Genomic DNA, 56496 nt, shown 5'->3' on the forward strand with positions numbered 1-56496 from the left:
GTTGCTTAGTAAGGCTTGGACCTGTGCTTACGATGATAGCAGTTTTGCAATTTTTCACATAGCTTTTTTGAAGCATTTTAAGACTAGGGTGATTAAGCATTTTAGGAAGGTTGCAAACGAAATTTTCAAGACCCATTAAAGCATCGTCGATGTCATTACCATAACACAAAGTGCTTTTTTCAAAAAATTGTCTCATCGCCAAATTTTTCATAAAAACCACACATTATTTCTAAACGATAAATTCTTGCAAAAAGATTCAAGCTCTCACAAAGGGCGTTAAAATCCGCTTCGCTAAATTTCGCAGTGTCAAAAAAACGCAATTTAGTCCCTAATAATTCTTTAGAAAAATCAAAAATATGTAAGATGTGCCATAAAATTTCAAGCTCCTTTTCAAAGACAATAATAAGTTTATGCGTAGGATTTTGAAAAAGAATTTTGAGTAAAACTCCATTACCTACGCCGTAAAAAAATAACACAGGATAAAGGGCGAAATTTTGCCGATAAAAAGCAGCCTTACTTTGAACTTCGCTTAAGGGGTTTAAATAGAGCTTATTACCCCCCCCCCCCCCAACATTTTCTAAATTGATATCTAAAACATCATTTCCTTGCATAAATGTATAAGATGTGCTTTTGATTTGACTTAATTTTGTTTTTAAAAATTCATCTTCGATAGCTTGTAAATTTGTCCCAAAAATCATTTCTTGCGTGGGGGTAAAGTGCATTTTATTTCCTTAAAAGTTATGCTGTGATTTTACTTTAAATAATAAAACAAAAAGTTTTTTCTCGTTATAATTACACTAAAAATAAGGCAAATCAATGAAACAAACTAAATATATTTTCGTAACGGGTGGGGTTTTAAGCTCTCTTGGCAAAGGCATAGCAGCAGCCTCTATTGCTACGCTTTTGAAAAATTCCAAGCTTAAGGTAAGCATTTTAAAAGCCGACCCTTATATCAATGTGGACCCTGGCACAATGAGTCCTTTTGAACACGGAGAAGTTTTTGTAACAGAAGATGGAGCGGAGACGGATTTGGACTTGGGGCATTATGAAAGATTTTTGGACGAAAATTTAAATCAAAATAATAATTTCACCACAGGCAAGGTTTATCAAAGCGTCATTGAAAAAGAAAGGCGCGGCGAGTATCTTGGTAAAACCATACAAGTCATTCCTCACATCGTAGGCGAGATAAAAGAGAGGATTATTAAAGCTGGAGAGGGCAAAGATGTTTTAATTGTAGAAATCGGCGGCACTGTCGGCGACATCGAGGGTTTGCCCTTTTTAGAAGCTATACGCGCCCTAAAGCTTGAAGTAGGTAAAAATAACGCGATGAATATCCACCTCACCCTCGTGCCTTTCATCAAAGCCGCAGGGGAGCTTAAAACTAAGCCCACTCAACACAGCGTTGGAGAGCTTAGACGCATAGGTATAAGCCCTGATATGATAATTTGCAGAAGTGAAAAGTCGCTAGGTAAGGATTTAAAGGATAAAATCGCCATTTCTTGCGGCGTGGATAAAAACTGCGTGATAGAAAGCGTGGATGCGGCTAGCATTTATCAAATTCCGCTTAATTTCTTAAAGCAAGACATCTTAACACCCATTTGTCAAATTTTAAACCTCAAAGCCCTAAAGCCTGATATGCAAAACTGGGATAGCTTAGTCAAAAGAGTCATCGCACCTAGCAATGAAGTGAAAATCGCCTTCGTAGGCAAATATGTCGATTTAAAAGAAAGCTATAAAAGTCTCACGGAAGCTCTTATCCACGCAGGAGCTGCTCTAGATACTAGGGTAGAAATTCGTTGGATAGATAGCGAAAAGCTTGAAAATTTAAATTTAGAAGAAAGCTTTAAGGAAGTGAGTGGAATTTTAGTCGCTGGGGGGTTTGGATTTAGAGGCGTGGAGGGGAAAATTAAAGCCATCACCTACGCAAGAGAACACAAAATCCCATTTTTAGGCATTTGCCTTGGTATGCAACTTGTTTTAGTGGAATTTGCTAGAAATGTTTTAAAACTTGAAGATGTCAATTCGAGCGAATTTGAGCCAAATTGTAAAAATCCTGTCGTTTATCTCATTGACGAATTTATAGATAATAATGGCAAAAAGCAAATTCGCACCGCTAAAACTCCACTTGGTGGCACAATGAGGCTAGGTGCTTATGAGTGCAAAATAAAAGAAAATACCCTGCTAAGTAAAATTTATAATCAAAAAAGCGTCAAAGAACGCCATCGCCATCGTTATGAGGCTAATCCTAAATTCCGTAAAGATTATGAAAGCAAGGGGCTGATAGTGAGCGGGGAAAGCGATGGCTTGATTGAAGCTGTGGAACTTAAAACTCACGATTTTTTCCTAGCCGTGCAGTTTCACCCTGAATTTACTTCAAGGCTTGAAAGGGTTAATCCTGTCATTTTAGGTTTCATCAAGGCAGCAAATGAATATCATAACTAAAAGGAACATTAAGCAAATTTTAGCTGCGCGTTTTGAAAAAGATTTGCATACTAAGCTTTGTGATTTACCCCTGCCTTGTTGCCTAAAGGACGCCTATAAGGCAGCGCATCGCATTAAAGAAGCGATTGAGAAAAATGAAAAAGTTGCTATTGTTGGAGATTATGATGTTGATGGGATTATTTCCTGTGTGATTTTGAGCGAATTTTTTGACGATATAGGTTTTGATTATGTCGTAAAAATTCCCAACCGCTTTAAAGATGGATATGGCTTAAATGAAGAAATTATCAATGAACTTAATGTTGATGTTATCATCACGGTTGATAATGGCATAGCCGCCCTAGAGGCAGCAAAACTTTGCAAAGAAAAAAAGATAGACCTAATCATCACAGACCATCACACACCTTTACAAACTCTCCCGGATGCTTATGCCATTATCAATCCCAAGCAAAAAGATTGCGAATTTCCAGACATTGAAATTTGTGGAGCGCAGGTAGCTTGGTATTTAATCGCCGCTTTGAAAGAAGTGTGTAAATTAAAATATGATATGTGTAAATTTTTAGAGCTTCTAGCTATAGCCATCATTGCTGATATGATGGAGCTTAGGGACTTAAATAGAGCCTTAGTAAGAAGAGGGATAGAGTGCATTAATAAATCTAAAAGAGCAGCTTTTAAGGCGATAAAGCACTATTATCAAAAAGATAAATTTGCCATCGATAACATTAGCTTTTTAATTGCTCCACTTATTAATAGTGCTGGCAGAATGGACGATGCGAGTGTTTCTTATAAATTTTTACATACTAAAGATTTTAATGAAGCTCTAAATTATTTAGAACAAATCATAAGCTTTAACGAAAGTCGAAAAGATGAAGAAAAACAGCTTTTCGAAGAGAGTTTAAGGCAGGTTGATGAAGATGATGCTTGTGTGATTGTCGGTGGAGAAAAATGGCACGAAGGGGTGCTTGGTATCGTAGCAAGTCGCTTGGCAAAACATTTTAAAAAACCTTCTTTTGTTTTTTCTATTAATGAAAATAACTTAAAAGGTAGTGCCAGAAGCGTAGGTAAAATAGACATTTTAAATTTAATATCCAAAGCAAATATCTACCTAAAAAACTATGGCGGACATAAAGGTGCTGCTGGACTAAGTTTAGAGCTTAAGGATTATGAAAATTTTAAGAGTTTGATACAAAAAGAAAGTGCTTTAATTAACAAAGAAGAATTTTTAGAAACAGAAGAAATTCTAGGGGTGCTAGAACCGAGTGAGATTGATTTTGAAATGCTTGAAATTTTAGAAAGCTTTGAGCCTTTTGGGCATAAAAATCCTCGCCCCTGTTTCGTTCTACAAAATTTAAAGGTCAAAAACAAAAAACTTTTAGGCAATGAGAAAAAACATCTAAAACTCATCTTGGTTAAAGAAAATAGAACCATAGAGGCTTTATTTTTTAATTTTGACAAAGAGCCAAATTTAGAAGATAGTATCTCTCTTATAGGAAATATTTCCAAAAATGAATTTAGAGGACTCATCACACCTCAATTTATTATCCAAGAAATTCTTCCGCTATCTTCTTAAATCAAAAGTAAAAAATTTACTCTTAAAATCATTTGGCAAGGCTTTATACTGCAAAAGTGCTGGTTCGTAATTTTGCACCTCGTGGTATAAAAATCCAAGTGCAGCCTTGCTTTCTTTATTAGTATTATCATTTAATTTAGCAAGTTGCAAAAGTGCTATGGCTGAGTTTGGATTATTTGCTCCTGTGGCAGCGACAGCAGCTAAAAAAAGCGTGTGAGAATCTTTAACTTGATACTCGTCAATCAAGATATTATAAAGTGCATAAGCCTCCTCAAACTGCCCAGCAAAAATATCCAAATAAGCTAAAGTTTGAATCGCTCCCTCATTTTGCCCAGCATTTGTATTGAGATATTCTTTAAATTTTTGCCTTTCCAAATTTAAAATCCCCGCAATGTGCATTAATGCGACATAATACTCTCTAGCAATGTCCGCTCCACCAAACACAGCCCTATAATCAAAACCCAAATTTTTAAAATGAATTTGTGCGTTTTGGGCGTATTCTTTTATATTTACATTTTCATTAAGCGAATTAAAATACAAAATCTGACTTACTATATCGTTTGGCAAACTCGCCTTTAGTTGGGCGATTTTAACACCCACTTGCTGATTTAAACCATTATTTTTAGCAATAATCGCTTCAAAAATAAGGCTAAGGGGCGTGTCTTGTTTTACCTCATCTAAAAAAGGTAGCATAGCGACAAAATCGGCATTTGCCAAAAAAAGCATACTTTTTGCCATATTTGCCTTAAATTCCACATCTACACCCATATTTTCTATGATTTCATTGTAAAATTTATGCGTATCCGCCCCACTAAGCTTTGCGCTTAACATAGCAAAAGCTCCCGCTTGATAATTTTTAGGATTAAGATGATAAGAACTTGCAAAATGCTTGTAGGCTAGGTCGTAATTTTGTAACTGAGCGTAAGTTAATGCGAGATTATAATGCAAAATACTATGCTCTGGGTAAGTTTCTAGCAGAGCTTTAAATTCGGCATTTGCCTGTCTTAAACGCTGATTTAAAGCGTGATTGATGATATTAGCAATTTTAACATTTGTCGAAGAAAGCGCCCGACTGGCAGCCAAATAATTATCCGTATTAAAATTATCATCTACAAAACCTGTAATATTTGCCTTTTTAATATAAAGGGCTGCTTGTTTGCTGTCAAAGACCTGATATGGCGCAAAATAAAAAAGTAAATCAAACTGGTCTTTAGGATTTTTAAGTAAATCTTTTGAAAAATTTTTTTGCGCTAAATTAATGTCAAAAAGCTCTTTTGAAAGTATGGTTTTGATTTTATAATGTTCCAAAATTTTATACTTCATCGCCTCATCTTTATAAACGCTATTAAGACGCATTAGCATATCTTGAAATTTACCCGTTTTCAAATCCACAAGCGTGATAGTCGAAAGACTAGCATTAAAGTCTCTTTCTATTTTCATCGCAGTTTCCAAAGCTCTTCTAGCCTTATCATACTCACCTATCCTTGCATATAACAACCCTAAAGAAAGGCTTGATTCAAAACTTCCCTGCGTTGTAAGCTCATTAATCGCCTTTTTATCAAAATCCATCTTGGCATAAATTTTTGCGGAAAGATACTTTGCTGTATCTGTGTAAGGCTCTATTTTGGTTTTTTGAAGCATTTGTAAGGCTTCTGGATAATAACCTTTGTAATAATTTATAAGACTAAGATAATACTCATAAAGCTTAGATTTGCCCTCCTTTGGCAAATAAACCTCAGCCAAGCCTATATAATAACGAAATTTCTCCTCATCATTAAGCTTTAATGCACAAACAGCAGCATTGATGGCAGAAACACTTTGATTTTCTCCGTTAGAAATAGCCTTTTTAAAGCTCTCAAATGCAGTAGAAAAATCGCCCTCGTTCATCTGCGAGACACCTAAATTATAATTAGAAAGTGCTTCGTTATAAACGGCAACTTGCGCATAAACCTCTAAGGCTTGCTCAACTTCACCCCTAAGATAGAGTGCATTTGCCTTTTGTATCATTCCATCAATCTTAGCCATATCACTATAATCATAAGACTCATCAAGTGGCGTTATAGGCTGAATTTCATCTTTATCGGCAAAAAAATCTGCCTTAATATTACCCTCATTAAAAGTAAGATAAAAAAGTGTAAAAATAAGAATAGAAATAATTGTCAAAGAAAGTCCCACAAGAGACATAAATCTTTTATCTTTATACCATTCTTGTGGTTTTTCTTTATCTTCTTCAAAAAAGGTGCTTTCCTCTTCCTTTGCCACCTCCCTTGTAAAGCTAAAGCCTGTGCTACTTTCACTAGGAAGCTCATCGGGTAAAGTGGCTAACTCCTCTCCCTCAGGTGCTGCACCCTCCTCACCCCTAAAGCCATCTAAACTTTCATCTAGCCTTTTTTCTTCGGGTTTTTCAAGGATTACTTCTTCAGCCATTTAACTTCTCAAAAATACTTTCGCAAGACATCAGGGATAATCACTTTACCATCTTTATCTTGGTAATTTTCCATAATCGCTACTAAAGTTCTACCTACTGCCAAAGAAGAGCCATTGAGCGTATGCACGAGCTCATTTTTACCCTGCTCGTTTTTATAGCGAATTTTCGCCCTTCTTGCTTGAAAATCGCGACAATTTGACACAGAAGAAATTTCTCTATATTTATTTTGTCCGGGCAACCAAACTTCTAAATCAATCGTCTTAGCCGCACTAAAGCCTAAATCTCCCGTGCAAAGCATCATCAAGCGGTGTGCTAAACCAAGCGAACTAAGCAAATCACTCGCACACTCACACATTTCATTAAACACGCTTTCGCTTTGCTCTGGGCTTGTAATGCTTACAAGTTCAACTTTTTCAAACTGATGCTGTCTTATAATGCCTCTTGTATCGCGTCCTGCACTACCAGCTTCTTTTCTAAAACACGCACTATAAGCCGTCATTTTGATGGGTAAATTTTCCGCATTTAAAATTTCATCGCTAAAAAGATTTGTTAGGGCGATTTCGGAAGTGGAAATAAGATATAAATCCTCATCATCTATCTTATACATATCTTCTCTAAATTTCGGCAGTTGTCCCGTGCCAAACATCGCAGCTTGATTAACCAAAAAAGGCACATTGACTAATTCAAATCCTCTTGTTCGGTTAAAATCTATCATATAATTTATCAAAGCACGGTTAAGTAAAGCCGCCTCACTTTTAAGCACACAAAAACGACTCTGCGCTATCTTAACCCCTCGCACAAAATCAAGCCAACCAAGTTTCTCACCAAGCTCAAAATGCTCCTTAGGCTCAAAATCAAATTGCGGTGGGGTTAGCACCTTTTTAAGCTCTAAATTCTCATCTTCATCAGCCCCCACAATAACATCATCATCGGGGATATTTGGAATTTTAAAAGCCAAATCCTCAAGTTTCTCTTCTAGCTCTTTTACCTTTTGATTTTGCGTAGAAATTTTTGTCTTATTTTCACTTAATTTTTGTTTTAATTCTTCTTTATTTTCGGCATTTGCTAACTCTTTGCTAAATTTATTTTGAAAGGCTTGAAATTCCTCTAAAAGCCCTCTTTCTTTTTTTAAAAGTGTAAAAATTTCACTTAAATTTTTTAATAAAGCCTCATCAACTTTTTTATTTTTAAGCTTAAGCACCACACTCTCAAAGTCATTTTGCAATCTTTTTAAATCTAGCATTTACCCTCTTTTATAAAAATTTCTTAATCATAACCTAGATAGGTTAATTATTATTAAAGCCCTATTTTTTCATAAATTTTTTGCATTTTTGCTCTAGCTATCTTTCTTGCTTTACTCGCCCCAAATTCTAAAATTTCTTCAAGTTTTTTAGGCTCTTTTAAATAATTCTCATAGCTTTCTGTCGCTTCTTTAAAATAAGCATTTACAAGCTCATTTAAATACATCTTAAAATGCCCATAGCCCTCGCCACCTCTTTCATAACGCTTCTTTAATTCTTCTTGCCCCTCTTCATCTAAAAAAAGCTTAGAAATTTGAAAGATATTACACTCTTGCCATTTTTTTGGCTCTTCTAAAGGGGTGCTATCTGTTACGATAGAAGAAATTTGTTTTTTTCTTAATTTTTCATTTGCAAAAATATCTATGGTATTTTGGTAAGATTTACTCATCTTAGCCCCATTTGTGCCAGGCACCACAGCGACATTTTCATTTACTCTAGCTTCTGGCAGAGTGAAAATTTCTCCCCATTCATTATTGACCTTTATGGCAATATCTCTTGCGATTTCAACATGCTGAATTTGGTCTTTTCCCACAGGCACAATTTGCGTATCAAAAAGCAAAATATCCGCCGCCATTAAAACAGGATAAGAAAAAAGTCCGTGTGAAGAAGGTAAGCCCTTAGCCACCTTGTCTTTATAACTATGCGCTCTTTCTAGCAAACCCATAGGACTAAACTGCGATAAAATCCAGTAAAGCTCAAGCACTTCTTTAACATCACTTTGAAGCCAAAAAATGCTTTTTTCAGGCTTTATGCCAAGACTTAAAAAAGCGGCAGCGGCTTTAAGGGCATTTTGCTTTAAAATTTCTCCCTTTTGGCTCGAAGTCATTGCGTGATAATTTGCAATAAACATAAACATTTCACTATCATCTTGTGCTTCAATCATCGGCTTAATCGCACCAAAAAAATTCCCTATATGTAAATCTCCACTCGGTTGTAATCCCGTCAAAACTCTCATTTTATCCTCTTTTTTAATTCATCTATCAAGCTTTCTACGCTTTGATTTTCTATATCTAAAATTAAATTTGCCTTTTTTTCGTATAAATTAATTCTTGAATTATACAAATTCCTTGCTTTTTCTTCCTCATAAAAAAGCGGTCTTTTTGCTATTTCTTCTTTGTTTAAACGATTTTTTAAATACTCAAAACTTGCCCTTAAATACACACAAAAGCCTATTTTATCTAAATCTTTTACATTGATAAATCCGCCTCCTGTGGCTATACAAATACCCTTTAGCTGTGCTAAAAAATATGCCATTTTTTGCTCTTCTTGACGAAAAGTTTTCTCGCCAAAATTTGCAAAAATTTCACTCACACTTAAATTAAACTGCATTTCAATTAAAGTATCACTATCGATAAATACACGCCCACTTTCCCTCGCAAAATCCCTGGCTAAAGTGCTTTTACCACAGCCCATAAAACCGATAAAAAGGATATTTTTCATTTTTATGCCAAATCCATTAATGTTGATATTTCTATTTTGTATTTTAGCAAATTTATCTATAATGCTTCCATAAATTTAGTATATTGACACCGATAAAGTGGATATTTAAAATAGCAAAGATATAAAAAGCTAACAATTAGATGAACAAAAAAACATAAAGTAAAATTATACTTAAGCTAAAATGGAAAATCCACTTTGCGAGTCAATGGCGTATTCCTCTTGCTTTTCATTAGAGCTTTTTAACTGGGTTTTTTCTTCTTGCTTTTCTCTCTCATCTTGTTTTTCCATAAGTTTTAAAGTGTCATACATCTCGTGGCACTCCTTTGGCATACACTTATGGAAACGATGGTTTGTATTAAAAATATTCATCATTTAAAAACAATACCCATATTTACAAATTAAATTGCGTCCAGCTTCTTTTAAAATTTCTCTTCTTTTATCAAAGCACTCACTAGAATCAGAACCATAAGCATATACTTTAGTGCAACCATCGGTATCATAATGCCAAGTCGCAGCAAAAACACTGGATAAACAACCAAGCAAAATTATAGAACTAACTATTTTTTTCATTGATAACCCTTTTAATCTAACCAAACCATTTAAGCCAAAACGGAAAATCCACTTTGCGAGTCAATGGCGTATTCCTCTTGCTTTTCATTAGAGCTTTTTAACTGGGTTTTTTCTTCTTTGCCGTCTTCTTCTTGACCTTTTAAAGAAAAATTTAGCATCTGTTTGCTGATTTCATTTTTACCAAAATTTACAGTATCTACCACTCCCATACAAGGCGTAATAAGTAACATTAGCAAGTCCCCCGAAAATGACAAAGAGCTCCTTGGAAAGCATTTTGATAAATTCCTTGATTATTGCACTTACTATAATCAGCACCATATTGATAAACCAAAACACACCCTTCATAATGGGGCTGGACTATGGGCTGTTGAGAGACTGTAATTTTTGCTAGAGCGATATTAAACAAACAAGAAAGTAAAATTATAGAACCGACTAATTTTTTCATTGATAATCCTTTCATTAAATATTTAATATTATTAATGCTATAAAATCAAAATTTAATATAAACTTAAAATTTAATTTGAAGATAAATTTAAAAATGCTATTGTGTAAAATATTCACATTTTGTTTTAACATTGAAAATTCCAAAGATGTAAAGCGACAAATGCAAAATGCTTTTCAAAAGATTTTCATTTTTTCCACACAATATGCCCATTGATATTATGCTTTTCATAAATACTTAATACTTCTTCAAAGAATGCTACAAGCTCTGTTTCCCCTGAAGTCTTTGCAGTTTCTAGCATTTGGAGAAACATCTTTTTACCTGTCTCAGTTTGCTTTAGATTTTTCTTTAAAAAATTATGCCTACTGCAAAGCGATACACGCCCTTTGCAATCTTTTGCAAATAGCCCCTTTGATGCAAACTTCTAATGCCTCTATCTGGGTCACGAAAAACCTTGCCTGTGCGTTTTTGCTATTCATTCACTACCCAATCCACCACCTCAGGATGCTTAATATCTCGTTTTGGATTTGCTTTGAAAAATTCCATTATTAAATCAAGCTGAGAAAGCTTATTTTTCATCAAAAATACCTCTTTCTTTTTCTATCGTTTCTAAAAATCGTTTTTTGCTTAGTTCGCAATATTCCTTATCAAGCTCAATGCCTATAAATTGCCGGTTGTTAAGATAGGATTCTATCATTGTTGTCCCACTACCACTAAAAGGGTCGCACACCACATCACCCACATAAGAAAAAAGCTTAATGCACCGCTTAGGAAGCTCTCTAGGAAAAGGGGCTGGGTGTCCTATGCGCTTTTTAGATTCTCCGTTAAAACTCCATAGCCCATTTGTCCAAGCCATAAATTCCTCTTTACTTATATCGCTTATGCCCTTATGCTTTTTCTTCCAACTCCCCTTATAAAGCACAAGGATAAGCTCCACAGGTGCAATCACATAAGGTGCAGAAGCACTAAGCCAACTCCCCCACGCTGTGCGGCGTGAGATATTACCCTCATTCCAAACAATCGTGCTGTGGTAATTCCAACCAATTTGCTTTGCTAAAGTCGTTAAATCCGCGCCCACACTTTGCTGTCCGCCTTTATTTTTATCTAATGGGATATTCAGGCAGAATCTTGCGCCATCTTTTGCCCACAAAAAGCAATTTTGTATCCATTGTTTAGAAAATTCTAAATAGCTTTTGTAATCGTTAGAATCCTCATTTGAATTGTATTCTATGCCAACATTATAAGGGGGTGAAGTAATGATTAAGTCAAGGGAATTTTCATTTAGAATGTCTTTATAAAGAGCTGAATTTTGATATAAATTGATATTTTTATAATTAAAAATATTGTTTTCTAAATTTTTTCCCATCAATCCTTCTCTCCCTTTTTACGCGAGGCGAGGATTAAAGGCACACCCTCAAAATCAAATTCTTTCCTAATTTGATTTTGCAAATAGCGTTTATAGCTAAAATGCAAAGCCTTAGGGCGGTTCATAATCAAAGCGATTTTAGGAGGAGCTAAGTCATACTGCACGGCATAATAAATTTTCACAAGCTTCCCATAATCGTGTGGCAGGGGATGGGCTTTTGTCGCTTTACTTATAAGCTCATTAAGCTTTGCGGTGGGGATTTTTTGCGTGAAATTGCTAAAAACTTCTAAAATTTTATCCATCAAAATATGCACCCTCTTCCCACTCAAAGCCGACACGCTAATAATAGGTGCGTGAGCAAGAAATTTAAATCTATCAAGCCTTAGCTCTTTGACAACCTTGTCAAATTCAAAACTTGTTTTATCCCATTTATTTAGCACGATAATCACACCCAAATAATGCTTACTAATAAGCCCCGCGATACGCTCATCAAGCTCGTTAAAGCCCTCATTTGCATCCAAAACCAAAAGAGCGATTTGAGAGCTTTGAAGCATTTTTTCCGTGCGGTTTAGCGCAAAGCGTTCAAGCCCTTGAATTTTGCCCCTTTTTCTAATGCCAGCTGTGTCGATAAATTCCAAAACCTTATCCTTATATACCACGCTTTCATTGACGGGGTCTATAGTCGTGCCAGCTATGCTACTTACCACGCTTCTTTGCTCTTTCACAAGGGCGTTTAAAAGGCTTGACTTACCGACATTTACGCGTCCTACTATGCCGATTTTGATATGATTTTCATCGATGTCTTTAAATTTAATCTCTCTCTCTTCATTAAAATCCTCTAAAAATTCCTCCAAACTTTGCTCTTCTTCATCGTTTTTTAAAACACTAGTATGCAAAAAATTCTCAAGCCAAGTATAAAGCTCATCAAGCCCTACATTATGCGTTACCGAAAGATTAAAAATTTCTTTTACTCCAAAACTAGCAAATTCCCAAGCTCTTTCCTCATCTTTTTTATTATCGACCTTGTTAATGATAAGTGCCATAGGTTTTTTAAGTTTCTTTAAAGCGTAAAAAAATTGCCTATCCTCATCATCGGGCATTTTTTTACCATCGACAAGATAAAGGATAATATCCACATTTTTAGCCGTCTTTAGGGAATTTTGCTTCACATTTTTAAAAAGCTCATCACTTTCATCAAGCCCGCCACTATCGATAAGTAAAGCTTCTTTACCATTAACCTCCACTTTGATTTTATTTGTATCTCTTGTCGTGCCTGAAATTTCACTTGTAATGGCGATTCTTTGTTTAGCGATGCGGTTAAAAAGACTTGATTTGCCGACATTTGGCTTACCTATAAGTATGATACTTTGCATTTTTCCAACTTTTTTAAAAGGGATTATATAAAATTTGCCTTAAAATTAAGCAAAAAAAGACTAAAATAGCGAGATTTCACTAAAGGAAAACCTATGCTAAGGGTGATTAAGCATAATTTGGGCGTTTATTTTATGATTCTAGCTTGTTTAGACTTTGCGCTAATGAGTGCTTGTGCGAAAATTTTAAGCGAAGAGTTAAGCTCCATAGAAATTATGTTTTTTCGCAATATCATTGGTGTGATTTTTATGCTTTATATGCTAAGGAAATTAAGAACCCATAAAGAGGGTGGGCGACTTTGGCTTTTGATTTTTAGGGGCGTTGTCGGCACACTTTCTTTATATCTTTTTTTCTATAATATCTCAAACATCACGCTTGGAGGGGCTTTTGCCTTTCAAAAAACCTCCCCCATTTTCATCACTTTAATCGCCTTTGTAATTTTTAAAGAAAATATAGGGCTTAAAGGCTGGTTTGGAATTCTCATCGCCTTTTTAGGTGTGCTTTTAATCGCACAGCCTTGGGCAAATGGTAATGGCTTTGACTTAAAAAATTCCGCTCTAGGTGTTTTAAGTGGCTTTTTAGCAGCCCTAGCACTTACAAGCGTGAGGGAATTAAGGGGCTATTATGCAACAGAGCAAATCGCCTTTTCTTTTGTCTTCATAGGTGCATTAATGCCTTTGATTTCTATGCTTGTGGGCGAATTTTACACAAGCGAAAAGCTTGATTTTCTCATCGCTCCTTTTGTTATGCCCTCTTTTACAGCTTGGATTTTTATTTTAGCGATGGGAATTTTAGGCGCGATTTATCAAATTCACATCACTAAAAGTTATGGTATCGCCAAACAAGCTGGGGTTGTGGCTGGGGTGAGTTATTTAGATGTTGTTTTTTCCATTATCATCGGTATGCTTTTGGGCGATTCTTTTCCTAGCGCTATGGTATTTTTAGGAATCATTGGTATAGTCGGCGGAGGGCTTATTTTAATGAAAAACAAATAATTTATCACTTCATTATCAAATTTTCTTAAATTTATAAACTTAACGATTTGCTTTTTATTTTTTTTTTTTTTGTTATTTTTCTTTTTTATCAATATCTCACAAAGGAAAAAAATGGCAAAAATCAAAATATTAGCTGGTGCTTACGCAGGAAATGAATACCGCTATATTAAAAATAAAGATAGAATGATGAATGTTACAAAAGTTATAGATAAAGAAAATTTTTATCTCTCAAATATCTCATCAATAGAAATTGCAAATCAAGACAATTGTAAAAAAGCCGGTGGAACAATTGCTGCAGCTGCTATTGGCGGACTTTTATTAGGTGGAGTAGGAGCTATAGTAGGTGGTATGGCTGGAGGAAATCAGCAAATTTCAACAATTATTATAACTTATGAAAATGGCTCACAATCCTTAGCACAAATTGATGGAGCGATGCATACAATCTTACAAACCATGATTTTTGATAAAAAAGCATTTATGGCAACACATAAAAAAACAAAAGGCAAATTTTTAAAATATTTCTTAATTTTTCTTATTGTTGCAATTCTACTTGCATTAATCACCAATTAACCCCCACAAAAGAGCGTGGGGGCAAGAGTAAAGAAAGAAGCTTAAAACTTCTTCTTCTTCACATCTTCAAGGATATTATTTGCTATATCACTAACATTATTAGAGATGATAGCACTTTCATTAGCTATTTCTACATTATCTTTAGTGGTTTGGTCGATTTGAGCTACACTTTCATTGATTTGAGTGATACCAGCAGTTTGCTCTTTAATACTTTCTGCCATATCATTGATAGATTGAACGAGAAGGTTAGTATTTGCTTCTATCTCACTTAAAGACTTTTGGGTTCTTTCAGCTAGTTTTCTAACTTCATCAGCCACGACGGCAAAGCCTCTTCCGTGTTCTCCTGCTCTTGCAGCTTCTATGGCAGCATTAAGGGCTAGAAGATTGATTTGGTCAGCTATATCACCTATAATGCTTGTTACATTTTTAATCTCTTCACTTTGAGTGATAACATCACTTGTCTTTTGAGAGACATTTTGCATAGAGGAAGTAATCTCTTCTAAAGCAGCAGCTGTTTCTTCTAAAGAAGCTGCTTGAGAATTTGAACTTGTTGTTAAGTTTTGCACAGCGTTTTGTAATTTGGAGCTTTCATTGGCTAAAGAATTTGCAAAGTCTGAGCTTTGTTTTAGCATTTTGATGATTTCTTCGCCTAAGGCATTAGTTGTTACTTCTACACTACCTGTTGCATCTTCAATTCTATTTCTAAAGTCTAGGCTTTTAAATTCTTCAAAGATAGAACGGATTTTATTCATATCTTTACCCACTCTAGCTTGTAAAACATCAAGAAGATCATTTAAAACATTTTTGAGTTCTATAAGTTGTGGGTTTCTAGGATTAGCTGTGATTCTTGCAGTGAGGTTACCATTTTCTACTATGCCTACTGTTTCTACGCTTTCTTTGACGGCTTGTTTATCTTGGTCAAGTCCTTGTTTAGTTGCTAGGATATTTTCATTAATGGCTTTTGCCATTTGACCAAACTCATCACTTGTATTTACATTGATAGTAGAGATGTCTTGTGTTTTATGGTTGATGAAATCGAAGAAGGAGTTAAGACCGGATTGGATGGAGTGAATTGGAGCGACAAGCTTTTTCACAAACACCACTAAAAACATCGCACCAACAACAAGCAAAACTAAAGCTATTGCCGTGCTGATGAAAAATTGCTTATTAATTGCGTTTGTATAATCACTTTGAGTTGTAACAGAAACTATGGTCCAGCCAAAAGGAAACTGCTTGTAAAAGCCCACTCTATCTTCATTATTATGATTATAATTAAACTCACCTTCAGGAGCTTTTTTCAAAGCTTCTTTTAAAGCTTTTTCAGCTTCTGTTTCCGTAGTGCTTTCAACAATTGCAGGATCTTTATGAGAGAAAATTTTTCCACTAGTGTCCGTGATATAAACATCTAAATTTGGCAACTCTTCTCTTTCAAAATTTTCAAATCTTTTTTGAAAATCACCGACAAATAAATCCATACCAATAACACCGATAAATTCGCCATTTTTAATTAAAGGATAAGTTGCCGTTACAAGTCTTTGACCCTTATAATTACCCGCACTTGAAATGTAAGTGGAACTAACTATACCCTGCTTCTTTTCTTTGGTCTCTTTGTACCAAAATCTATCTCTTAAGTCTAAACCGACATTATCAAAATTTGAAGATAAATTCTCAATACCCACTTCAGGATGGTAATCCTGCAAAATAACTTTACCATCATTTTCATAAACAATATACATAGAAGGATATTTAATAAGCTCCTCCGCCGTCATCAAAACGCGTCTTTGAGCGATAACATCATTTTTATCCAGTGCGACAATTTGCTCCGCTACAGCATTTAAATGCTGCTTTGCCTCAACATTCATCGTAATATCTATCGTAGTATAAGAAGCGTCTAAAATACCTCTTTGAATACTTCTAAAAAGTGTGGAAATTTGACTTGAACTAGAAATATAGTTGTAAGTTACAATCACACCAATCACTACAACAAAAATCGCCACAACACAGGCTAAAATCTTGCCTCCAAGTGTTTTTGTCATAACTTTCTCCTTTAGGAATTCTTGCAAAGTGGCAATTTTAATACAAGAATTCTTAAAAATTAATTTGTTTTTTTTTTTTTTGTAAATTAGTGCATTTTTAAGATTATTTTCGTATAATTTTGCATTTAAAATTTAGGTAGGAAATGATGCAAAAAATTCTATTCTTTTTACTTTTTACTCTTAGTTTTTTAGTCGCAAAACCCATAGTCAGCGTTAGCATTGCTCCGCAGGAATTTTTTGTCAAAAAAATCGCAGGAGATAGCGTAGAAATTAACACGCTCTTACCGCAAAATAGTGATGAGCATACCTTTGAATTTAAAGCATCTCATCTTAGCAAACTTGAAAAAAGCGATATTTATTTTACGATGGGTTTGGAATTTGAAAAAGTTTTTTTAGATAAATTTAAGCGTAATTTTCCAAACTTAAGCATTGTAAATACTCAAAAAAATATTCACTTTTTAGAATTTGAAGAAGAACACGAGCATCACGACCACGACCACGCTAAGGATATACACACTTGGCTTGATCCCATTTTAGTCAAAATCCTAGCGACAAACATAGCCACAGCCCTCAAAGAAAAATACCCACAAAATGCTAAAGTATATGAAAACAATTTGCAAAATTTTCATAAAGAACTAGAAAGTCTAAATTCACAAATCGATGAGGAATTAAAAGGAGTGAAAAATCGCAAATTTATCGTTTATCACCCTTCTTGGGCATATTTTGCAAAACGCTATCATTTGGAGCAAATTCCGGTAGAAATAGCAGGAAAAGAGCCTAAAATCAGTGATTTAAAACGCATTATAAAAAAAGCAAGAGAAGAAAATATCAAAGTCATTTTCGTGCAGCCGGGCTTTCCTGAAAATGCTGCAAGGGTTTTAGCAAAAGAGTGCAATGCAAGAATTGCAATGATTAATCATCTCTCAAAGGAGTGGGACAAAGAGCTTTTAGAAACGACTAAGGCGTTAAAAAAGGCTTTTTAGTGCTTTATTTTAAAATTAACAATTTAAATTATAGCTACGACAAAGAAGAAATTTTAAAAAATATCAATCTTAGCTATGATAGCCGCGAATTTCTCTCCATCATCGGTGCAAATGGAGCTGGGAAATCAACACTCTTAAAGCTCATTTTGGGACTTTTAAACTCTAAAAAACAAGTTGAATTTTTTAATATCCAAAAAAATGAAATTGCCTATGTCCCACAACATAGCCTAGCAAATCCAAATTTCAACGCACGCGCTCTTGAAATCGTCTTAATGGGGCTTGTGAGTCAAAAAATCTTTGGCTTTTATACAAAAAAAGACAAAGAAAAAGCGATGAAAGCCCTTAAAAGCGTAGGTATGGAGGAGTTTTGGGATAAAAGTTTAAATGAATTAAGTGGAGGACAAAGGCAAAAAGTGCTGATTGCTAGGGCTTTGGTGTATCAATGCAAATTGTTAATTTTAGATGAGCCAACAGCAAGTGTTGATAGCAAGAGTGCGGTGCAAATTTTTGAAATGCTAAGCGCCTTGCATAGTGAGGGAATGGGCGTTATAACCGTGTGCCACGATATTAACCTAGTCCTTGCTTATAGTGATAAAATCGCACATTTAAATAAAGAGCTTTTTTTACACAACAACGACAAAAAAGAAAAGCAAAAAAGCACCTTTTTAAAGCATTTGTATGAAAATCACACGCATTTTTGTGATGTGGAGATGAGTTTGGAGCATTGCTTAGACTGCGAGGAAAAAAACTTTTGCGAAAGTAAAATTATAAATTGTCCCAAAAATCCCACTTTAAGCACAATTAAAAATTTTAGGCAAAATAATGCTTGAGCTTTTAAACTATACCTTTTTTCAAAATGCTCTTTTAGCCGCTCTTTTGGTTAGCGTAGCGTGTGGAGCTATGGGAGTTTTAGTGATGATAAACCGCCTTTTTTCTATGGCTGGAGGCATTACGCACGGAGCTTTTGGAGGGATAGGCTTGGCATTTTATTTTTCCTTGCCTATTTTACTTAGCGCAAGCATTTTTACACTTTTTTTAGCTTTTTTAGTTGCCTTTTTAAGCAAACGCTATCATTATAGAAGCGATAGTTTCATCGCTGTGATTTGGGCGTTTGGAATGGCGTTTGGGATTATTTTGATTGATTTAAGTCCGGGTCAAAATAGCGATTTGATGGCTTATTTATTTGGCTCAATTTTAGCAGTTTCTGCGAATGATTTATGGCTAATGGCTTTTGTTGATGGTGCTTTTATTTTGCTTTTATTTTTATTTTATAGACAATTTGAGCTTGTAAGCTTTGATAGCGAATTCGCAAAAGTGAGAGGGGTAAATACAAGCTTTTTTCACTATCTTTTAATCGCAATGCTTGCCTTTTGTATTGTCATTTCCATACGCCTTGTAGGGCTTATTTTAGTGATGGCACTTCTTAGTATCCCAAGTTTTATCGCAGAATCTTTTGCCAAAAGACTTGAGGCTATGATGATAATTTCTTCTTGTTTGAGTGCTATTTTTTGTGTGCTTGGTTTATTTTTAAGTGCGTATTTTAATCTTTCAAGTGGGGCTTGCATTATTGGAATTTCTTGTCTCTTTTTTATGCTTCATCTTGCTTTTAAGCTTATCAAACTCCCAAAATAAAGCCTTTTTAAAAAGTGGAACAGATTTTGCTAAGATAGCTGTGAAATCTTAAATATAGGTGAAAATATGCAAAATGGATATTATCAAGCAACTGGTGGTATGGTAACGCAGTTTAACAAGCTCGAAGTTATCACAAACAACCTAGCAAACATTAACACAAGTGGTTATAAAAGAGATGATGTTGTTATTGCGGATTTTAAAAGGATTTTTAAAGAAACTCAGGATGAGTTGCCTATAGAAAATCACACAAGAGAAGCCTCTCGCTTTGTCAATACGACAATAGATAGAGTGCCTCAAATTTCGCAAGATTACACAGACTTTAGCACAGGTTCTTTAAAGGCGACAAACAACCCTTTAGACTTTGCAATGACAAGAGAGGATACCTTTTATCTCGTGCAAACAAAAAATGGAGAAATTAGACTCACAAAAGACGGAAATTTCCAGCTTGATGATGAGGGTTATTTGGTCAATAAACAAGGCTATAAAGTCTTAAGTAGTAATTATTTTAATAACCCTGAAGGTGCTGGCATTATCATCGGTAATGGTGCTGTGCATATTAATGCAGATAAAAATGGCAACATCACGGTCGATGGAGAGGATAATGCAAGACTTTTCATCGCCCAAGTTGATGATATAAGGGCTTTGCAAAAAGACGGAGATAATGTTTATAAAATAGACGATTTAACGCGCATTAGAGATTTGGAAATTTCAAATTCTGTTAAACAAGGTTTTTCTCAAGGCTCAAATGTCAATCCCGTCAGTGAAATGGTAGGGCTTATCGAAGCAAATAGAATGGTTGAGATGTATCAAAAAGTGATGACAGCTCATATGGATGACTTAAATCAAGATGCGATTAACAAACTCGCAAGTGTCAAGTGATAAAATAAAACAAAAAGGATAAACAATGATGCGTTCATTACACACTGCGGCAACTGGTATGGTAGCCCAGCAAACACAAATCGATGTAACTTCAAATAATATTTCTAATGTAAATACCGTAGGCTTTAAGAAATCAAGAGCGGAATTTTCTGATTTAATGTATCAAACAATGAAATACGCAGGCACTTCCACCTCCGCTACAACGCTTTCTCCATCGGGTATTGAAGTGGGTTTAGGTGTGCGTCCTACGGCGGTAACTAAAGTTTTTACCCCGGGAAGTTATAAATCTACCAGCACAGATAGTTTTGATATGGCGATTGAGGGTAATGGTTTTTTTCAAATTCAACTTCCTGACGGCACAACAGCTTATACAAGAAATGGACAATTTACTAGGGATAATGAGGGTAATGTTGTCAATTCGGACGGATATAGGCTAATCCCTGAAATGACCGTGCCAGAGGGTGCGACAAACATTAGTATCGCAAAAGACGGCACGGTATCTGTAATGTTAGCAGGGGAGCAAGAAGAAACGCAAATTGGACAAATTGAACTTGTGCAATTTATCAATCCAGCGGGACTTCACTCTATGGGGGATAATCTTTATTTAGAAACGGGAGCAAGTGGTGCGCCTGTCGCTGGTATAGCGGGAGAAGATGGACTTGGTAATATTAGACACGGCTTTGTTGAACTTAGCAATGTCCAGCTTGTAGAAGAAATGACCGATTTAATTACCGGACAAAGAGCCTACGAAGCAGGCTCAAAAGCCATCACAACCAGTGATGAAATGCTAGGCATAGTCAATCAGCTCAAGAGGTAAGGTAAAATAAAATAGCTTAGGCTTTATCTTAAAGCCAAGCTCTCCCTTGTGGGCATTGATAATTTCCTTAGACAAAGAAAGTCCAAGCCCATTTCCTTTCAGCTTCGTTGTTTTAAAAGCTTCAAAAACAAGCTTTTCGTCCTTAATCTCACAACCATTATCCAAAATTTCTACACGCAAATTCGCTTCCTTAATGTAAGCCTTAATGCTAATCTTAGGCTCTTCCACCTCATCTTCTTCAATCGCATCAATAGCATTATAGATAAGATTTTGCAAAACAAGACTTAGTAAAGCTTTATCGGCATTGATTTCCAAGTCAAAAAACTCGATATCAAATTCAATCTCACTAGAAAAATTATAAGAATTTATCGCTTGCTCGCACTCTTCTTTTAGCTCCAAAAGATTAAAAAAACTTTTATTAATATGCACTCCCTTAGTAAAAAGTAGCGTAGAATTTACAATTCTTTCAACCCTAGCTATAGCTTTTTGAATTTCAAGCACGATGTTTTTATTTTTAAGCTCAACCCTAGAAAAAAGCGTAGAAGCTAGCAAAGAGATAGAACCTATAGGATTTCTTATCTCGTGTGCTAAATGTGCCGCCACACTTCCCATACTAGCAAGGCGTTCATTACGCTTTTCATCGCTAATATCTGTGGCTGAAATGATGATTTTTTCATTTTGCGGTATGATTTTTATGGTATAAAATTTATTTTCAAATTCAAGCTCATAATGGGCGTTTTTTAAATCAATTTGCTCCAACAAATTTGCATTTTGTGCGGCGGCGCGGTTTTGCAAGATGATATTTTTATCCTTATCCATAATCCACAACGCAGTCGGCAAAACCTCAATCACCTCGCTCATCATAGCCCTTAGAGCGTTATAATTTTCATTGAGAATTTTATACTCATTTTCTATCACATAAGTTTGCTCAATTAAGCTTTGAAGCCCTTTTTGTAGGGTTTCCTTTTCATTAGAATCTAAACTTTGCAAAATATTTTTATCCATTTTACCCTCACATTAAAATTTTAAAATGATTTAAATCAAATAAAAGCAAATTTTCATTTTGTAAGCTTTCAAGTTCCTTAGAAAAGCCATTTTTGGAAAAAATGATATAATAATCAGGCTTTAAATTTAGCTCCTGTGCCTTTTTATAAAGGGCATTGAGGATATTTTTACAAACCTTTTTATTTTTAAATTTAACCTCGCCGATGAGACAAATTTTTTCATCTTTATAATACAAATCAAGCTCCAAATTCCTATCCCAATAACTTTGCACACAACAAAGATTAAAGTGTTTTTCCACAAATTCCCTTGCTAATTGCTCAAAACAAAAACTTTGATAAAACTCAAATTTTTCTTTTATAAGCTCTAGCAACTCTTCAAATTTATTTTTTAAAATCAAGGCTTCATTTGGCTTCAAAAAATAAAAATGAAAACGCGTATAGTGGTTTTTGAAAAGAATCTTATCTTGAATGACATAGTCTCTTAACTCTTTTTTTAGCTTTTGATGCTTGGATTTTTCTATCTTATCTTCTTTGCTTTTTTCTATGCGTAAAATTTCTAATTTTAAAAGTTTGTTAAAACTACTAAGCGCTTTAAAATGCTGAATTTCCCGGTTAATAGAATATCTTTTGCGATTATTTTTAGCAAACAAGGTCAAAGCTTTTGCTTCTGTTTTATTAATCAAAAATTTTTTATCTAAAAGCTCATAATTTGGCAGTATCAATGTTCTAATATCTTCAAAAATATCACCAGAAAAATACGCCACATCAAGCCCATCAAACACACTATAAAAATCGACCATTTGATTTAAATTTAACTCAGGATGCAGACACGAAAAACTATGAAATTTAATGCTTTTCCTTTATTAGAATAATTTTTGTATAATTTTAACAAAATTTCATTAAGGATAATATTTGCAAATAAAGGATTTAAAAAAAGATTTAATTTTGCATAAAGACACGCTTTATTTGGATTTTGCCGCAAGTGCTTTAGCTCTTAAAAGTGTGGAAAAACGCATAAGAAAAATCCTTCCTTTTTATGCGAATACCCATTCAGAAAGCTCACTTAACGCCTTTAAAATGCAAAAACTTTACGAAGAAGCAAGAAGTAGCATTAAAAAAAGCTTAAATTTAAGCAATGATTTTGCTCTAATTTCTTGTGGCACAGGTAGCAGTGGGGCGATTAAGAAATTTCAAGAGCTTTTAGGGCTTTACGCCTCTCCCGTTTTAAAACAAAAATATTTAAGCAAAATTAATCCAAATTCCCTCCCGCTCGTGCTTGTAGGACCTTATGAGCATCATTCTAATGAGCTTTCTTTTAGAGAGGCTCTTTGTGAGTGCGTGAGAGTGCCTTTAGACAAACAAGGGGGTATTGATTTTACCTTTTTGGAGCAAATTTTAAAGCAAAATCAAAAAAGAGAAATTATCGCAAGTTTTTCCCTCGCTTCAAATGTTACAGGAATTTTAAGTGATTATAAAAAAATTTCCACTCTTGTAAGAAAGTATGGAGGCTTAGTCGCCTTTGATGGCTCAAGTTTCATTCCTTATAAAAATATCCCTTGTGAATTTTACGATGCACTTTTCATCAGTGCGCATAAGCTCGTAGGTGGAGTAGGCTCGTGTGGAATTTTAGTGATTAAAAAAAACCTATGCGGAACGACACCAAGCTTCGCTGCAGGAGGCACTGTGGGCTATGTCTCACGCACTTCGCAAAATTATCTTTGTAATGAAGAAAATTTAGAAGAAGCAGGAACACCAGGAATTTTGCAACTCATTCGCGCTTCTTTAGCCTTTGAGATTAGAGATAACATAGGGCTTAAAAATATAGAAAAAAAAGAAAAAATCTTGAAAGATTATTTCTTTGAGAAATGTCAAGAAGTGCCAAATTTAGAACTTTATGCTAAAAATTTAACGCACAGATTAGCCATTTTTTCCTTTAATATTAAAAAGCTTTCGCCTTTTGATTTAGCTTATGATTTAAGTAAGCGTTTTCATATAGAAACAAGAGCTGGTTGTGCTTGTGCTGGTCCTTATGGACACGATTTGCTTGGTTTAAAAGATAATGAAACATTAAAATTTAGACCGGGCTGGGTTAGAGTGAGTTTTCACTACACACACGAAAAAGAAGATATTGATAGATTTTTTAAAGCCCTGCAAGAAAGTATCGCAAGGCTAAGTTTTTAATTATTTAAGTTCGTATTTAGCTAAAATTTTATCATAAGTGCCGTCCTCTTTTAATTCTTTTAATCCTTTATTAAATTTCTCAATCGCCACTTTTTGCTTATCTTTATCAAAAGCGAAACTAAAGCCCTCACTTCCGTCTTCTTCTTCAAAAAACTCTACCAAATCTTCATTTTCTTTCAAAAAGCCCTTTGAAACATCTTTATCCGCGACCACAGCGTCAATCTTACCTTCCTTAAGTGCCATAATAACAACGCTCAAGCTTTCATTCGCCTGCACTTTAGAATCTTTAATCGCTTTAGCCGCTGGCTCTTGTAAAGTGCCAACTTGCACACCTATACTTCTACCCTCCAAATCCTCTTTAGAATTTAAGTCCACATTATCTTTTTTCTTGATATAAAGATTTTTAGTCGTATAATAAACATCGCTAAAATCTACGCTTTTTCTTCTTTCTTCTGTCGCACTCATCGCAGAAGCTATCATATCAATCTTGCCTGTTTTTAAAGCTGGGATAAGCCCATCAAAACTCATCTCCACCCAAGTAAGCTCAATGCCTTCTCTTTTAGCGATTTCATTAACTAAATCAATATCCAAACCTGTCAATTTCGCATCTTCTTTATAATCAAAAGGCTTATAATTAGGTGCAGTGCCTACCTTTAAACTTAAACTTGCATTTGCATCAGCACTAGGCGTTGCAGAATCATTACAAGCCACCACAAAAAAACTTGTCAAAGCTACTAAAAAAGCAGAAAATAACTTTTTCATTTTCAATCCTTATAAAAATTTAAAATGTCATTATAAAATTTTTAAGTGTATGATAAGAAATTTAAACTCTTTTTCGCTAAAATTGACATAAATTTGAAAGGAAAAAAGTGGGTTTAAAAGCAGATAAATGGATAAGAGAAATGGCACAAAAACACCAAATGATCGAGCCATTTTGTGAAGCAAATATAGGCAAGGGTGTCGTAAGCTACGGGCTTTCAAGCTATGGCTATGACATAAGAGTGGGGAGAGAATTTAAGATTTTTACCAATATTAATTCGACCGTCATTGACCCAAAAAACTTCCTTGAGGCTAATGTAGTCGATTTTGTGGGCGATGTGTGTATAGTGCCTGCAAATTCCTTTGCTCTGGCTAGGACGGTAGAATATTTTAAAATGCCCGATGATGTTTTAGCCATTTGTCTAGGTAAAAGTACTTATGCAAGATGTGGGATTATAGTCAATGTAACGCCATTTGAACCGGGATTTGAAGGACATATCACCATAGAAATTTCTAACACCACCCCCCTACCTGCCAAAATCTATGCTAATGAGGGCATAGCTCAGGTGCTATTTTTGGAGGGGGATAGCCCTTGTGATACGACCTATAAGGATAAAAAAGGCAAGTATCAAAAACAAACAGGCATTACTCTACCTAGGATTTTGAAATAATTAAACACGCAAAAACTCTAGATACACTTTTAACCCTTAGGTTTCAAGAGCATTTTTAACCTTTGAGCCATTCCTGCAAACTTTTTACTTCTAAATAACTCTTATCCTGCATTGCTTTAATGCTTTTTGCACCCGCAAAAGCGGAGCGTAAATTTGTAAAATAAGGGATTTTAAAACGCAAAATATTTTCTCTAATCTTCTTCGTATCGCCCACAAAACTATGCGTATCGCTTGTATTTATCACAAGGTGAATTTCGCCATTTTTGAGTTTATCCTCGACATTTGGGCGTCCTTCTGAAATTTTATAAACCAACTCACACGCATATCCAGCTTCTTTAAGAATTGTGCAAGTGCCACTCGTAGCAAGCAGAGAAAAGCCTAATTTTAAATATTTTTCAGCGATTTTGGTGGCAAATTTTTTATCTTTCTCTTTTAAAGAGATAAATACCACTCCGCTTTTAGGAAGAGGATTAAACGCACAAATTTGACTTTTCGCATACGCTTTAGTAAAATCTTTACTAATCCCCATAACTTCACCGGTTGAACGCATTTCAGGTCCAAGTTCTAAATCACTTCCACTTAATTTTGCGAAAGGAAAAACAGCCTCTTTCACGCTAAGATAATTTAACTTTTTAGGACACAGAATTTTTTCCTTAAAATCCACCACGCCAAATTTATCATAAAAGCTTAAAGCTTCTTTTAAATTCCCCTGCCACATCACACGCGTAGCAACCTTAGCCAAAGGCAAACCAGTCGCCTTGCTCACAAAAGGCACGGTGCGACTTGCGCGAGGATTAACCTCTATCATAAAAAGCTTATTTTCGTGCAAAGCAAACTGGATGTTTAAAAGCCCTTTAACACCTAAATTTAAGGCGATATCGGCTGTTTTTTGGCGGATAAGCTCTTGCATTTTTTCGTCTATATTACAAGGGGGTAATGAACAAGCACTATCACCTGAGTGAATTCCAGCCTCCTCGATATGCTCCATAATGCCTGCCACATAGACATCTTTACCATCACTTATCGCATCGACATCAATTTCTGTGGCATTATCTAAAAATTCATCTATTAAAACGGGGCTTCGCTCACTCACAGCCACAGCCTCTTGCATATAAAGACGAAGTTCTGCCTCATCATACACCACACGCATCGCACGCCCACCTAAAACATAACTTGGACGCACAAGCACAGGATAACCTATTTCACTCGCTTTTAAAACAGCTTCTTCCACCTTTGTAGCCGTAGCATTTCTAGGCTGATTAATCCCCAAATTCTCGCAAAAAAGCGCAAATTTCTTTCTATCTTCTGCTAAATCAATCACCCTAGCACTTGTTCCTATGATTTTCGCTCCAAAAGCACTGAGCCTTTTAGCAAATTTAAGCGGAGTTTGCCCCCCAAAATGCACTATCACGCCGTCAGGTTTTTCTCTCTCAATCACAGCTCTTAAATGCTCGAAATCAATCGGCTCAAAATATAAAACATCACTCGTGTCATAATCGGTTGAAACGGTTTCTGGATTACAATTATACATTAGGGTTTTAATACCCAAATCCTTAAGCGCAAAAGACGCATGCACACAAGCATAGTCAAATTCAATGCCTTGCCCTATGCGGTTAGGTCCTCCGCCTATAATCAGCACCTTTTTTTCCTTTTTGTTTTCAAATTTACTTTGAGTTAGCTCACTAGCATTAATGCTTGAGTAAAGATAAGGCGTTAAAGCTTTAAATTCCCCAGCACAAGTATCCACCTCGCTAAATTCCGCTATGATTTTATGTTTCATTCTAGAATAGTAAATATCATTTTGCGAGAGTTCTAAATTATCCTTTTCATTGACTAAGGCGGCGATTTTTTTATCCGAAAAGCCCATAGTTTTTGCTTTTCTTAAAAGCACTTTGTCGCTTAAAATGTCCATATCAATGCGTTTTTCAAACTCTACAATTTCTCTAATTTGCTCCAAAAACCACCTATCAACTTTACAAAGCTCATAAAGCTCTTCCGTGCTGAAGCCCTGCCTAAAAGCTTCTCCTATGTATAAAAGTCTTTTTTCATTTGCATTTCTTATCTTAAAAACTAGCTCATTTTTATCTTCAAATAAAACCCTATCAAAACCGCTATAATTTCTCTCCAGTGAGCAAAGTGCCTTTTGCAAACTCTCTTTAAAAGTTCTCCCTATCGCCATAACTTCACCCACGCTCTTCATCGCCGTGCCTAAAATTTCATTAGCTCCGGGAAATTTCTCAAAGGTAAAACGCGGAATTTTAGTTACGATATAATCAATCGCTGGCTCAAAAGAAGCGGGAGTTCCTGTGATGTCATTTTTAATCTCATCCAAACTAAAGCCAACCGCTAAAAGCGTAGCAACCTTAGCAATAGGATAACCTGTCGCTTTAGAAGCAAGGGCTGAAGAGCGTGAGACGCGAGGATTCATTTCTATCACTATCATTCTGCCATTTTGTGGATGGATGGCAAATTGCACATTAGAACCACCAGTATCTACACCTATCTCGCGCAAGATGGCAAAAGAAGCATTACGCATCGCTTGATATTCTTTATCCGTGAGGGTCAGGGCGGGAGCTATGGTAATGCTATCACCCGTATGCACACCCATAGGGTCTAAATTTTCTATGCTACAAACGATGATACAATTGTCAAATTTATCGCGTATAACCTCCATCTCATACTCTTTCCAACCAAGCAAACTTTCCTCAATCAAAATTTCGTGGATGGGAGAAAGGCTAAGTGCAGCAGTGGCAAGGTCCTTAAATTCGTCTAAATTATACACCACGCCACTACCAGCACCCCCAAGCGTATAAGAAGCGCGTATCATCAAAGGAAAGCCTATCTCATCGACCGCCTTTAAAGCCTCGTCATAATCATAAGCATACATAGATTTGGGCAAATCCATACCTATCTTTTTCATACACTCTTTAAAGACTTGTCTATCTTCGCCCTTTTTTATCGCCTCAGGCTTTGCGCCTAAGAATTTCACGAAAGAAAAATCTTTTTTAAATTCTTCACTCTCAAAAACTTGCATAGCGACATTTAAAGCTACTTGTCCGCCCATAGTCGGCAAAATAGCATCAATCTTTTCCTTTTTAATAATGCTTAAAATACTTTCTTTTGTAATCGGCTCTATATAAGTTGCATCAGCAAATTCAGGGTCTGTCATAATGGTCGCAGGATTTGAATTAATCAAAACAACGCGGTATCCAAGCTCTTTTAAAGTTTTAGCCGCCTGAGTGCCAGAATAATCAAACTCGCAAGCCTGTCCTATCACGATAGGTCCGCTTCCTATAAGTAAAATATTGTTAATATCATTTCGCTTCGGCATAAGTCTTTCCTAAAGTAAAAATGCAAAATTATAACTAAATTTCACTAATCAAAGTTTTTAAGTGGATTTCAATAAGTTTTTTCAATGATGTATAAATAAGAAGGGATATTAAGATTGACATAAGGTTTTACAAGGGCATTTTGATACATATCATCTTCACTAATGCTTTCAATCACACCTACACCAACTCCAGCAAAAAAGACATTATCAAACCCACTTGTATAAATCACATCACCCTCTTTTATCTTAGAAGATTTAGGGATAAATTTTACCACAACCTTGCCATTTTCGCCGTGTATAATGCCGGGGTATTTTTCCTTTCCTATATAAACGGAAAAGATGCACTTTTCATCACCTTGCAAAAGCGCCATAGTCCTGCCGTCTTTATTAACTGCTATACCAGCACTAAAACCAGAATAAATTAAACCGCGGTTTTTCGTGCTTGTTTTGAAATCATCAAGCCATACTTTTTGATAATTATTCACACCAACATAAGAAATCGCTCTTGTGAGTGTTAAACTTGGAAAATATTGAGTAGAATTTTTATCCTCCAAAAAGCGATTAATGCGGTCTGCGAAAGTGTTAAGAAGTATAGAATTTTCTTCTAATTCTTTATTTCTTTTTTTTAGAATTTCAATTTGCTCGGCTTGGTCAAAATGCTTGGAAATGGAAGCACTCAAGTAATCCTTAAAATCATAAAGATTACTTAAGACAAAATCATTAACATAAAGAGTATTTTTTTTTATCACGCCCCCATAATAAAAAGAAACAAAAACCAAAAAAGCTAAGATTAAGACATAAAAAATCTTATTCTTCATTCGTTAGTTGATGTAAAAGTGAAATTTCTTCTAAAGCCTTACCTGTGCCTCTAGCTACTGCTAAAAGCGGCTCATCAGCCACATATACAGGCAACCTCACTAATTCGCTTAAATACTTATCAAGCCCACGAATCAAAGCTCCGCCTCCTGTTAAAACCACACCATTTTCGACTATATCACTCGCCAAATCAGGCGGCATCATCTCAAGCACCATTTTAAGTGCATCGGCTATCTCTTTTAAATATTCCTTCATCGCCTCCCTTACATCTTCGCTCGTAAGCTCAATGCGAGAGAGTAAGCCACTTATTTGGTCGCGTCCTTTTACAACCATAGAAAGTTCTTTTGGGAGTTGTACGGCTGAACCTATGGTTATTTTAACCTCTTCACCCGTTCTTTCGCCTATGACAAGATTATATTTATCTTTGACATAATTAACTATACTCATATCAAGCTTATCGCCTGCGGTGCGTATGGACTTTGAAATCACAAGCCCCCCGAGAGAAATCACCCCTATCTCCGTCGTCCCACCACCAATATCCACGACCAAATTCCCCTTAGGCTCTTGAATCGGCAAATTTGCTCCAATAGCCGCCGCCATAGGCTCTTCTATCAAAAAGACCTCTCTAGCCCCAGCACTTAAGGCACTCTCACGCACAGCCTTTCTTTCAACCTGTGTCAAGCCATAAGGCACAGAAATAATAATCCTAGGACGCAAAAAACTCTTCCTACGATGTGTCTTTTCTATAAAATAACGAATCATTTTTTCAGTCATATCAAAATCCGCTATCACGCCGTCTTTCATAGGGCGAATCGCCTCAATATTGCCAGGGGTTTTACCCACCATTTCTTTCGCCTCTTTACCCACGGCTAGAATTTTAGCCTTAGAGCCGTATCTTTCACGCTCAACCGCCACAACCGAAGGCTCATTAATCACTATACCCTTATCCTTAACCAATACCAAAGTATTAGCCGTGCCTAAATCGATGCCCATATCACTGGAGAAAAATCCTATCAACTGGTCTAAAATCATTCTTATATCCCTTTAACTTATTTTTTTCTTAATCAACAAAGCCTTCGCACCCTCGCAAACGACCTCTTTTGTGATAACAATATCATAGTCTTTATATTCAGGTAATTCAAACATTAAATCAACCATCATTTCCTCGATAATGCTCCTAAGTCCTCTCGCACCCGTCTTTCTCTCAAGCGCTAGTTTTGCAATAGCCCTTAAAGCGTCTTTCTCAAATTTCAAATTCACCCCATCAATGGCAAAAAGTTTTTGATATTGTTTAATAATTGCATTTTTAGGTTCGGTTAAAATTCTTACCATATCATCTTCATCAAGCTCATTTAAAGAAGCAATGATATGCAAACGCCCAATAAGCTCAGGTATAAGTCCAAAATGCACCAAGTCATCAGGCTCGATTTTCTCTAGCAAATTCTTATCTTTTTCTCCACTATCATCAAAAAAGCCCACAACTTTATCGCCAAGTTTGCGTTTTAAAATTTGCTCCAAACCATCAAAAGCACCACCACATACAAATAAAATATTACTCGTATCAATTTGTATAAAATCTTGATTAGGATGCTTTCTACCCCCTTTTGGAGGGATATTAACCAAACTTCCTTCTATAATCTTAAGTAAGGCTTGCTGCACTCCCTCACCGCTCACATCACGCGTAATAGAGCGATTTTCACTCATTCTAGCAATTTTATCAATCTCATCGATAAAAACGATACCTTTTTGCGCTCTTTCTACATCATTATTAGCCGCTTGTAAAAGGCGTGTAAGTATGTTTTCTACATCTTCTCCCACATAGCCAGCCTCCGTTAAAGAAGTTGCATCGCAAATAGCAATAGGCACATCTAAAAAGCGTGCTAAAGTCTGTGCCAAAAGCGTTTTACCGCTACCTGTGGGACCAACAAGCAAAATATTAGATTTAAAAAGCTCAGTATCATCATCTTCTAAATCTGCCCTAAAAAGCCTTTTGTAGTGATTATATACGCCTACGCTGAAAATCTTTTTTGCCCTGTCTTGTCCTATTACATAACGATCTAAATAAGCCTTTAAGCTTTTAGGGGTAATATTTTGAAAATTCAAATCACTTTTTTCTGTATTTTGAGCCTTTTTTAAAGAATTTTCCTCTCCATAAATAATACTATAAGCCCCCTCGACACAATACTCACAAATACAAGCATCGCCATTTTCATTTGCTAAAATTCTTATATTATCATTATCGACTTTATTGCAAAAGCTACATTTTTTAGCCATTATTTTTGCCTTTATACACAGGAATCCCTCGTTTCGTTTCTAAAATAAAACGACACATTTTTTTGACATTTTCACTACTTTCCTCTTCAAGTAAAAGCCTCGCATTCTCTTTTAAATCTCCACCCTTAAATAAAAATTTATAAGCTTTATTTAAACACTCCACTTCATCTTTTTCAAAACGGCGTCGAATGCCTACTAAATTTAAACTTCTAATACTTGCCCTATTGCCCTCTGCTAAACAAAAAGGCACAATATCTTGTGAAAGTGCTGAAGCACCCGCTATCATAGCACCCTCCCCCACTTTAACAAATTGATGGATAGGCGTTAATCCCCCAACAACAACAAAATCATCAAGCTCAACATGCCCAGCTAAAGTGGCGTTATTTGCCAAAATGATATTATCGCCCAAGATACAATCGTGAGCTATATGACAATATGCCATTATAAAAGCATTGTCCCCTATCTTAGTGAAACCATCGCCTTTTGCCGTGCCAGAATTTATCGTGGCAAATTCTCTAATCGTTGCTTTTTTGCCTATAATCACACCTGTCTTTTGCTCATCTTTATAAGAAATATCTTGAGGGATGTCGCCCACACAAGCATAAGAAAATACACGGCTTTCATCGCCTATTGTCGTATCGGCTAAAATTCTTGCACCTTGCTTAATCACAACCCCATTGCCGATTTTAGCATTTTTGCTGACAAAGGCATAGGCTTCAATTTGCACATCATCGCCTAAAATCGCCCCATCTTCAATCACTGCACTAGAATGAATTTGTCTCAAAACTCTCTCACTTATCCACTATCATCGCTTTAAGCTCGGCTTCTGCGACCAAATTTCCCTCAACAAAAGCTTTACCCTCAAAAATCCACAATGCACCGCGATTTTTCACAACACGCATTTCATAATCAAGTCTATCGCCCGGACGCACAGGATTTCTAAATTTCGCCCCATCAATCCCTGTAAAATAAACCACTTTTTCCTTAGGATTAACCTTATCATCCATACTTTCAAAAGCCAAAACACCCCCAGTTTGCGCCATACCCTCTAAAATAAGCACTCCTGGGTAAATAGGATGTCCGGGAAAATGCCCCATAAATACATAATCACTAATGCTAATATTTTTATAGCCTTTCACCACTTCGCCGATTTTTAATTCCGTGATTTTATCAACGAGTAAAAAAGGATAACGGTGTGGTAAAATTTCTTGAATCTGCATTACATCTATCATTAACAAGCCCTCAAAATTTTAAATCGCATTTTACATAAAAAAATATAACGAAAAATAAAAAGCTCGTTTATTTCTCCAAAATTTGCTTTAAATCTCCCTTAGCAAAAGTTTTTAACTCTTCATATGGCACTTCGAAGAAATCTAAATTTCTACCCGCTTCGCTGAGCAAATAGCGTAAATTAATATAAAGCCCATTTTCCATAAAAACAACCTCTTGCTTTAAAAGATTAAAGCCAAATTTATCTTCGCTAAAATAATTCCTCTTATCCCAATCCGCCCAATATTCTTTATTTTTACTCAAATACTCTCTTAGAATTTCAGTAATAAATTTTCTAAATTCCTCGCTATCTTCTATCACATCACTTAAAATATAAGTTTTAAGTTCCATTGTCTTTGTATCAAGAGAAAAGCCACTGGTGTAAAAGCTAGGATGAGCCGCACCACTATAAGAATAATCTACAAATTTACGAAAGAAAATTCTATCCTTAGTAAGCTTTGTGATGTTTAGCTCTTGACTCACTTCATTACCATAATAATTTAATTCTTCATTTTCTAAAAAAACCTTTTTATCCTGCAAAAGTTTATCAAAAGCCTCTTTTGTAGTGCTTGAATTTAAATCCTCATTTAAATTTTTTCTTTCTAAACTTCCCAAAATAAGCTTAACATCAGGCAAAAAGAAAAGATTATTTTCATAAACATTAGTCGCCTCATTATTCTCGCCATTATGAAAGCCGGTAAAAGTTCGATTCCCTTCAGCATAAAGCAAGTTAAGTTCACAAATTTTTCCTAAACACACCGCACCCTTTTGCCCATCTTTAAGTTCTGCTAAATGATAAGCATTATCCCCAAATTCAAAGCCATATTTTTTAATATAATCCCCAGCCATAAGTTCCAAAGCCATAAACAAAAATAGCACAATTTTTTTCATCAAAATCCCTTTGTCATAATTTTTTCTCTTGTGTCATAATAAATTTCACTTCTTGCCACTAGCTCGTAAGTCCCAGCGGATAATTTTTCTACGATGATAATGGGTGAGAGATTATACTCTCCAAAAGCCTTTTGTCTCAAAGCAATTTCCTTTTTCACACTCAAAGGACGCGTTAAAAAATCCTCGAAATTTTTGAATTTATTTTGACATTTGTGATTAAAATACGCAAAATCCCAAAAACAAATTTCATCTTTAACGCTTTTAAATTCGCCCCGCAACTCTTCATCAAGGCGGAATTTACTAAGGGCGTTTTTAAAATGAGAATAAAACAAAATATAGCTTTTCACCACTTTTTTATCTCTTTTTAACAGTCCGCTTAAAAGGCGGTAATTTAAAAATTTCTCCCTTTCAAGTTTGAATTTCACGCCTTTTTTTTCCAAATTTTTGACCCTTTTATAAAGTGCGATTCTTGCCTCAATACTAGCAGGTAAAACTTGATGATTTACGGGACTCATCAGCTCGTCAATGAAAGGCTTATTTTGCTTTTGCTTAGAAAGCCCATAGATGCAACCACAATAATTTTGATGATAAAGCATCGCCTCTTTAGCCAAAGCGAACTGCCTTTGTGTGCCACCATTTTTACGAAAATCAGGAGCTAAAAATTCTATCCCCCACGGCTCACATTCTTTTTGCAAAGCATTTTTAAGCTGCTCTAAATCTTTTTTTGGACTGGTTAAAAGAGTGGTAGTGAGCCTTTTTTCACCTAGTTTTTTAGCAAATTCTACGCTTCCTCCCATTCTAAAATTAAAGCAAATTTCACACCTTGCTCCCTTTTCAGGCTCATTTTCATAGCCCTTTACAGCATTAAGCCATTTTTCATACTCATACGCACCCTTGTAAAGCTTGATGCCTAAATTCTCACAGCTTCGCTTCACATCTAAAAAACGCAATTCATACTCGCTATAAGGGTGGATATTTGGGTCGTAAAAAAAGCCCACTAACTTTTCCTTAGGATAGGCTTTTTGCAATTCCTGCAAGAAATAATGACTATCCACGCTGCAACAAATATGAACAAGCATTAAAGGCTCTCAAGCACTTTTAAAGCGTGTTCTTTCACACTCACAGGGCTATAAATTTGAGCGATCTTCCCCTCTTCGTCAATGACAAAAGTAGAGCGGATTAGCCCCTCGTATTCCTTGCCGTAGTTTTTCTTAAGCCCCCACGCCCCGTAAAATTTGCAGACCTCTTTTTGACTATCACTTAGTAAAATATGCTTTAGATTAAATTTAGCGATGAAATTTTGATGGCTTTTCACGCTATCGGGACTCACGCCGATAATCACAGCGTTTTTATTTTCAAAAGCTTCATAATTTTGCGTAAAATCGCAAGCCTGGGTAGTGCAGCCCGGAGTATTATCCTTAGGATAAAAATACAAAATCACTTTTTTACCCAAAAAATCCCTTAAAGCCACGCTAATGCCATCTTGATTTAAAAGCTCGAATTCTGGGGCTTTTTCTCCTATTTTTAACATTTTGTTTCCTTGTGAAATTGATTTAAAATTAAAGTGGATTTGATAACGCTACCGCGATTTAGCCCCTAGTCTTAATTTGCTCCACACTTTTACCACCAAAACCTATATCATAAGGCTCAATGTCCTCTATCATCACCACAACTCTTTCTTTAGTTTTATTATATTTCGTGCTTAAAAGCTCGGTTATATCGGTGATGAGCTGGGCTTTTTCCTCTTTACTTAAAGTAGGTTTAGCAAGTTTAATATTAACTATAGGCATTCTCAACTCCTTGAAATTTGTCAAATTTTAACATTAAATTTACAATGCTTTTTAAATTTACCTTAAAAAATTTTCTACTTTAAATAATGATAATAACTATTAAAAAATTTATTAATTTATAAGCTTTTTAAAAATAAAATGCGTTTTTATTTTTAAAATGAAATCTTTTATCATTTTTATAAAGGAGAAAAAATGCGAAAAATTTTCAAAGTTGCATTATTTTTAATGCTTGTATCCTCTTTGAGTTTTTCTAAAGAAATTGTGCTTAAAGATGTTTTAGATAGAGAAGTTAAGGTCAATTTACCCGCTAAACGCATCGCTTTAGGCTTTTACTACACGGACTTTTTAGCCGTTGGAGGAGTAGAATCTTTAGATAAAGTGGTAGGCTTTTCTAAAGCAGTTTGGACGGACTGGACACCTGCTAGTTGGGAAGTTTATAGCAAAGCCTTGCCTAGGTTAAATTCTTTGGAGGATTTTGGTGAAGTTGAAGTGGGGACTTTTTCTGTGGAGAAAGTGCTTTCTTTAAAGCCTGATTTACTTATCTTAGCAGCTTGGCAGTATCAAGTCTTAGAATTTGACTTAGAGCCTATTATCGAGGCAAATATCCCCATTATCGTGCTAGATTATAATAAAGAAAAGGTTGAACTTCACGCAAAAAGCACGGAGCTTTTAGGGCTAATCACAGGAAAAGAAGAAAAAGCTAAAGAGCTTATAAGCTTTTATAAAAACACTGCCAAAGAAGTCGCGAGTAGGATAGAAAAAGCCAAACTCCCTAAACCAAAAATTTATATAGAATTTGGCAACAAAGGTCCAAATGAAGCTGGTTTTACTTATGGAAAAGATATGTGGGGGAGTCTTATTGATTTAGCTGGAGGCGAAAACATCGCAGCCCCTTTTGTGAAGCAATGGGCACCCATTAATCCTGAGCAAATTCTCGTCTCAAAACCTGATGTCATAATGATAGCGGGACGCGAAACGGAGCTAAAGAAAAACAAAGAAGCGATGGTAATGGGCTTTAACATAGAAGAAAAAGAAGCTTTAAGAAGACTAAATGCTTATAAAAATAGACCGGGTTGGAGTGAGCTTCCTGCGATAAAAGACAATAGACTTTATGGGCTTTATATGGGAGCTTCAAGAACCCTAGCCGATGCCGCAATGATACAATACATCGCTAAAGCCTTGTATCCAAGCTTATTTGAAGATATTGACCCGATTAAAACCTATATCTATTTTCACAAATCTTATCTCCCTATCATCCCACAAGGGACCTTTGGGATACAAGCAAAATGATAGAGGAAAGCTTAAAAGCACATAGAAAAAGGGAGTTAAAGCGCCTATTTATCATACTTGCTTTTACGGGTGTGGCTTTTGTCTCTTTGATTTTTGACATTGCCACAGGTCCCTCACTTCTTGCGCCAAAAGAGGTTTTAAACGCACTTTTAGCACCGATTTTAGATAAGGAAGTCGAGCCGACAATCTTAAGCATAGTGTATGTTTTAAGACTTCCTATGGCTTTGATGGCTTTAGTTGTTGGGGCGGCTCTTGGCATTGGTGGGGCTGAAATTCAAACCCTACTTAACAATCCTATGGCAAGCCCTTACACGCTAGGACTTGCTGCAGCGAGTGGTTTTGGAGCGTCTTTAGTGATAGCTTTTGGAAGTTTTGATTTGCCCCTTATCACAGCTGTTCCCATAGGAGCATTTTTAATGACGATGTTAGCAGCATCCGTGCTTTTTGGCTTTGCAAGTTTTAAACGATTTGACTCGGCTATGCTTGTTTTGGTAGGAATTTCTTTGTTGTTTTTATTTCAGTCTTCTTTATCTTTAGTGCAGTATTTAAGTGCACCTGAAATTTCACAACAAATTCTTTTTTGGCTTTTTGGCTCTTTGCTAAAATCAAATTGGACAAATTTACCCATAGTCAGCGTAGTAACTCTCATTTGCGTCTTATTCTTACTTCGCGATTCTTGGGCTTTAACCGCGCTTAAATTAGGGGAAGCAAGGGCTAAAAGTATGGGGATAAATTTAAATCTTTTACGCTTTAAAACCCTCGTTTTAGTTTCCATTATGACAGCGACCGCCATTTCTTTTGTAGGTGTTATAGGCTTTATAGGGCTTGTTGCACCGCATATTGCAAGAATGCTCGTAGGAGAGGACCAGAGGTTTTTCTTGCCTAGTGCGATGTTTGTGGGGGCGGCATTTTTATCCATCGCTTCTGTTTTATCTAAGGTTATCATACCGGGTGCGCTATTTCCCGTTGGAATCATCACTTCTTTAATTGGTGTTCCTTTTTTCTTTTGGATAATTTTTTCAAGGAAAAACTATGCTAGAGCTTGAAAATTTCAGTGTGCATCGTAAAGATTTATGTGTCGTGGATAAAATCAATCTCAAGCTTGAAAGAGGTAAAATTTACGCCATTTTAGGTGCAAATGGTGCGGGTAAATCCTCACTTTTGGGGGCTATTTTTGGCGAATTTAAAAGCTATGGGAAAATACAATTTGACGCGAAAGAATTAAATAAAAAGCTTATAGGCTATATGCCCCAAGACAATCACATCGATGCAAGTTTAAGCGCTCTTGAGGTTGTTTTACTTGGACTTGTGGATAAGCTTGGAATTTATCTAAGCGATACGCAAATTAAAAAAGCCGCAAAGATTATGGAAGAGCTTGGAATTTTACACTTAGCACAAAGAGACATCAACACACTTTCAGGCGGTCAAAGGCAAATGGTAAATTTTGCCTCTGTGCTTTTAAAAGAGCCACAAATTCTCTTGTTGGACGAGCCTGTGAGTGCGCTTGATTTACATCATCAGTGCATTTTGTTAGAAAATGTCAAAAAACACACAAAAGAGCAAAATTTACTCACCCTTGTGATTTTACACGACTTATCTCTTGCTTCGCAATTTGCCGATGAGCTTATCATCTTGCACAAGGCTAAAATTAGAGCAAAAGATAAGCCTGAGCTTGTGTTAAATAAGGATTTGCTTAAAGAGGTTTATCGCATTGATGCGGATATTTTTTATTGTGAGCGGGGACTTCCTTGCGTTTTAGCTAAGTCTGCCGCTAAAGAATTGAAAGGAAAATCTAATGAAATTTATTGTTAAAATAGGACTCTTAGGGCTTTTAATGCTAAGTTTAGAAGCGAAAAATTATGAAGTCAAAATGCTTGATATTGACGCGAAAAATCAAGCAATGGTTTTTGAACCAGCCGTCTTACACATCGAGGTGGGAGATAGTGTAACTTTCGTTCCAACGCATAAAAGCCACTGGGCTAAAAGCGTGATAGTGCCTGAGGGGGCGACTAAATTTGAAAGTAAGCTTGATGAAAAAGCAACCTTTAAATTTGAAAAAGAAGGCGTTTATCTTTATGAGTGTCCGCCACATAGAATGATGAATATGCTGGGCTTTATACAAGTTGGCAAAGCACAAAATTTAGACAAAATCAAAAATGCCGTGCCTAAGCTTGAAAAAAGAGCAATGATGAATCAAGGACGCCTTGAAAGCTATGTTAAAGAGCTAAAATAATGCTACTTATCGCCACCTGCAAGAGTTACAAAGAGGGTAATGAAGCACTAAGGAATTTAAAGAAGAAATTAGAAAATTTAAATTTCGTTTGCAAATTACAAGCTTGGCAAGAAATTAAAGTGCATAATTTAGCCCCAAATACCCTCATTTTGCCTCTTGCGGTGTGGGATTATAGTTTAGAATACGCAAATTTTTTACACTTTTTACAAGAACTTAAAGAGGCACAAATTTCTATTTTAAATCCCCACCACATCTTAAAAATGAACGCGGATAAAAGCTATCTTAAAGTCTTAGAAAAAGCAAATTTACCTATTATTCCTAGTGTGATTTTTAGACAAAATGAGGATTTTAATTTAAGCCAAATTTCTTTTAAAAAAGCCGTCATTAAGCCTTTAGTTGGGCAAAGTGGTAAGGGGGTGCGATTTTTAGAGCAAAAAAGACCTAGCAAAGAAGAATTCCCGCACGGTGCACTCATTCAGCCCTTTATAGAAAGTGTGGAGGAGCTTGGGGAGTTTTGCTTTATATTTTTTGGTGGCAAATTTCATTACGCTATCTACAGACAAACGCAAAAAAACTGGAGAGCAAATTCAAATTATGGTGTGAAAATAGCCCCTCTCATAAACCCAAACAAATCCCACATTAACCTAGCCACAAAAGCTTTAAAAGCACTTAAAGCTTCAAATTTACTTTATGCTAGAGTGGATTTACTTCCGCAAAAAAATGGTAATGCCCTTATCAACGAAGTCGAACTGATAGAGCCTAGTTTGTATTTTGATTTCCACGAAAATGCTCTGGATAAATTTATAAAAAATTTACTTTATTTTTATCAAAAAACTAATTGTTAGTCTATTTTTGTTAGAATTAGGCTTTTTAAAATAAAATGAGGTAAGTAATGATACAGGCAGAAAAAATTTGGCTTGACGGAAAATTAGTTGATTTTAAGGATGCGACCTTACACTTCCTAACCCACTCTTTACACTATGGGAATGCTGTATTTGAAGGAACAAGGGCGTATAAAACGCAAAATGGCTTGGCGATTTTTAGACTAGAAGAGCATACGAAAAGATTGCTTGAAAGTGCAAAAATTACGCTTTTAAATTGTCCATTTTCTCAAAAAGAACTTGAAAATGCCCAAATTGAACTCTTAAAAGCAAATGCTTTTAAAGAAAACACTTACATACGCCCTTTAATTTTCTTAGGTGATGGGGTAATGGGGCTTTACCATATGAAAGCGCCTGTAAGAGTGGGGATAGCCGCTTGGGAATGGGGAGCTTACCTTGGAGAAGAGGGGCTTGAAAAAGGGATTAAAGTAAAAATTTCTTCTTTTGCTAGAAATAGTGTTAAATCTTGTATGGGTAAGGCTAAGGCAAGTGCAAATTATCTTAACTCTCAAATCGCAAAATTTGAAGCTATAGAAGCGGGCTATGAAGAGGCTTTAATGCTTGATGAAGAAGGTTTTGTGGCTGAGGGGACTGGAGAATGCTTTTTCATCGTTAAAAACGGCGTTATCATCACACCTCCAAATGATTTTTCGCTCAAAAGCATAACGCAAGACACAGTGCTTAAAATCGCCCACGATTTAGGGATTGATGTGCTTAGACAAAGAATTTCACGCGATGAGGTTTATACAGCAGATGAGGCGTTTTTCACAGGCACAGCCGCAGAAATCACACCTATTAACAACATTGACGCAAGGATAATAGGCGATGGCTTACGAGGAAAACTAACTCGAAAAATTCAAGATGCCTATTTTGACATAGTTTATGGGCGTAATGAAAAATACGCTTCAATGCTAACTTATATTTAATAAGGAAAACAATGCCAGCAGATTTAAATGATTATTTTAATAAGAAAAATGGAAATTCAAACGGCGGAAACAATCATCGCCAAAATTTTAATTTCAAAGCTCCAGAATTTAATTTTAAAGGCTTTGGTAAATTTACCCCACTCATTTATACACTTATTGTTATTGTGTTAATTTTGATTGTAGCAAAACCTTTTGTCATCATAAATTCCGGCGAAATGGGCATTAAAGCCCGCACTGGTCAATATGATCCCAATCCCCTTGAGCCCGGACTTCATTTTTTCCTCCCTTTTATTGATAAAGTTATTGTGGTCGATACTAGAGTGAGGCAAATCAACTACGCTTCACTTGAGGGAACAAATGAAAATTTAGGCATCGGCACGGGCGTGATTAATAAAAATAGCATTTCTGTGCTTGACTCGCGTGGTTTGCCTGTGTCTATTGATGTAACGGTACAATATCAATTAAATCCTATTCAAGTGCCTCAAACCATAGCTGTTTGGAGCTTAAACTGGGAAAACAAAATCATCGACCCTGTTGTGCGTGATGTTGTGCGAAGTGTCGTAGGACGCTACACGGCTGAAGAATTACCAACCAATCGTAACGCCATAGCCACGCAAATCGAAGAGGGCATAAGAAAAACCATCATAGCCCAGCCAAATGAACCTGTCGAGCTTAGAGCTGTGCAACTTAGAGAAATCATACTCCCAGCCAAAGTTAAGGAGCAAATTGAACGCGTGCAAATCGCCAAGCAAGAAGCCGAAAGAACAAAATACGAAGTCGAAAGAGCTAACCAAGAAGCCCTTAAAAAGGCTGCACTAGCAGAGGGTGAAGCAAATGCAACTATCATTAGTGCCAAAGGTAAGGCAACAGCTGTTAAGATAGAAGCGGACGCACAAGCTTATTCTAATAAAGAAATCGCTCAAAGCCTTAACACGCCTTTACTTAACTTAAAACAAATCGAAACGCAAAAGGCTTTCAATGAAGCCCTAAAGGTCAATCAAGACGCAAAAATTTTCCTAACGCCTGGTGGTGCAGTGCCTAATATCTGGGTCGATACTAAGGATGCTAAAAAGCAAACTGCAGTTAGCCCAAACTAGGAAAATTAAGTGGAAAACATAAAAGAATGGATTCTTTTTTATACTAGCCATTTTTATTTAGCAGATTTTATGCTAATTTTGCTAGTATTTTTGTTTTTCACTTGCATTTTATTTTTATGTATTTTTCTAAGCCATAAACCCATCATAGCCCTGTTTATCATAGCTTTAGACATTATTGCTTCATTTTTGATTTATATTTATGGTTATCGCTTTATCGATTTTGAATTAAGAAGTAGAATTACAACCATACAAAATCAAAGAATCATACAAAGCTCAGGTGCTTTTATAGTCGATTTTAACATCACAAACACCTCTAAATTTAATTTTAAAGACTGTAAAGTTACTGCCAAGCTTTATCAAAATCCAAACGAAAATGACAATTTCATTTCAAGCTTTAAAAAACAATTTATTGCCTTTAGACAAAAAAGCAAAAGTTTTAATAATTTAGAAAAAGGTAGCACCCAGTTTCAAAGAATAGCCTTTGACAATTTTGACAAAGAAGGCAATTATACCCTTCGTTTAAGTTCGGAGTGTTTTTAATGCAATTTACTTTTTTTCATATCCTCGCTTTTGTGCTTTTATTGCTTTGTTTTGCACTTATTTGCGTTTTAATTTTCTTAAAATTTAAACAAAAAGAACTTGCTCTCATCCTTTATAGTATTAATACAATATTTATGGCGATTTTAATTTATTCTGTTTTGACGACTATTAGCGAATTTACCACCCAAGCTTCACTTTCTAAACTTACTTACACTAGGGATTTAAGGCACGAAAGTCTCATCGTAAGCGGTAGGGTGCAAAACCTCACAAAATACGACATTAGAAAATGCTATCTTCATTTAAGCATTACTAACAAAAAAGAAGTAGGCGGTGAAGTGTTTGCGAGTGAAAATCTCAAAAATGCTACAATGAAAAATACAAGTGCTTCCTATACCATAGAAATAGCCAATAAACTCCCGGGTAACACCTATAAAGAATTCAGTGCCAAAGTCCCCTTTCCACCGAGCTTTGATAATGCTGAATTTTACTATACCCTAAAATGTATCTAGCGTGAAAATCTTAAATTTTTTCTATGAAAATCATCCTAAATTTGAAGCAAATTATGAAAGAAAGCTAAAGCTTTATCCAGCTAATCTTCTTTTAAAAGGTGCAAAAAATAGCGGAAAAAAAAGTCTTGTTTTAAATTTTTTATCCTCTTTTAAAAGTGAAGAAGTGCTTTTTATCGACCTTGAAGATGTGCGTTTTGAAAGAAAAAGTTTAGAAAATTTAGCCCCATTTTTAAAGCAAAATTCACAAATTCAAATCCTCTGCCTTTACAATGCAAATGATACAAACCTAAACTTTGAAAGCCCAATCAATACTATCGTTTGCACAAATAATAATGCGTTAAACTTGAAAGGATTTAAAGAACTTTATTTGGATTTTTGTGATTTTGAGGAATTTATTAGTATTAGCAAAAAAAATCTTCCTATACAACAACTCTTAGGACTTTTCTTGCAAAACGGACAAAAAGAAGAAAATAAAATCATAAAAGAAGATTACACGCCTTTGGAGCTTGAAATTCTAAAATATCTCGCCCTAAATTTAGGGAAAGAAATCAGCATCAACCAACTCTTTCTTTTTCTTAAAGAAAAAATTAAAACCTCAAAAGATAGCGTTTATAAAAGCATAAAAGAACTAGAAAATCGCTTCATCATCACGATTTTGACGCACGGAGAAAAAAGGCTTTTTAAAATTTATTTTAAAGATTTTAGCCTCAAAAATGCCCTTTGCATACAAAAAAATTTCAATGCCCTCTTTGAAAATATGCTTTTATGTGAGCTTTTTAAATGCAAAGAAAAGCTTTTTTATAATAAATTTTTCCACTTCTACACGGCAAATCACGCCTACATCTCAAGTCCCACTTTAGATATAGATTTAATCAAATTAAGAGCGAAAAAAATTCTACCAAAAGCACTTGAACTTGGAATTTTTCACATCGTTTTCATCACACTTTCAAGCGAAGAATCTTTTTTCGAGCAAGGCGTAAAATTTGAAATTTTACCATTTGACAAGTGGGCTTTGAGCTTTTAAATCATACTTTATAAGCTCGTATTTTTGTATCACTTGACTTATCATTTTAACATAACGCCCCCCAAGCTCAGAGTAAGAATGAAGGCTTAAAGCAGCCTCAAGTCCGTTAAATTCCTTGCCTTTCTTGGCATATTCGTAGCGTTTTTGGCGAAAATTCTCATAAGCAAAATGACGATTTAAATTAAGCAAATAAGAATCCACGCTTTCTTCTAAACTATCAAAAATGCGAATTTTATGCTTAGAATTTGGCGCTCTATTTTCAGGCACTATGCCCTCCTCCCCCCAAGTCCATTCTCCAAAAAGATTATTTGCCTCTCTTGCAAAACGACTTGTTGCAGTTGCACTTTCGATTAAAGCTTGTGCCATCGCTAAAGACTTAGGCAAAAGACGGATTTTTTTATCATACTCTTCCCAAGAAAAAAGATTTTTCACGCGGTATTTTTCCCTTAGTTGCGCGAGCTTTGTCAAACCTTCGCTTTCCCTAAAACCTTGTTTTGCTCCATTTTCTAAAAAAGTTTTTACAAAAGCTCTTTCCTGTGCTATCTTGGCAAAAGATTTATCTAAAAGCGAGTCCATTTTTGTGAAAAAAACCGCCCTTCTTTCTTCATTTGAAAGCTCATAATAGCTCTCATCAAAACCCGCAAAGCTAACAATACAAAAAAAACTAAGAAAAATAATAATTTGCTTCAAAACAACACTTCACCTTACCCTTAAAATAAATTTTTTCATCTTTTAACCTAAAACTAAGCTCCTCCCCACTTTTTGGCACCACCTTAACCTTATCTTTCATCTTTTTTTGTAAATATGCTAGATAAAAACTTGCCGCCATTCCCGTTCCACAAGCTAAGGTTTCATCTTCCACGCCCCGCTCAAAAGTTCGCACTTTTAACAATTTTTCATTTACAATTTGCGCGAAATTCACATTAGCATTGTATTTTTTCCTTAAAATTTGGCAGGTTTTTCTGTCAAATTCCTCTACATTTTTACAAAAATGCACCAAATGAGGCACTCCTGTATCGCAGTATTGCCACATTTTGCCCTCAAATTCAAAAGGCTCTTTGACATCTTTAACCTCGCTTAAAGCAACCTCAACGCCATTTTTCTTAATACTCGCCTCAATCACCCCCACCTCACTTAAAAAGCTCATCTTAGGATTGACACCATTGACATAATATGCAAAATGAGCAGCAGCTCTTGAGCCATTACCACACATCGCGGCTCTCGAGCCGTCTTTGTTGTAAAATTCCCATTCAAAATCATATTTTTCGTGTGGTAAAATCACTATCATACCATCAGCCCCCACGCCCTCATAGCGGTTACATAAAATTCGAGCTAGTTCGCTTCGATTTGCCCTTTTGCCTGCATTAAAAATTACAAAATCATTTCCACTCGCACAATATTTAAAAAACTTCATCTTTGTTCCTTTCTAGACTTTTGATGAATTTAACACAATTTTGCCTAAATTCTTCATAAGAGCCGATATTTTCTATAATAAAATCCGCCATTTCACGCTTTTTTTCTATATCCATTTGTGCTTCGATTCTTTTTAATGCCTCATCATCGTTTAAATTATCTCTTCGTTTTAATCTTTCTAAGCTTAAATCCTTTGGGGCATAAATAAGAATGCTTTTTCCCAAATTTTTATAAAACCCACTTTCAAAAAAAAGTGGAATTTCCACAAAAAAAATCTTTCCCTTTTCTTCTAAAATTTGCATTTTTTTTAAAAGCTCTTTACGAATTTTTGGGTGCATAAAACTTTCTAATTTCGCCTTAGCATTTTTGTCATTAAATACTAAATTTGCAAGAGCTTTTTTATCTAGCTTGCCATTTTCATCTAGCTTTAAAGAAAAAATTTGTGCTAAAGCTTTAGCATTTTTTTGTGTGATTTCATTAGAAATAATGTCCGCACTAAGACTTTCAAAACCCATATCATTCATTATTTTCAAAAAAGAACTTTTCCCACAAGCAATACTAGCACTCACAAAATAAGCATTTTTCATTTTATACCTTATCGCAACTTTTTTTCATTAAAATATCCTTTAAATTCTTAAAGGCAAATAAATGATTTCATACGAAGATGCTGGAGTAAGTATAGATAATGGCAACGCCTTTGTAGAGGCTATCAAACCCCTTGTGAATGAAACTTTTAATAAAAATGTTATCGGGGGCATAGGTTCTTTTGCTGGGGCTTTTAGATTGCCAAGCGGCTATGAAAAGCCTGTGATTTTAGGAGCGACTGATGGGGTTGGCACTAAACTTCGTCTAGCCATCGATGCAAAACGCTACGATACCATAGGGCAGGATTTAGTGGCGATGTGCGTAAATGATTTGATTTGTAATTTTGCTACGCCTTTATTTTTTCTTGATTATTACGCTACGGCAAAACTTGAAGTAGAGGTCGCAAAAGCTGTGGTTGAGGGCATAGCTAAGGGTTGTAAGATGGCAAATTGTGCTTTAATAGGCGGTGAAACGGCTGAAATGCCCGGAATGTATGCTAAAGATGATTTTGACTTAGCTGGTTTTGCGGTAGGTATAGCTGAAGAATATGAGCTTGAACGCGCATCTTATGTAAAAAATGGGGATTTGCTCTTAGCACTTCCTAGCTCGGGGCTTCATTCTAACGGCTATTCTTTGGCAAGAAAAGTGCTTTTTGAAAGCCTTAAAATGGAGTTTAACGATAAAATTGACGGAAAAAATTTAATCGACATCTTACTTGAGCCTACACGCATTTATGTGAAAGATTTTTTAAATTTAAAGCCTTATATTAATGCTTTAGCACATATCACGGGTGGGGGCTTAGTCGAAAATTTACCGCGTGTTTTACCGCGTGGTATGGGTGCTGTGATAAGAAAGCATCATTTAAAAACTCCAGAAATTTTCTACCGCATAGGCGAAAAAGTCGAAGAAAGTGAGATGTATAGAAGCTTTAATATGGGCGTTGGCTTGGTGCTTGTGGTTAGCCCTCAAAATGCCTCTAAGGTGCTTGAAAGCTCAGATGCCTTTATCATAGGGGAAATTGTGATAAATGAAGGGGTCGTTTTAGAGTGAGACGCATCGTTTTTCATCAAAACGGCTTTGGCGATTTACTCGTATGCTTTAAGGCTCTTTATGCCATAAAATGCCTTTATCCAAAGGATAAACTCATCTTAGCACAAAAGGGCTTTAGCGATGAAAACTTTCTTCAAAATATCCCTTTCATTGATGAAATTTATACTGGGGGGGGGGGGGTAAGGATTTTGAAAATTTAAAAAGCGATATTTTTATCACCAATATAAGAAATTCACATTTTTTCAAAACACTGCACAAATTTCAATTTAAACGCATTATCGCCCAGCCTCATCTTCTTAGTCTTTTATATCATTTTGACACACCTCTGCCTTACCGAAGGACTAAACTTCATATGAGCGAAATTGCTCTAAAACTCGTAAGAGCCATAGATAAAAAGCATTATGATATGAATTTTTCTAAGATTAATTTTAAAGAAGTGAAAAATTTACTTCCCAGTGATGATACTTTAAGCGAAAAATTCTTTAATCAAAATAAGCAATTTTCCAAAATCATCGCCGTTAATGTTTTTGGAAATCAAACTGAAAATATAGGCTTTAACCCCCTACCAAGAACTTGGCTAAATTTAAGCGAAGATTTAGCCAAGCAATATCCTGAAATTTTGTTTGTTTTGGTCAATTTCACGCATAATACCTTACAATTTAACCTTAGAGAACAAGCTAATTTAAAAGTTTTCATCAATAACAACTCCATAGCCTCCCTTGTAGCTTTTTGTAAAAAGCTTGATGGACTTATCTCTGTGGATACTGGCATAGTGCATCTTTGCGATATTTTACAAATTCCAAGCCTCATTTTTATCCCAAAACATACTTTTTATAGGTTTAGTGGTGGAAGTTACGGCGGAATGTGCGATAAATTTAGTCAAGAAAATGGCTATCAAAAAAACTATGCTAAGATTATGCAAAACTTTTATAAAAAAGCAAATCACTTTACCACAAGGATCAAAAATGAAAATGCTATCTAAAATGGCACTAGTTGCTATTATTTCACTTACGGGGGTTAGTGCTATGGACTGCACGGCTATTTATGGAGAGGGAAAAGAGCAAATCAAACTCGCCACTGGAAGTCCGGGTGAGCTTGGACTTTTAGAAGAACTTGCCAAAGCTTTCAATGCTAAAAATAACAGCTCACTTTGCTGGATAAAAGCAGGAAGCGGGGCAACTCTAAAACTCCTAAAAGAAAAGCAAATCGACATCGCTATGGTGCATGCACCAAAAGCAGAAAAAGAAGCCATAAAAGAGGGCTGGGCGGCTAATAGAACCCTCATAGGCTCAAATGAATTTTATATCCTAGGTCCAAAAGACGACCCAGCTAACATTAAAAACGCAAAAAGTGCTAAAGAAGCTTATAGCAAAATCGCACAAAAACAAGCACTTTTTTACACTAGAGCGGATAATTCAGGCACGCATAAGAAAGAATTAAGCATTTGGGAAAGTGCAAACATCAAGCCTAATGGAAAATGGTATGTTAAAAATCAAGACTTTATGTTAGCCACACTTAAAAAAGCAGATAGCACCAAGGGATATTTTATGAGTGATTCTAGCACTTATAAACTCGCAAAAAATGAGCTAAAAAATTTAGAAATTCTTTACTCTAACGATAAAGTTTTAATTAACACCTATGTCGCTATGACAACGGAAAAACCCTCAAAACTAGCCCTTGAATTTGTAAAATTCTTAAGTTCAAAAGAGGGACAAGACATCATTACAAACTATGGAAAAGAAAAATATAAAGAAAATTTGTATGAAAATGCCACTTACGCAAAGCAGTATTTTGAGTAAAAGGAGCTTTTGCTCCTACTTATATCTAAAAGTGATACGCCCTTTATCAAGACTATAAGGAGTCAACTCGACCTTAACCCTATCCCCCGGCATAATGCGGATATAGTGCATACGCATCTTACCTGCTATGTGGCATAAAATTATATGTTTATTATCAAGTTCGACTTTAAAATTTGCATTAGGTAAAGCTTCAATTACATTTCCATCAATTTCTATGACATCATCTTTTGCCAAAATTTATCCTTTATAAGTCAATTTAAAGCCGTCATTTTAACAAAAAAAAGGTTTTTTTACAAGAAAAAAAATGCGTAAAAATATCGCTTTTTTTGAAAGCCTATTAAAATATTAAGCAAAAATTTGCTAAAATTGCCTTTTTGATTTTAAGAATTAGCCCCTTAAGGAATATAGATGAAAGATTTATTTTTATTTAGCTCTTTAATCGACCCAAGTCATACTTTTTCATACTTTTTTCACCTAGCCTTAGTCGCTTTAATTGCCATCATTATCGCTAAAATTTCCACGCGTTCAATGCAGCTTGTTCCAAGAGGGATGCAAAATTTAAGCGAGGCGTTTTTAGAGGGCGTTTTATCTATGGGAAATGATACTATGGGCAATGAAAAGTCCGCTAGAAAATACCTCCCCCTCGTGGCGACTTTGGGCATTGTTGTATTTTTTAGTAATATTATAGGCATTATCCCGGGCTTTCACGCCCCAAGTGCAAGTTTAAATTTAACGCTTTCTTTGGCGCTTATCGTGTTTGTTTATTATCATTTTGAGGGCATTAGAACGCAGGGCGTGGTAAAATACTTCGCTCACTTTATGGGACCTGTGAAAATTTTAGCCCCCTTAATGTTTCCTATCGAAATCGTCTCGCACATTTCACGCGTGATTTCTCTATCGTTTCGTTTATTTGGTAATATTAAAGGCGATGATTTATTTTTAGCTGTGATTTTAGCCCTTGTGCCTTATATAGCTCCACTTCCTGCCTATGTGCTTTTAAGTTTTATGGCATTTTTACAAGCTTTCATTTTTATGATTTTAACTTATGTTTATTTAGCAGGGGCGACCATCGTAGATGAGGGGCATTAAGAGCCTCTCACGCTACTTGGGATATTTAAAAGAGTTTTTTCCAAAATTTTAGTATTTTTCAAGCTATCCTTTTGACAATCTTTATACATTTTTAAACTTGCCAAGCTTTTCCACACAGGACGCACGAAAATTTGATTTTCAAGGCAAGTTTTTATAAATTCTTTTCTCACACTTGCCTTTTTAAATTTTAAAGCACAAAGCCAAAAATTACTTTTTTCATTTTCACCCTCATCGATAAATTGACAAAATGTGCTATTTTGAAAAAATTCTTTATAAATTTTAGCGGTATTTCTTTTATCCTCTAAAAACGCATTAAGTTTTTTCATTTGTGCTACAAGTAAAGCGGCATTGATATTACACAGCCTATAATTAAAACCAAGCATATCGTGCTTATAATGATAAGGGTGTGGGATTTTAGCCGTTGTGCTTAAGTGTCTTGCCTTTTTAGCGATTTTTTCATCATCGCTTAAAATCACGCCACCACAGCCTCCTGTGATGATTTTATTGCCATTAAAGCTATAAATTCCACACTTGCCAAAAGTGCCTAAGGCTTTATTTTTATAAAAGCTTCCAAGTGCCTCTGCGGCGTCTTCGATTAAAATGATATGATATTTTTCGCAAAGCTCTTTAAGCTCTAAAATTTCAGCACTTAAGCCAAAAGTATGCATCACCACCAAAGCTTTTATATGCTTTTTCGTGTGCTTGTTAAAGCATTTTCCATTTTTCACAAAGGCATTTTTTGCTAAAAATTCTCTTACAGCCTCCTCGCTTAAACTAAGCGTTTTAAGACTCACATCTAAAAAAATGGGCTTTGCACCCGTGTAAAAAATAGCATTTGCAGTCGCTACAAAGCTTAAAGCCTGCGTGATGACCTCGCATTTTTTATCCACACCATTTGCCAAAAGTGCGATGTGAAGCGCTGAAGTGCCGCAATTTGTCGCTACGGCATATTTTGCTTTGCTAAATTTTTTGATTTGCTCCTCAAATTCGCTCACAAATTTCCCCACACTTGAGACAAACCCACTTTCTATACATTCATTTAAAAGCGTCTTTTCTTCTACCCCAAGGCAAGGCTCGTGAAGGGCGATTTGCTCTTTTTTGTAAAGGTTTTTAATAAAGGCAATTTCTTTTTCAAACATTATAAATCCCCGTTTTATAAGCGTTTAAATTCGCCTTAATATAAGCTATGGTTTGCCCTAATCCCTCTTCTAAAGAAACCCTACTTTGCCACGCACTCACGCTTTTTAACTTAGAGCTATCGCATAGCAGTCTCATCACTTCGCTATTTTTAGGGCGTAGTCTTTTTTCATCTTGGGTGATTTTAAGCTCCACACCACAAAGCTTACAAATCAGCTCTAAAACCTCGCTCATAGCATACTCAATCCCACTGCCTATATTATAAACCTCGCCAAATTCGCCATTTGTAAGTAAAGTCGCAAAGCCCTCACAAGTATCACGCACGAAATTTAAATCCCTCTTCGTGCTTAAATCCCCCACCTTAAGCTCTTTTGCCCCACTTAAAATTTGCACTATCATCGCAGGGATAAAAGCCCTAGCACTTTGACGCGGACCATAAGCATTAAAAGGACGCGCCACAATCACAGGGAAATTAAAGCTGTAAAAATAGCTAAGGGCTAACATATCTGCCCCTATCTTACTTGCAGAATAAGGACTTTGAGGCTGAAGCGGATGTTTTTCATCAATGGGCGTATAAAGCGCACTCCCATAAACCTCACTTGTTGAAGTATGGATAAAGCGTTTTACGCCGTGTCTTTTGGAGGCTTCAAGTAAATTTAAAGTGCCTTGTATGTTGGTATCGACATAGCTTTGCGGTGCAGTGTAAGAATAAGGTATAGCAATTAAAGCTCCTAAATGAAGCACCGCATCCACGCCTTTTACAAGGCTATCGCAAAAAAAACTATCTCTTAAATCCCCACTGACAATCTCTAGCGAGTCCTTGCAAGGCAAATGCTCCAAATGCCCCCAAAAATTAAAAGAATTATAAAAGCTCAAAGCCCTGATTTCATAGCCCTTAGCGTGTAAAACCTCGCAAAGATGTGAGCCTATAAAGCCATCCGCACCCGTGATAAGAATTTTTTTCATCGTTTTAGCCTTTCTTGGTATTTGCTTAAATTCCTAGCTTTGAGTGTGTTTTCAAGAGGAATTATGGCAAATTCTAGTGTTTGTAACTCTGCGTGGATAAAGCCAAAAATGCTTTGCATAAAATCCAAATGCTCTTTAATGACAAGGGCATTTTTATTAAACAAATCTTCCTTACTTAAAGGATTTAGCACTAAAATTTTATTTAAATTGACATTAAAATGCACGAAAAACGGCTGAATCGCCTCAAAAATCGCCTCAAAAATCGCCTCAAAAATCGCCTCAAAAATCGCCTCTCTAAACTTATCAATCTTTTGCAAACACTCTTTTTCTTTTAAAAGTGCTTCTTCGAGTTCAAGTGTGTTTAAGCTTAAAAATTGCTCTTCTAAGTCCTTATGGGAATTTTCTAAAAATTCCTTAATCCTCACACACTCTTTCATCACTTTGCTTACTCTCGCATAAGCTTTAAGCCTCAATTCATCTTGCTTTTTTTCGTCAAAAGGCTTAAGTGTAGCCAAATCGCCCTTTTCTTCGGTAAAAAATTCCTCACAGCACTCCATAAAGGGCTTTTCTATCAAACCTTCTATCCTAGCACCGCCTTGCGTGGCGTTGTAAATTTTAATGCTTGTCATATCTTTTACCAAACTTTCCAAAATTTGCTTAAAAAATATCCACATAAAATGGCTTTTCACAAAGCCCTTTCCACCATAGGCTGGAATTTCTATTTTCTCATAAGCCTCACTTTCAAAATTGACACTATGCTGATAGTCCTTAGAATGAGAATGTCCCAAGTCATTAAAGGCTAAATCCTGCCCGATGAAAACGATTGTTTTAAATTCAAGCTCTTTTGCTAACATCAAAGACATATGTGCCACACTTAAAGCAGAATTGATAAGACCAAAAGGTCTTAAATCAACATACCTTGCAAAATCGAGGTATTTAGGGATGAGCATAAATTTCTTATTTCTTCTCTCTAAATACTCTATGGCTTTTGGATGCACTAAAGAAGCAAGTAAAAAGGTCGTTTTGTCATCTTTTGTGCCAAAGTCGTGCTTAAAAAATTCTGCTGTAAAATCTGTGCGTTCTACCATACACACATAATCAGGAATGATGTCATTTTGTATTAAGATAGGGTAAGCTGAGTCCGCCGCAAAAATGACGACCTTATCTTGGAATTCTTTTAAAAGGGGGAGTTGTTTTGCTAGGCTTGGACCGGTGCTTACTATCACGCAGGATTTAAATTGGGCTTTTCTTTTTGCTTTTAATTCTTTTAAACTAGGGCGTTTTATCATCGTGTCTAAATTATAAACAAATTGCCTTATGCCTTGCAAAGCGTCTTTTGGGTCGTTTCCTTGCTTTAAAATTTCTTTTTTAAAACCCTCCATTAAAAAGGAATTTAGGGCTAAAATTTCTTTTTGCTCTGTCGCATAAAAATCACTCATAAGCTCTAAAAAATAAGTCCTAGAATAAGCCAAAAAAGGCTGAGTGCCACAAAGATACTCCATTTGGCTCACTTCATTAAAAATCAAAAGCCTTTTTTGTGCTAAAGCCGTGCTTAAATCAATGCTTGATAAAACAACATAAAGCAAAGCCAAATTCTTTTCATAAACCACTAAATGGCAATGGTTAGGATTTTTAAGTAAAATCTGCAACATAAAAGCATTTGAAATCCCATAAAAATAAAGCATAGGATAAAGGGGGTATTTTTCTTTAAATTCTTTTAGCCTTTCCTCAAATTCCTCATAATCAAACACTGCCCCCCCCCCAACTGCAATGAAATTTTTATAAAACACTCTTTCGTTTTTTGCGTATTCTTCGGTGATTTTAAAGGCGTTTTTACTCTTTTCATCAAGGTTTAAAAGTGCGTTTTGTAAAGAGGGGCTAAGGTGAGCTAAATTTCTTTCAAAAATAGACATCAAAGCCCCCAGCCATCAGCCACGACTAGAGTCTGCCCTGTGATAAATTTAGCCTTGTCGCTTAGTAAAAAAGCTATCGTTCCGCACACATCACTAGCTTCAAGCATACCCTTACTTGCACAGCAATTCCTATACGCTTTTAAAAAGCTTTCAGGCTGATTATCTAAAATCCCCCCACTCGCCAAAGTATTCACGCGTATGTTTGTGTTAAAAAGCTCTTTAGCCATCCACGCGCCTAAGTGATTAATCCCGGCCTTTATCACGCTATACTCTAGGCTACTTTGCATAGAAGTGCCTGCGTAATTTTCAAATTTCGGCGCATACACGCCCATAATGGAGCTAAGATTGATGATATTTCCAAAGCCTTGCTGTTTAAAAAATTTCGCAAAGGCATTTGCAGCTAAAATAAAACCACCCAAATGTAAATTTAAACTCTCACAAATTTGCTCAAAACTTGCTTCATAATAATCAATCTTGCCCCAGTCTTTTCCGCAAGGATAGCTAGAATTGACAAAGCCATCAATTTTGCCAAAACGCTCTTTTGCCTTATTTATCGCTTCTTCTAGGCTTTCTTTTTTTGTGATGTCAAGCCTCACGCTTAAAACTTCGCCTTTTAAATCCTCACTGAGTTTAGCCAAATTCGCCTCGTTAATGTCTGCGATAATGATTTTAGCGTTTTGACTTAAAAGCTCAGTGCTTAAAGCCCTGCCTATACGCCCACAAGCACCCGCTATAAAAATGACCTTACCCTCTAGCATTTAACTTCCTTTCTTTTAGTAAAAATTCTACTATCTTAAAATCTAGCTCACTATCGATGTCAAAAGCACTTTCCTCACTCATCACATAAAGCGCCGTTTTTTCACCAAACACATCATCGCGTTTTAAAAGCCGCTCTCTATCAAAGATATAAATACTCGCGTTCATATCATAGCACTTAGGCGCTTCTTGACGGCACACAAAGGTGCAGGGCTTGGAGGTGTTAAAGCCTCCCTCTTTTTGCTCTTCGATTAAATTAAAATAAGGATTACGCCTAGCGGGGACGGCGGTGATGAGATTTTCAAAATCCCCACTTTTAAAAAGCGTGTAAGCTTTTTTTATGTCTTCACTCGTGCGAAGGGGGGCGGTGGCATCTAGGTCGATGAGGGTGTGAAATTTTTGCCCAAAATGCGCCTCACTTCTTAAAAGTGTGTCTCTAATCGCTGGCACTTTTGCCGCACTATCACTTGCCATTTGTGCGTCTCTTTTAAAAAAAACCTCACCGCCGTGTTTTTGTGCAACTGCGGCTATCTCATCGCTATCTGTGCTTATCACAATATGCTTAAAAAGCCCACTTTCACGCGCTTGGATAATGCTATAAGCAATGAGTTCAAGCCCATCGATTTTACGAATATTTTTATTTTTCACGCCCTTACTTCCGCCACGGGCGCAAACCGTGCAAAGTATCATTTTCTCACCTTATCGCAAATTTTTAAAAGTTTTTTTGCCTCTTTTAAAGTGCAAAGATTTTTATCTTTTTTTAAAACAGCCTCTTGAAGTTTTGCTAAAAGGCTAATGGTATCACTTTCGTAACTTAAAATTTCCTCTTCATTTTCTTTAAAAATGTGAATTCTAGCCGCTCTTAAATCCACTCTAAAGCTTTGTTTTGGCGTGTGGATAGTAATTTCTCTTCTTTCAAATTTAGAAAAATAATTCAGCCTTATATGCACCTTTAAACCTTTTTTTTCTAAGGCTAAAAAGGCAAAATCATCGCTTTTGATCTCAAGCTCACTTATTTTGGCATTTTGAGAAAAACAAAGCTTTAAATCCCCAAATAAAAACAAAGCCAAGTCTATTTCGTGCGATAAATCAAGCAGCACACCCCCACCAAGCTCTTTTTTGGCACTATAATTTTGCCTATAATCCACCGCCCTCCATTTAGGCAGATAAGAATCGCACTCCAAACTTGCAAAATAAGGCTTATCCCCCCTCAAAAGCTCTTTTAGCGTTAAAATCACAAGGTGAAAACGCAAAAGATAGGCGATGAAAATGTGGTTTCTCCCACTTTCTTTAAAAGGATAGGATTTTTCAAATAGCGGTTTTTCCACTAAAATGCTTTTATTTTTAAGCGTTTTATCTAAAAACTGAAGTGTTTTTAAATGCTTTGTTGTGATATTTGCGATGATAAAAAGCTCAAATTCATCTAAGTGGGGCTTTTTTAAAGAGCGATAAATTTCAAAGAC

General features: G+C 35.7%; 62 protein-coding genes (2 of these 62 running past the window's edge). 26 read left to right on the plus strand and 36 right to left on the minus strand.

From position 1 onward, the window contains the following. Together CHELV3228_RS08095 and CHELV3228_RS08100 are read right to left on the minus strand one after the other, a co-directional pair. Window positions 1-196, minus strand: the 5' portion of a protein-coding gene (locus CHELV3228_RS08095; RefSeq protein WP_159445015.1) for a 6-hydroxymethylpterin diphosphokinase MptE-like protein. 146 nt of this gene lie to the left of the window's left edge; 196 of the gene's 342 nt are visible here — the first part of the coding sequence; the start codon lies at window positions 194-196; its stop codon lies off the left edge, out of view. Continuing rightward, window positions 180-722: a motility associated factor glycosyltransferase family protein gene (locus CHELV3228_RS08100; protein ID WP_082200505.1), complete on the minus strand. Its 543-nt coding sequence runs from the start codon at window positions 720-722 to the stop codon at window positions 180-182. Before CHELV3228_RS08100 ends, CHELV3228_RS08095 begins: the two co-directional genes overlap by 17 nt. A gap of 94 nt (window positions 723-816) precedes the next feature. On the opposite strand from CHELV3228_RS08100, the gene CHELV3228_RS08105 reads away from it, so the two are divergent. Beyond that, window positions 817-2442, plus strand: a complete 1626-nt coding sequence (locus CHELV3228_RS08105) for a CTP synthase (RefSeq protein WP_082200506.1) — start codon at window positions 817-819, stop codon at window positions 2440-2442. Further along, window positions 2426-4009, plus strand: coding sequence for a single-stranded-DNA-specific exonuclease RecJ (gene recJ / locus CHELV3228_RS08110; protein WP_082200507.1), 1584 nt, complete (start codon window positions 2426-2428; stop codon window positions 4007-4009). The genes CHELV3228_RS08105 and recJ overlap by 17 nt, the downstream gene beginning before the upstream one ends. Here the strand turns inward: recJ and pflB are convergent. The 10 genes from pflB to der form a co-directional block, all read right to left on the minus strand. After that, window positions 3998-6436 carry a motility protein PflB gene (gene pflB, locus CHELV3228_RS08115; RefSeq protein WP_082200508.1) on the minus strand — a complete coding sequence of 813 codons (2439 nt, stop codon included), beginning with the start codon at window positions 6434-6436 and terminating at the stop codon, window positions 3998-4000. The two genes, recJ and pflB, sit on opposite strands and share 12 nt — an antisense overlap. A gap of 8 nt (window positions 6437-6444) precedes the next feature. Next, window positions 6445-7680, minus strand: a complete 1236-nt coding sequence (gene serS / locus CHELV3228_RS08120) for a serine--tRNA ligase (RefSeq protein ID WP_082200509.1) — start codon at window positions 7678-7680, stop codon at window positions 6445-6447. Window positions 7681-7733: 53 nt separating this feature from the next. Beyond that, complete coding sequence (trpS, locus tag CHELV3228_RS08125; RefSeq protein ID WP_082200510.1) at window positions 7734-8693, minus strand: tryptophan--tRNA ligase; 960 nt, start codon at window positions 8691-8693, stop codon at window positions 7734-7736. Beyond that, window positions 8690-9184: a shikimate kinase gene (locus CHELV3228_RS08130; RefSeq protein WP_082200511.1), complete on the minus strand. Its 495-nt coding sequence runs from the start codon at window positions 9182-9184 to the stop codon at window positions 8690-8692. Before CHELV3228_RS08130 ends, trpS begins: the two co-directional genes overlap by 4 nt. Window positions 9185-9349: 165 nt before the next feature. Further along, a complete protein-coding gene (locus tag CHELV3228_RS08135; RefSeq protein ID WP_082200512.1) occupies window positions 9350-9550 on the minus strand; it encodes a hypothetical protein in 201 nt (66 codons plus the stop codon). Next, a complete protein-coding gene (locus CHELV3228_RS08140) occupies window positions 9551-9748 on the minus strand; it encodes a hypothetical protein (RefSeq protein ID WP_082200513.1) in 198 nt (65 codons plus the stop codon). 29 nt (window positions 9749-9777) lie between these two features. Continuing rightward, window positions 9778-9978 (minus strand): hypothetical protein, encoded by a 201-nt coding sequence (locus CHELV3228_RS08145; RefSeq protein ID WP_082200514.1) that lies wholly within the window; start codon window positions 9976-9978, stop codon window positions 9778-9780. Then, complete coding sequence (locus CHELV3228_RS08150) at window positions 9978-10193, minus strand: hypothetical protein (RefSeq protein ID WP_082200515.1); 216 nt, start codon at window positions 10191-10193, stop codon at window positions 9978-9980. Before CHELV3228_RS08150 ends, CHELV3228_RS08145 begins: the two co-directional genes overlap by 1 nt. Window positions 10194-10758: 565 nt before the next feature. Further along, window positions 10759-11556: a DNA-methyltransferase gene (locus CHELV3228_RS08160; protein ID WP_082200516.1), complete on the minus strand. Its 798-nt coding sequence runs from the start codon at window positions 11554-11556 to the stop codon at window positions 10759-10761. After that, the gene (gene der, locus CHELV3228_RS08165) at window positions 11556-12929 is read right to left on the minus strand and encodes a ribosome biogenesis GTPase Der (RefSeq protein WP_082200517.1); all 1374 of its coding nucleotides are present in this window, start codon (window positions 12927-12929) and stop codon (window positions 11556-11558) included. The genes CHELV3228_RS08160 and der overlap by 1 nt, the downstream gene beginning before the upstream one ends. Window positions 12930-13022: 93 nt before the next feature. Here der and CHELV3228_RS08170 point away from each other — a divergent pair, with 93 nt between their 5' ends. Together CHELV3228_RS08170 and CHELV3228_RS08175 are read left to right on the plus strand one after the other, a co-directional pair. After that, window positions 13023-13922, plus strand: a complete 900-nt coding sequence (locus CHELV3228_RS08170) for a DMT family transporter (protein ID WP_082200518.1) — start codon at window positions 13023-13025, stop codon at window positions 13920-13922. Window positions 13923-14033: 111 nt separating this feature from the next. Next, window positions 14034-14492, plus strand: a complete 459-nt coding sequence (locus CHELV3228_RS08175; RefSeq protein WP_082200519.1) for a hypothetical protein — start codon at window positions 14034-14036, stop codon at window positions 14490-14492. A gap of 41 nt (window positions 14493-14533) precedes the next feature. On the opposite strand, the gene CHELV3228_RS08180 is transcribed toward CHELV3228_RS08175, so the two are convergent. Beyond that, the gene (locus CHELV3228_RS08180; protein ID WP_082200520.1) at window positions 14534-16528 is read right to left on the minus strand and encodes a methyl-accepting chemotaxis protein; all 1995 of its coding nucleotides are present in this window, start codon (window positions 16526-16528) and stop codon (window positions 14534-14536) included. Between the two features lie 146 nt (window positions 16529-16674). Here CHELV3228_RS08180 and CHELV3228_RS08185 point away from each other — a divergent pair, with 146 nt between their 5' ends. The 5 genes from CHELV3228_RS08185 (at window position 16675) to flgG (ending at window position 20839) form a co-directional block, all read left to right on the plus strand. Next, window positions 16675-17511 (plus strand): metal ABC transporter solute-binding protein, Zn/Mn family, encoded by an 837-nt coding sequence (locus CHELV3228_RS08185; protein WP_082200521.1) that lies wholly within the window; start codon window positions 16675-16677, stop codon window positions 17509-17511. Then, window positions 17511-18341 carry an ABC transporter ATP-binding protein gene (locus CHELV3228_RS08190; protein ID WP_082200522.1) on the plus strand — a complete coding sequence of 277 codons (831 nt, stop codon included), beginning with the start codon at window positions 17511-17513 and terminating at the stop codon, window positions 18339-18341. The genes CHELV3228_RS08185 and CHELV3228_RS08190 overlap by 1 nt, the downstream gene beginning before the upstream one ends. Continuing rightward, a complete protein-coding gene (locus CHELV3228_RS08195; RefSeq protein ID WP_082200523.1) occupies window positions 18334-19143 on the plus strand; it encodes a metal ABC transporter permease in 810 nt (269 codons plus the stop codon). The genes CHELV3228_RS08190 and CHELV3228_RS08195 overlap by 8 nt, the downstream gene beginning before the upstream one ends. Window positions 19144-19209: 66 nt before the next feature. After that, window positions 19210-20022, plus strand: coding sequence for a flagellar hook-basal body protein (locus CHELV3228_RS08200; RefSeq protein WP_082200524.1), 813 nt, complete (start codon window positions 19210-19212; stop codon window positions 20020-20022). A 25-nt stretch (window positions 20023-20047) separates the two neighbouring features. Further along, the gene (gene flgG, locus CHELV3228_RS08205) at window positions 20048-20839 is read left to right on the plus strand and encodes a flagellar basal-body rod protein FlgG (RefSeq protein ID WP_082200525.1); all 792 of its coding nucleotides are present in this window, start codon (window positions 20048-20050) and stop codon (window positions 20837-20839) included. On the opposite strand, the gene CHELV3228_RS08210 is transcribed toward flgG, so the two are convergent. Both CHELV3228_RS08210 and CHELV3228_RS08215 read right to left on the minus strand, forming a co-directional pair. Beyond that, window positions 20810-21844, minus strand: a complete 1035-nt coding sequence (locus CHELV3228_RS08210; RefSeq protein WP_082200526.1) for a fla regulon two-component system sensor histidine kinase FlgS — start codon at window positions 21842-21844, stop codon at window positions 20810-20812. The genes flgG and CHELV3228_RS08210 overlap by 30 nt on opposite strands. Window positions 21845-21851: 7 nt before the next feature. Next, on the minus strand, window positions 21852-22586 hold the full coding sequence (locus CHELV3228_RS08215; protein WP_370445656.1) for a DUF234 domain-containing protein: 735 nt from the start codon (window positions 22584-22586) through the stop codon (window positions 21852-21854). Between the two features lie 169 nt (window positions 22587-22755). On the opposite strand from CHELV3228_RS08215, the gene CHELV3228_RS08220 reads away from it, so the two are divergent. Beyond that, the gene (locus CHELV3228_RS08220) at window positions 22756-24024 is read left to right on the plus strand and encodes an aminotransferase class V-fold PLP-dependent enzyme (RefSeq protein WP_082200528.1); all 1269 of its coding nucleotides are present in this window, start codon (window positions 22756-22758) and stop codon (window positions 24022-24024) included. Here CHELV3228_RS08220 and CHELV3228_RS08225 read toward each other — a convergent pair whose 3' ends face one another. Further along, the gene (locus tag CHELV3228_RS08225) at window positions 24025-24786 is read right to left on the minus strand and encodes a basic amino acid ABC transporter substrate-binding protein (protein ID WP_082200529.1); all 762 of its coding nucleotides are present in this window, start codon (window positions 24784-24786) and stop codon (window positions 24025-24027) included. 107 nt (window positions 24787-24893) lie between these two features. Here CHELV3228_RS08225 and dcd point away from each other — a divergent pair, with 107 nt between their 5' ends. Beyond that, window positions 24894-25454, plus strand: coding sequence for a dCTP deaminase (dcd, locus tag CHELV3228_RS08230; protein ID WP_004275856.1), 561 nt, complete (start codon window positions 24894-24896; stop codon window positions 25452-25454). A 55-nt stretch (window positions 25455-25509) separates the two neighbouring features. Here dcd and carB read toward each other — a convergent pair whose 3' ends face one another. From carB to CHELV3228_RS08280, 10 genes are all read right to left on the minus strand, one after another. Further along, window positions 25510-28785, minus strand: a complete 3276-nt coding sequence (gene carB / locus CHELV3228_RS08235) for a carbamoyl-phosphate synthase large subunit (RefSeq protein WP_082200530.1) — start codon at window positions 28783-28785, stop codon at window positions 25510-25512. Window positions 28786-28853: 68 nt separating this feature from the next. Then, on the minus strand, window positions 28854-29603 hold the full coding sequence (gene mreC / locus CHELV3228_RS08240) for a rod shape-determining protein MreC (RefSeq protein ID WP_082200531.1): 750 nt from the start codon (window positions 29601-29603) through the stop codon (window positions 28854-28856). Beyond that, window positions 29593-30633 (minus strand): rod shape-determining protein, encoded by a 1041-nt coding sequence (locus CHELV3228_RS08245; RefSeq protein WP_082200532.1) that lies wholly within the window; start codon window positions 30631-30633, stop codon window positions 29593-29595. Before CHELV3228_RS08245 ends, mreC begins: the two co-directional genes overlap by 11 nt. Window positions 30634-30645: 12 nt before the next feature. Then, on the minus strand, window positions 30646-31875 hold the full coding sequence (clpX, locus tag CHELV3228_RS08250; RefSeq protein WP_082200533.1) for an ATP-dependent Clp protease ATP-binding subunit ClpX: 1230 nt from the start codon (window positions 31873-31875) through the stop codon (window positions 30646-30648). After that, window positions 31868-32659: an acyl-ACP--UDP-N-acetylglucosamine O-acyltransferase gene (gene lpxA / locus CHELV3228_RS08255; RefSeq protein WP_082200534.1), complete on the minus strand. Its 792-nt coding sequence runs from the start codon at window positions 32657-32659 to the stop codon at window positions 31868-31870. The genes clpX and lpxA overlap by 8 nt, the downstream gene beginning before the upstream one ends. Before the next feature lie 7 nt (window positions 32660-32666). After that, window positions 32667-33107 carry a 3-hydroxyacyl-ACP dehydratase FabZ gene (gene fabZ / locus CHELV3228_RS08260; RefSeq protein WP_082200535.1) on the minus strand — a complete coding sequence of 147 codons (441 nt, stop codon included), beginning with the start codon at window positions 33105-33107 and terminating at the stop codon, window positions 32667-32669. Window positions 33108-33174: 67 nt separating this feature from the next. Continuing rightward, window positions 33175-34035 (minus strand): hypothetical protein, encoded by an 861-nt coding sequence (locus CHELV3228_RS08265; RefSeq protein ID WP_082200536.1) that lies wholly within the window; start codon window positions 34033-34035, stop codon window positions 33175-33177. Beyond that, window positions 34035-35114: an epoxyqueuosine reductase QueH gene (locus tag CHELV3228_RS08270; RefSeq protein WP_082200537.1), complete on the minus strand. Its 1080-nt coding sequence runs from the start codon at window positions 35112-35114 to the stop codon at window positions 34035-34037. Before CHELV3228_RS08270 ends, CHELV3228_RS08265 begins: the two co-directional genes overlap by 1 nt. Further along, window positions 35114-35566, minus strand: coding sequence for a thioredoxin-dependent thiol peroxidase (gene bcp / locus CHELV3228_RS08275; RefSeq protein WP_082200538.1), 453 nt, complete (start codon window positions 35564-35566; stop codon window positions 35114-35116). The genes CHELV3228_RS08270 and bcp overlap by 1 nt, the downstream gene beginning before the upstream one ends. Window positions 35567-35624: 58 nt before the next feature. Further along, on the minus strand, window positions 35625-35825 hold the full coding sequence (locus tag CHELV3228_RS08280; RefSeq protein WP_082200539.1) for a tautomerase family protein: 201 nt from the start codon (window positions 35823-35825) through the stop codon (window positions 35625-35627). Window positions 35826-36017: 192 nt separating this feature from the next. Between CHELV3228_RS08280 and CHELV3228_RS08285 the strand changes: the two genes are divergently transcribed. Genes CHELV3228_RS08285 through CHELV3228_RS08330 form a run of 10 tightly spaced genes read left to right on the plus strand, consistent with a single transcriptional unit; the run spans window position 36018 to window position 44325 of the window. Further along, window positions 36018-37115 carry an ABC transporter substrate-binding protein gene (locus CHELV3228_RS08285; RefSeq protein ID WP_082200540.1) on the plus strand — a complete coding sequence of 366 codons (1098 nt, stop codon included), beginning with the start codon at window positions 36018-36020 and terminating at the stop codon, window positions 37113-37115. After that, window positions 37112-38161: a FecCD family ABC transporter permease gene (locus CHELV3228_RS08290; protein WP_082200541.1), complete on the plus strand. Its 1050-nt coding sequence runs from the start codon at window positions 37112-37114 to the stop codon at window positions 38159-38161. The genes CHELV3228_RS08285 and CHELV3228_RS08290 overlap by 4 nt, the downstream gene beginning before the upstream one ends. Beyond that, the gene (locus tag CHELV3228_RS08295; protein WP_082200542.1) at window positions 38148-38927 is read left to right on the plus strand and encodes an ABC transporter ATP-binding protein; all 780 of its coding nucleotides are present in this window, start codon (window positions 38148-38150) and stop codon (window positions 38925-38927) included. The genes CHELV3228_RS08290 and CHELV3228_RS08295 overlap by 14 nt, the downstream gene beginning before the upstream one ends. Further along, on the plus strand, window positions 38911-39348 hold the full coding sequence (locus CHELV3228_RS08300; RefSeq protein ID WP_082200543.1) for a pseudoazurin: 438 nt from the start codon (window positions 38911-38913) through the stop codon (window positions 39346-39348). Before CHELV3228_RS08295 ends, CHELV3228_RS08300 begins: the two co-directional genes overlap by 17 nt. Further along, window positions 39348-40193, plus strand: coding sequence for an ATP-grasp domain-containing protein (locus CHELV3228_RS08305; protein ID WP_082200544.1), 846 nt, complete (start codon window positions 39348-39350; stop codon window positions 40191-40193). The genes CHELV3228_RS08300 and CHELV3228_RS08305 overlap by 1 nt, the downstream gene beginning before the upstream one ends. A gap of 47 nt (window positions 40194-40240) precedes the next feature. Continuing rightward, complete coding sequence (ilvE, locus tag CHELV3228_RS08310) at window positions 40241-41155, plus strand: branched-chain-amino-acid transaminase (protein WP_082200545.1); 915 nt, start codon at window positions 40241-40243, stop codon at window positions 41153-41155. An 11-nt stretch (window positions 41156-41166) separates the two neighbouring features. Next, a complete protein-coding gene (locus CHELV3228_RS08315; RefSeq protein ID WP_082200546.1) occupies window positions 41167-42252 on the plus strand; it encodes a prohibitin family protein in 1086 nt (361 codons plus the stop codon). A gap of 9 nt (window positions 42253-42261) precedes the next feature. Next, entirely contained in the window at window positions 42262-42792 is a 531-nt protein-coding gene (locus tag CHELV3228_RS08320) for a DUF2393 family protein (RefSeq protein WP_039882924.1), read from the plus strand. After that, window positions 42792-43301, plus strand: a complete 510-nt coding sequence (locus CHELV3228_RS08325) for a DUF2393 family protein (RefSeq protein ID WP_082200786.1) — start codon at window positions 42792-42794, stop codon at window positions 43299-43301. Before CHELV3228_RS08320 ends, CHELV3228_RS08325 begins: the two co-directional genes overlap by 1 nt. 1 nt (window position 43302) lies before the next feature. Beyond that, the gene (locus CHELV3228_RS08330; RefSeq protein WP_082200547.1) at window positions 43303-44325 is read left to right on the plus strand and encodes an ATP-binding protein; all 1023 of its coding nucleotides are present in this window, start codon (window positions 43303-43305) and stop codon (window positions 44323-44325) included. On the opposite strand, the gene CHELV3228_RS08335 is transcribed toward CHELV3228_RS08330, so the two are convergent. Genes CHELV3228_RS08335 through coaE form a run of 3 tightly spaced genes read right to left on the minus strand, consistent with a single transcriptional unit; the run spans window position 44293 to window position 46325 of the window. Continuing rightward, complete coding sequence (locus CHELV3228_RS08335) at window positions 44293-45015, minus strand: glucosaminidase domain-containing protein (protein ID WP_082200548.1); 723 nt, start codon at window positions 45013-45015, stop codon at window positions 44293-44295. The genes CHELV3228_RS08330 and CHELV3228_RS08335 overlap by 33 nt on opposite strands. Continuing rightward, window positions 44990-45739, minus strand: coding sequence for a diaminopimelate epimerase (gene dapF / locus CHELV3228_RS08340; protein ID WP_082200549.1), 750 nt, complete (start codon window positions 45737-45739; stop codon window positions 44990-44992). Before dapF ends, CHELV3228_RS08335 begins: the two co-directional genes overlap by 26 nt. Then, window positions 45726-46325, minus strand: a complete 600-nt coding sequence (coaE, locus tag CHELV3228_RS08345; protein ID WP_082200550.1) for a dephospho-CoA kinase — start codon at window positions 46323-46325, stop codon at window positions 45726-45728. The genes dapF and coaE overlap by 14 nt, the downstream gene beginning before the upstream one ends. 61 nt (window positions 46326-46386) lie before the next feature. Here coaE and purM point away from each other — a divergent pair, with 61 nt between their 5' ends. The 4 genes from purM to CHELV3228_RS08360 all read left to right on the plus strand — a co-directional run bounded on the left by purM (window position 46387) and on the right by CHELV3228_RS08360 (window position 49172). Then, complete coding sequence (gene purM, locus CHELV3228_RS08350; RefSeq protein WP_082200551.1) at window positions 46387-47373, plus strand: phosphoribosylformylglycinamidine cyclo-ligase; 987 nt, start codon at window positions 46387-46389, stop codon at window positions 47371-47373. Continuing rightward, window positions 47370-47573: a hypothetical protein gene (locus CHELV3228_RS10315; RefSeq protein ID WP_131937505.1), complete on the plus strand. Its 204-nt coding sequence runs from the start codon at window positions 47370-47372 to the stop codon at window positions 47571-47573. The genes purM and CHELV3228_RS10315 overlap by 4 nt, the downstream gene beginning before the upstream one ends. Window positions 47574-47725: 152 nt before the next feature. Beyond that, a complete protein-coding gene (locus CHELV3228_RS10320; RefSeq protein ID WP_167562807.1) occupies window positions 47726-48355 on the plus strand; it encodes a hypothetical protein in 630 nt (209 codons plus the stop codon). Next, the gene (locus CHELV3228_RS08360; RefSeq protein WP_234981017.1) at window positions 48339-49172 is read left to right on the plus strand and encodes an ABC transporter substrate-binding protein; all 834 of its coding nucleotides are present in this window, start codon (window positions 48339-48341) and stop codon (window positions 49170-49172) included. Before CHELV3228_RS10320 ends, CHELV3228_RS08360 begins: the two co-directional genes overlap by 17 nt. 15 nt (window positions 49173-49187) lie before the next feature. Here CHELV3228_RS08360 and infA read toward each other — a convergent pair whose 3' ends face one another. Then, window positions 49188-49406 carry a translation initiation factor IF-1 gene (infA, locus tag CHELV3228_RS08365; RefSeq protein WP_004275892.1) on the minus strand — a complete coding sequence of 73 codons (219 nt, stop codon included), beginning with the start codon at window positions 49404-49406 and terminating at the stop codon, window positions 49188-49190. A gap of 174 nt (window positions 49407-49580) precedes the next feature. Between infA and CHELV3228_RS08370 the strand changes: the two genes are divergently transcribed. Next, the gene (locus CHELV3228_RS08370) at window positions 49581-50261 is read left to right on the plus strand and encodes a F0F1 ATP synthase subunit A (protein WP_082200552.1); all 681 of its coding nucleotides are present in this window, start codon (window positions 49581-49583) and stop codon (window positions 50259-50261) included. Here CHELV3228_RS08370 and CHELV3228_RS08375 read toward each other — a convergent pair. The 6 genes in view from CHELV3228_RS08375 to CHELV3228_RS08400 are tightly spaced (each overlapping or abutting the next) and all read right to left on the minus strand, a layout consistent with a single transcriptional unit that may run on beyond the window. Beyond that, window positions 50258-51400: a LegC family aminotransferase gene (locus CHELV3228_RS08375; RefSeq protein WP_082200553.1), complete on the minus strand. Its 1143-nt coding sequence runs from the start codon at window positions 51398-51400 to the stop codon at window positions 50258-50260. The two genes, CHELV3228_RS08370 and CHELV3228_RS08375, sit on opposite strands and share 4 nt — an antisense overlap. Continuing rightward, a complete protein-coding gene (locus CHELV3228_RS08380; RefSeq protein WP_082200554.1) occupies window positions 51393-52364 on the minus strand; it encodes a GDP-mannose 4,6-dehydratase in 972 nt (323 codons plus the stop codon). The genes CHELV3228_RS08375 and CHELV3228_RS08380 overlap by 8 nt, the downstream gene beginning before the upstream one ends. Further along, window positions 52361-54277 (minus strand): motility associated factor glycosyltransferase family protein, encoded by a 1917-nt coding sequence (locus CHELV3228_RS08385; protein ID WP_082200555.1) that lies wholly within the window; start codon window positions 54275-54277, stop codon window positions 52361-52363. Before CHELV3228_RS08385 ends, CHELV3228_RS08380 begins: the two co-directional genes overlap by 4 nt. Further along, window positions 54277-55035 (minus strand): flagellin modification protein PtmA, encoded by a 759-nt coding sequence (ptmA, locus tag CHELV3228_RS08390; protein ID WP_082200556.1) that lies wholly within the window; start codon window positions 55033-55035, stop codon window positions 54277-54279. Before ptmA ends, CHELV3228_RS08385 begins: the two co-directional genes overlap by 1 nt. Further along, entirely contained in the window at window positions 55022-55723 is a 702-nt protein-coding gene (locus CHELV3228_RS08395; RefSeq protein WP_082200557.1) for an acylneuraminate cytidylyltransferase family protein, read from the minus strand. Before CHELV3228_RS08395 ends, ptmA begins: the two co-directional genes overlap by 14 nt. Further along, window positions 55720-56496, minus strand: partial view of a Gfo/Idh/MocA family protein gene (locus CHELV3228_RS08400; protein ID WP_082200558.1) — the 3' portion only. It continues 144 nt past the right edge of the window; 777 of the gene's 921 nt are visible here — the last part of the coding sequence; the start codon falls outside the window, past its right edge — the gene reads right to left on this strand; it ends in the stop codon at window positions 55720-55722. Before CHELV3228_RS08400 ends, CHELV3228_RS08395 begins: the two co-directional genes overlap by 4 nt.

Origin of the sequence: Campylobacter helveticus (genome assembly GCF_002080395.1) — a bacterium.
Taxonomy (GTDB): domain Bacteria; phylum Campylobacterota; class Campylobacteria; order Campylobacterales; family Campylobacteraceae; genus Campylobacter_D; species Campylobacter_D helveticus.

Bases quoted from the DNA above. Each gene is read 5' to 3' on its own strand.
- CHELV3228_RS08200 (WP_082200524.1), top strand. From the start codon at position 19,210: ATGCAAAATGGATATTATCAAGCAACTGGTGGTATGGTAACGCAGTTT.
- CHELV3228_RS08245 (WP_082200532.1), bottom strand. From the start codon at position 30,633: ATGATTTTAGACCAGTTGATAGGATTTTTCTCCAGTGATATGGGCATC.
- dapF (WP_082200549.1), bottom strand. From the start codon at position 45,739: ATGAAGTTTTTTAAATATTGTGCGAGTGGAAATGATTTTGTAATTTTT.
- CHELV3228_RS08170 (WP_082200518.1), top strand. From the start codon at position 13,023: ATGCTAAGGGTGATTAAGCATAATTTGGGCGTTTATTTTATGATTCTA.
- CHELV3228_RS08180 (WP_082200520.1), bottom strand. From the start codon at position 16,528: ATGACAAAAACACTTGGAGGCAAGATTTTAGCCTGTGTTGTGGCGATT.
- CHELV3228_RS08140 (WP_082200513.1), bottom strand. From the start codon at position 9,748: ATGAAAAAAATAGTTAGTTCTATAATTTTGCTTGGTTGTTTATCCAGT.
- CHELV3228_RS08105 (WP_082200506.1), top strand. From the start codon at position 817: ATGAAACAAACTAAATATATTTTCGTAACGGGTGGGGTTTTAAGCTCT.
- mreC (WP_082200531.1), bottom strand. From the start codon at position 29,603: ATGAAGAATAAGATTTTTTATGTCTTAATCTTAGCTTTTTTGGTTTTT.
- CHELV3228_RS08325 (WP_082200786.1), top strand. From the start codon at position 42,792: ATGCAATTTACTTTTTTTCATATCCTCGCTTTTGTGCTTTTATTGCTT.
- CHELV3228_RS08175 (WP_082200519.1), top strand. From the start codon at position 14,034: ATGGCAAAAATCAAAATATTAGCTGGTGCTTACGCAGGAAATGAATAC.
- CHELV3228_RS08285 (WP_082200540.1), top strand. From the start codon at position 36,018: ATGCGAAAAATTTTCAAAGTTGCATTATTTTTAATGCTTGTATCCTCT.
- fabZ (WP_082200535.1), bottom strand. From the start codon at position 33,107: ATGATAGATGTAATGCAGATTCAAGAAATTTTACCACACCGTTATCCT.
- CHELV3228_RS08145 (WP_082200514.1), bottom strand. From the start codon at position 9,978: ATGTTACTTATTACGCCTTGTATGGGAGTGGTAGATACTGTAAATTTT.
- CHELV3228_RS08270 (WP_082200537.1), bottom strand. From the start codon at position 35,114: ATGCTTGTTCATATTTGTTGCAGCGTGGATAGTCATTATTTCTTGCAG.
- CHELV3228_RS08225 (WP_082200529.1), bottom strand. From the start codon at position 24,786: ATGAAAAAGTTATTTTCTGCTTTTTTAGTAGCTTTGACAAGTTTTTTT.
- recJ (WP_082200507.1), top strand. From the start codon at position 2,426: ATGAATATCATAACTAAAAGGAACATTAAGCAAATTTTAGCTGCGCGT.
- CHELV3228_RS08265 (WP_082200536.1), bottom strand. From the start codon at position 34,035: ATGAAAAAAATTGTGCTATTTTTGTTTATGGCTTTGGAACTTATGGCT.
- CHELV3228_RS08395 (WP_082200557.1), bottom strand. From the start codon at position 55,723: ATGATACTTTGCACGGTTTGCGCCCGTGGCGGAAGTAAGGGCGTGAAA.
- CHELV3228_RS08185 (WP_082200521.1), top strand. From the start codon at position 16,675: ATGCAAAAAATTCTATTCTTTTTACTTTTTACTCTTAGTTTTTTAGTC.
- pflB (WP_082200508.1), bottom strand. From the start codon at position 6,436: ATGGCTGAAGAAGTAATCCTTGAAAAACCCGAAGAAAAAAGGCTAGAT.
- ilvE (WP_082200545.1), top strand. From the start codon at position 40,241: ATGATACAGGCAGAAAAAATTTGGCTTGACGGAAAATTAGTTGATTTT.
- CHELV3228_RS10320 (WP_167562807.1), top strand. From the start codon at position 47,726: ATGAGCGAAATTGCTCTAAAACTCGTAAGAGCCATAGATAAAAAGCAT.
- CHELV3228_RS08375 (WP_082200553.1), bottom strand. From the start codon at position 51,400: ATGTTTGAAAAAGAAATTGCCTTTATTAAAAACCTTTACAAAAAAGAG.
- CHELV3228_RS08385 (WP_082200555.1), bottom strand. From the start codon at position 54,277: ATGTCTATTTTTGAAAGAAATTTAGCTCACCTTAGCCCCTCTTTACAA.
- CHELV3228_RS08150 (WP_082200515.1), bottom strand. From the start codon at position 10,193: ATGAAAAAATTAGTCGGTTCTATAATTTTACTTTCTTGTTTGTTTAAT.
- CHELV3228_RS08360 (WP_234981017.1), top strand. From the start codon at position 48,339: ATGAAAATGCTATCTAAAATGGCACTAGTTGCTATTATTTCACTTACG.
- carB (WP_082200530.1), bottom strand. From the start codon at position 28,785: ATGCCGAAGCGAAATGATATTAACAATATTTTACTTATAGGAAGCGGA.
- CHELV3228_RS08160 (WP_082200516.1), bottom strand. From the start codon at position 11,556: ATGGGAAAAAATTTAGAAAACAATATTTTTAATTATAAAAATATCAAT.
- CHELV3228_RS08210 (WP_082200526.1), bottom strand. From the start codon at position 21,844: ATGGATAAAAATATTTTGCAAAGTTTAGATTCTAATGAAAAGGAAACC.
- bcp (WP_082200538.1), bottom strand. From the start codon at position 35,566: ATGTTAAAAATAGGAGAAAAAGCCCCAGAATTCGAGCTTTTAAATCAA.
- CHELV3228_RS08290 (WP_082200541.1), top strand. From the start codon at position 37,112: ATGATAGAGGAAAGCTTAAAAGCACATAGAAAAAGGGAGTTAAAGCGC.
- coaE (WP_082200550.1), bottom strand. From the start codon at position 46,325: ATGAAAAATGCTTATTTTGTGAGTGCTAGTATTGCTTGTGGGAAAAGT.
- flgG (WP_082200525.1), top strand. From the start codon at position 20,048: ATGATGCGTTCATTACACACTGCGGCAACTGGTATGGTAGCCCAGCAA.
- CHELV3228_RS08195 (WP_082200523.1), top strand. From the start codon at position 18,334: ATGCTTGAGCTTTTAAACTATACCTTTTTTCAAAATGCTCTTTTAGCC.
- trpS (WP_082200510.1), bottom strand. From the start codon at position 8,693: ATGAGAGTTTTGACGGGATTACAACCGAGTGGAGATTTACATATAGGG.
- CHELV3228_RS08370 (WP_082200552.1), top strand. From the start codon at position 49,581: ATGAAAGATTTATTTTTATTTAGCTCTTTAATCGACCCAAGTCATACT.
- der (WP_082200517.1), bottom strand. From the start codon at position 12,929: ATGCAAAGTATCATACTTATAGGTAAGCCAAATGTCGGCAAATCAAGT.
- CHELV3228_RS08135 (WP_082200512.1), bottom strand. From the start codon at position 9,550: ATGATGAATATTTTTAATACAAACCATCGTTTCCATAAGTGTATGCCA.
- CHELV3228_RS08295 (WP_082200542.1), top strand. From the start codon at position 38,148: ATGCTAGAGCTTGAAAATTTCAGTGTGCATCGTAAAGATTTATGTGTC.
- CHELV3228_RS08315 (WP_082200546.1), top strand. From the start codon at position 41,167: ATGCCAGCAGATTTAAATGATTATTTTAATAAGAAAAATGGAAATTCA.
- CHELV3228_RS08300 (WP_082200543.1), top strand. From the start codon at position 38,911: ATGAAATTTATTGTTAAAATAGGACTCTTAGGGCTTTTAATGCTAAGT.
- CHELV3228_RS08280 (WP_082200539.1), bottom strand. From the start codon at position 35,825: ATGCCTATAGTTAATATTAAACTTGCTAAACCTACTTTAAGTAAAGAG.
- CHELV3228_RS08100 (WP_082200505.1), bottom strand. From the start codon at position 722: ATGCACTTTACCCCCACGCAAGAAATGATTTTTGGGACAAATTTACAA.
- ptmA (WP_082200556.1), bottom strand. From the start codon at position 55,035: ATGCTAGAGGGTAAGGTCATTTTTATAGCGGGTGCTTGTGGGCGTATA.
- clpX (WP_082200533.1), bottom strand. From the start codon at position 31,875: ATGGCTAAAAAATGTAGCTTTTGCAATAAAGTCGATAATGATAATATA.
- purM (WP_082200551.1), top strand. From the start codon at position 46,387: ATGATTTCATACGAAGATGCTGGAGTAAGTATAGATAATGGCAACGCC.
- CHELV3228_RS08380 (WP_082200554.1), bottom strand. From the start codon at position 52,364: ATGAAAAAAATTCTTATCACGGGTGCGGATGGCTTTATAGGCTCACAT.
- serS (WP_082200509.1), bottom strand. From the start codon at position 7,680: ATGCTAGATTTAAAAAGATTGCAAAATGACTTTGAGAGTGTGGTGCTT.
- CHELV3228_RS08305 (WP_082200544.1), top strand. From the start codon at position 39,348: ATGCTACTTATCGCCACCTGCAAGAGTTACAAAGAGGGTAATGAAGCA.